The sequence below is a fragment of the Rhizobium sp. 01T444 genome (assembly GCF_056398305.1).
Genome location: NZ_JBFTPD010000001.1, coordinates 113,361 through 171,031, shown reverse-complemented (window position 1 = coordinate 171,031; position 57,671 = coordinate 113,361). Strand labels below are relative to the sequence as shown.

General features: G+C 59.4%; 52 protein-coding genes and 1 pseudogene (2 of these 53 cut by a window edge). 41 read left to right on the top strand and 12 right to left on the bottom strand.

Annotated features, from left to right (window positions below):
* Positions 1 to 889: the 5' end (the start) of an O-linked N-acetylglucosamine transferase, SPINDLY family protein gene (locus AC1DTN_RS00775; RefSeq protein ID WP_439014092.1), read on the bottom strand. It extends 1,031 nt beyond the left edge of the window; only the first 889 of its 1,920 coding nucleotides appear in the window; its start codon is at positions 887 to 889; its stop codon lies off the left edge, out of view.
* A gap of 403 nt (positions 890 to 1,292) precedes the next feature.
* On the opposite strand from AC1DTN_RS00775, the gene AC1DTN_RS00770 reads away from it, so the two are divergent.
* The 25 genes from AC1DTN_RS00770 to folD all read left to right on the top strand — a co-directional run bounded on the left by AC1DTN_RS00770 (position 1,293) and on the right by folD (position 25,473).
* On the top strand, positions 1,293 to 2,204 hold the full coding sequence (locus tag AC1DTN_RS00770) for a flagellin N-terminal helical domain-containing protein (protein WP_477919575.1): 912 nt from the start codon (positions 1,293 to 1,295) through the stop codon (positions 2,202 to 2,204).
* Positions 2,205 to 2,457: 253 nt separating this feature from the next.
* The gene (locus AC1DTN_RS00765; RefSeq protein WP_439014095.1) at positions 2,458 to 3,366 is read left to right on the top strand and encodes a flagellin N-terminal helical domain-containing protein; all 909 of its coding nucleotides are present in this window, start codon (positions 2,458 to 2,460) and stop codon (positions 3,364 to 3,366) included.
* 290 nt (positions 3,367 to 3,656) lie between these two features.
* Positions 3,657 to 4,610: a flagellin N-terminal helical domain-containing protein gene (locus AC1DTN_RS00760; RefSeq protein WP_477919883.1), complete on the top strand. Its 954-nt coding sequence runs from the start codon at positions 3,657 to 3,659 to the stop codon at positions 4,608 to 4,610.
* A 196-nt stretch (positions 4,611 to 4,806) separates the two neighbouring features.
* Positions 4,807 to 5,445, top strand: a complete 639-nt coding sequence (locus AC1DTN_RS00755) for a hypothetical protein (RefSeq protein WP_113319649.1) — start codon at positions 4,807 to 4,809, stop codon at positions 5,443 to 5,445.
* Entirely contained in the window at positions 5,442 to 6,722 is a 1,281-nt protein-coding gene (locus AC1DTN_RS00750) for a MotB family protein (RefSeq protein WP_477919573.1), read from the top strand. Before AC1DTN_RS00755 ends, AC1DTN_RS00750 begins: the two co-directional genes overlap by 4 nt.
* A 4-nt stretch (positions 6,723 to 6,726) precedes the next feature.
* Positions 6,727 to 8,025 carry a chemotaxis protein MotC gene (gene motC / locus AC1DTN_RS00745; RefSeq protein ID WP_477919571.1) on the top strand — a complete coding sequence of 433 codons (1,299 nt, stop codon included), beginning with the start codon at positions 6,727 to 6,729 and terminating at the stop codon, positions 8,023 to 8,025.
* 4 nt (positions 8,026 to 8,029) lie between these two features.
* A complete protein-coding gene (gene fliK, locus AC1DTN_RS00740; protein ID WP_477919882.1) occupies positions 8,030 to 9,475 on the top strand; it encodes a flagellar hook-length control protein FliK in 1,446 nt (481 codons plus the stop codon).
* On the top strand, positions 9,396 to 9,980 hold the full coding sequence (locus AC1DTN_RS00735; protein ID WP_405049677.1) for a lytic transglycosylase domain-containing protein: 585 nt from the start codon (positions 9,396 to 9,398) through the stop codon (positions 9,978 to 9,980). Before fliK ends, AC1DTN_RS00735 begins: the two co-directional genes overlap by 80 nt.
* Before the next feature lie 280 nt (positions 9,981 to 10,260).
* Positions 10,261 to 10,932: a transcriptional activator Rem gene (gene rem / locus AC1DTN_RS00730; protein WP_029868524.1), complete on the top strand. Its 672-nt coding sequence runs from the start codon at positions 10,261 to 10,263 to the stop codon at positions 10,930 to 10,932.
* A 127-nt stretch (positions 10,933 to 11,059) separates the two neighbouring features.
* Positions 11,060 to 12,361, top strand: a complete 1,302-nt coding sequence (locus tag AC1DTN_RS00725) for a flagellar hook protein FlgE (RefSeq protein WP_029868525.1) — start codon at positions 11,060 to 11,062, stop codon at positions 12,359 to 12,361.
* A gap of 19 nt (positions 12,362 to 12,380) precedes the next feature.
* Positions 12,381 to 13,835 carry a flagellar hook-associated protein FlgK gene (flgK, locus tag AC1DTN_RS00720; RefSeq protein WP_439014099.1) on the top strand — a complete coding sequence of 485 codons (1,455 nt, stop codon included), beginning with the start codon at positions 12,381 to 12,383 and terminating at the stop codon, positions 13,833 to 13,835.
* A 3-nt stretch (positions 13,836 to 13,838) separates the two neighbouring features.
* Complete coding sequence (locus AC1DTN_RS00715) at positions 13,839 to 14,891, top strand: flagellar hook-associated family protein (RefSeq protein ID WP_029868527.1); 1,053 nt, start codon at positions 13,839 to 13,841, stop codon at positions 14,889 to 14,891.
* 36 nt (positions 14,892 to 14,927) lie between these two features.
* Positions 14,928 to 15,275 (top strand): flagellar biosynthesis regulator FlaF, encoded by a 348-nt coding sequence (flaF, locus tag AC1DTN_RS00710; RefSeq protein WP_029868528.1) that lies wholly within the window; start codon positions 14,928 to 14,930, stop codon positions 15,273 to 15,275.
* Entirely contained in the window at positions 15,272 to 15,721 is a 450-nt protein-coding gene (gene flbT, locus AC1DTN_RS00705; RefSeq protein ID WP_112541506.1) for a flagellar biosynthesis repressor FlbT, read from the top strand. The genes flaF and flbT overlap by 4 nt, the downstream gene beginning before the upstream one ends.
* Complete coding sequence (gene flgD, locus AC1DTN_RS00700) at positions 15,712 to 16,170, top strand: flagellar hook assembly protein FlgD (RefSeq protein ID WP_029868530.1); 459 nt, start codon at positions 15,712 to 15,714, stop codon at positions 16,168 to 16,170. Before flbT ends, flgD begins: the two co-directional genes overlap by 10 nt.
* 112 nt (positions 16,171 to 16,282) lie before the next feature.
* Entirely contained in the window at positions 16,283 to 16,549 is a 267-nt protein-coding gene (gene fliQ / locus AC1DTN_RS00695) for a flagellar biosynthesis protein FliQ (protein WP_439014102.1), read from the top strand.
* A 91-nt stretch (positions 16,550 to 16,640) separates the two neighbouring features.
* On the top strand, positions 16,641 to 18,728 hold the full coding sequence (gene flhA / locus AC1DTN_RS00690) for a flagellar biosynthesis protein FlhA (protein WP_439014103.1): 2,088 nt from the start codon (positions 16,641 to 16,643) through the stop codon (positions 18,726 to 18,728).
* Positions 18,725 to 19,477 carry a flagellar biosynthetic protein FliR gene (gene fliR, locus AC1DTN_RS00685; RefSeq protein ID WP_113319642.1) on the top strand — a complete coding sequence of 251 codons (753 nt, stop codon included), beginning with the start codon at positions 18,725 to 18,727 and terminating at the stop codon, positions 19,475 to 19,477. The genes flhA and fliR overlap by 4 nt, the downstream gene beginning before the upstream one ends.
* 6 nt (positions 19,478 to 19,483) lie before the next feature.
* A complete protein-coding gene (locus AC1DTN_RS00680) occupies positions 19,484 to 19,894 on the top strand; it encodes a hypothetical protein (RefSeq protein WP_113319641.1) in 411 nt (136 codons plus the stop codon).
* Positions 19,895 to 19,928: 34 nt separating this feature from the next.
* Complete coding sequence (locus tag AC1DTN_RS00675; protein WP_007825009.1) at positions 19,929 to 20,495, top strand: rod-binding protein; 567 nt, start codon at positions 19,929 to 19,931, stop codon at positions 20,493 to 20,495.
* 11 nt (positions 20,496 to 20,506) lie between these two features.
* Positions 20,507 to 20,872, top strand: a complete 366-nt coding sequence (locus AC1DTN_RS00670) for a hypothetical protein (protein ID WP_113300728.1) — start codon at positions 20,507 to 20,509, stop codon at positions 20,870 to 20,872.
* A complete protein-coding gene (locus AC1DTN_RS00665) occupies positions 20,872 to 21,414 on the top strand; it encodes a hypothetical protein (RefSeq protein ID WP_113319640.1) in 543 nt (180 codons plus the stop codon). Before AC1DTN_RS00670 ends, AC1DTN_RS00665 begins: the two co-directional genes overlap by 1 nt.
* A 290-nt stretch (positions 21,415 to 21,704) precedes the next feature.
* The gene (locus tag AC1DTN_RS00660; protein WP_113319639.1) at positions 21,705 to 22,553 is read left to right on the top strand and encodes a WecB/TagA/CpsF family glycosyltransferase; all 849 of its coding nucleotides are present in this window, start codon (positions 21,705 to 21,707) and stop codon (positions 22,551 to 22,553) included.
* A gap of 121 nt (positions 22,554 to 22,674) precedes the next feature.
* Positions 22,675 to 24,453, top strand: coding sequence for a GumC domain-containing protein (locus AC1DTN_RS00655; protein ID WP_477919565.1), 1,779 nt, complete (start codon positions 22,675 to 22,677; stop codon positions 24,451 to 24,453).
* Between the two features lie 120 nt (positions 24,454 to 24,573).
* Positions 24,574 to 25,473, top strand: coding sequence for a bifunctional methylenetetrahydrofolate dehydrogenase/methenyltetrahydrofolate cyclohydrolase FolD (folD, locus tag AC1DTN_RS00650; RefSeq protein WP_477919563.1), 900 nt, complete (start codon positions 24,574 to 24,576; stop codon positions 25,471 to 25,473).
* A gap of 66 nt (positions 25,474 to 25,539) precedes the next feature.
* On the opposite strand, the gene AC1DTN_RS00645 is transcribed toward folD, so the two are convergent.
* Entirely contained in the window at positions 25,540 to 26,565 is a 1,026-nt protein-coding gene (locus AC1DTN_RS00645) for a LacI family DNA-binding transcriptional regulator (protein WP_439014108.1), read from the bottom strand.
* Between the two features lie 294 nt (positions 26,566 to 26,859).
* Between AC1DTN_RS00645 and AC1DTN_RS00640 the strand changes: the two genes are divergently transcribed.
* The 6 genes from AC1DTN_RS00640 to AC1DTN_RS00615 all read left to right on the top strand — a co-directional run bounded on the left by AC1DTN_RS00640 (position 26,860) and on the right by AC1DTN_RS00615 (position 33,900).
* Entirely contained in the window at positions 26,860 to 28,221 is a 1,362-nt protein-coding gene (locus AC1DTN_RS00640; RefSeq protein ID WP_113324893.1) for an ABC transporter substrate-binding protein, read from the top strand.
* A 171-nt stretch (positions 28,222 to 28,392) separates the two neighbouring features.
* Entirely contained in the window at positions 28,393 to 29,406 is a 1,014-nt protein-coding gene (locus AC1DTN_RS00635) for a carbohydrate ABC transporter permease (protein WP_310378792.1), read from the top strand.
* 1 nt (position 29,407) lies between these two features.
* On the top strand, positions 29,408 to 30,571 hold the full coding sequence (locus AC1DTN_RS00630; RefSeq protein WP_477919560.1) for a carbohydrate ABC transporter permease: 1,164 nt from the start codon (positions 29,408 to 29,410) through the stop codon (positions 30,569 to 30,571).
* Between the two features lie 35 nt (positions 30,572 to 30,606).
* Complete coding sequence (gene bglA, locus AC1DTN_RS00625) at positions 30,607 to 32,259, top strand: beta-galactosidase BglA (protein WP_477919558.1); 1,653 nt, start codon at positions 30,607 to 30,609, stop codon at positions 32,257 to 32,259.
* Positions 32,260 to 32,280: 21 nt separating this feature from the next.
* Positions 32,281 to 33,372, top strand: a complete 1,092-nt coding sequence (locus AC1DTN_RS00620; protein WP_477919556.1) for an ABC transporter ATP-binding protein — start codon at positions 32,281 to 32,283, stop codon at positions 33,370 to 33,372.
* Positions 33,373 to 33,486: 114 nt separating this feature from the next.
* Positions 33,487 to 33,900 carry a hypothetical protein gene (locus AC1DTN_RS00615; protein WP_310378783.1) on the top strand — a complete coding sequence of 138 codons (414 nt, stop codon included), beginning with the start codon at positions 33,487 to 33,489 and terminating at the stop codon, positions 33,898 to 33,900.
* Positions 33,901 to 33,972: 72 nt separating this feature from the next.
* On the opposite strand, the gene edd is transcribed toward AC1DTN_RS00615, so the two are convergent.
* The 5 genes from edd to AC1DTN_RS00590 form a co-directional block, all read right to left on the bottom strand.
* A complete protein-coding gene (edd, locus tag AC1DTN_RS00610; RefSeq protein ID WP_477919554.1) occupies positions 33,973 to 35,799 on the bottom strand; it encodes a phosphogluconate dehydratase in 1,827 nt (608 codons plus the stop codon).
* Between the two features lie 68 nt (positions 35,800 to 35,867).
* Entirely contained in the window at positions 35,868 to 36,566 is a 699-nt protein-coding gene (gene pgl, locus AC1DTN_RS00605) for a 6-phosphogluconolactonase (protein ID WP_310378779.1), read from the bottom strand.
* 16 nt (positions 36,567 to 36,582) lie between these two features.
* Positions 36,583 to 38,058, bottom strand: coding sequence for a glucose-6-phosphate dehydrogenase (gene zwf / locus AC1DTN_RS00600; protein ID WP_007819337.1), 1,476 nt, complete (start codon positions 38,056 to 38,058; stop codon positions 36,583 to 36,585).
* Between the two features lie 135 nt (positions 38,059 to 38,193).
* Positions 38,194 to 39,489 (bottom strand): NAD(P)/FAD-dependent oxidoreductase, encoded by a 1,296-nt coding sequence (locus tag AC1DTN_RS00595; protein ID WP_439014114.1) that lies wholly within the window; start codon positions 39,487 to 39,489, stop codon positions 38,194 to 38,196.
* A gap of 9 nt (positions 39,490 to 39,498) precedes the next feature.
* On the bottom strand, positions 39,499 to 40,935 hold the full coding sequence (locus AC1DTN_RS00590) for a glutamine synthetase family protein (protein ID WP_113323867.1): 1,437 nt from the start codon (positions 40,933 to 40,935) through the stop codon (positions 39,499 to 39,501).
* Between the two features lie 89 nt (positions 40,936 to 41,024).
* Here AC1DTN_RS00590 and AC1DTN_RS00585 point away from each other — a divergent pair.
* The 4 genes and pseudogenes from AC1DTN_RS00585 (at position 41,025) to AC1DTN_RS00570 (ending at position 47,494) form a co-directional block, all read left to right on the top strand.
* A pseudogene (locus AC1DTN_RS00585) lies at positions 41,025 to 42,246 on the top strand (BaiN/RdsA family NAD(P)/FAD-dependent oxidoreductase).
* A gap of 166 nt (positions 42,247 to 42,412) precedes the next feature.
* Complete coding sequence (locus AC1DTN_RS00580; RefSeq protein ID WP_439014115.1) at positions 42,413 to 42,556, top strand: hypothetical protein; 144 nt, start codon at positions 42,413 to 42,415, stop codon at positions 42,554 to 42,556.
* A gap of 309 nt (positions 42,557 to 42,865) precedes the next feature.
* Entirely contained in the window at positions 42,866 to 45,394 is a 2,529-nt protein-coding gene (locus tag AC1DTN_RS00575; protein WP_439014116.1) for a methyl-accepting chemotaxis protein, read from the top strand.
* Positions 45,395 to 45,649: 255 nt separating this feature from the next.
* Complete coding sequence (locus AC1DTN_RS00570; RefSeq protein WP_439014117.1) at positions 45,650 to 47,494, top strand: methyl-accepting chemotaxis protein; 1,845 nt, start codon at positions 45,650 to 45,652, stop codon at positions 47,492 to 47,494.
* On the opposite strand, the gene AC1DTN_RS00565 is transcribed toward AC1DTN_RS00570, so the two are convergent.
* Complete coding sequence (locus tag AC1DTN_RS00565) at positions 47,467 to 47,784, bottom strand: hypothetical protein (RefSeq protein WP_442207633.1); 318 nt, start codon at positions 47,782 to 47,784, stop codon at positions 47,467 to 47,469. The genes AC1DTN_RS00570 and AC1DTN_RS00565 overlap by 28 nt on opposite strands.
* A 14-nt stretch (positions 47,785 to 47,798) precedes the next feature.
* Between AC1DTN_RS00565 and AC1DTN_RS00560 the strand changes: the two genes are divergently transcribed.
* Complete coding sequence (locus AC1DTN_RS00560) at positions 47,799 to 48,668, top strand: LysR family transcriptional regulator (protein ID WP_113323863.1); 870 nt, start codon at positions 47,799 to 47,801, stop codon at positions 48,666 to 48,668.
* A gap of 7 nt (positions 48,669 to 48,675) precedes the next feature.
* Here AC1DTN_RS00560 and AC1DTN_RS00555 read toward each other — a convergent pair whose 3' ends face one another.
* From AC1DTN_RS00555 to aceA, 3 genes are all read right to left on the bottom strand, one after another.
* Positions 48,676 to 49,776, bottom strand: coding sequence for a helix-turn-helix transcriptional regulator (locus AC1DTN_RS00555; RefSeq protein ID WP_439014119.1), 1,101 nt, complete (start codon positions 49,774 to 49,776; stop codon positions 48,676 to 48,678).
* Positions 49,777 to 49,881: 105 nt separating this feature from the next.
* Entirely contained in the window at positions 49,882 to 50,118 is a 237-nt protein-coding gene (locus AC1DTN_RS00550) for an SMc00767 family acetate metabolism repressor (protein WP_113323861.1), read from the bottom strand.
* A 13-nt stretch (positions 50,119 to 50,131) separates the two neighbouring features.
* Entirely contained in the window at positions 50,132 to 51,421 is a 1,290-nt protein-coding gene (gene aceA / locus AC1DTN_RS00545) for an isocitrate lyase (RefSeq protein ID WP_439014120.1), read from the bottom strand.
* Between the two features lie 179 nt (positions 51,422 to 51,600).
* On the opposite strand from aceA, the gene AC1DTN_RS00540 reads away from it, so the two are divergent.
* From AC1DTN_RS00540 to AC1DTN_RS00520, 5 genes are all read left to right on the top strand, one after another.
* Positions 51,601 to 52,995, top strand: a complete 1,395-nt coding sequence (locus AC1DTN_RS00540; protein WP_477919549.1) for a helix-turn-helix domain-containing protein — start codon at positions 51,601 to 51,603, stop codon at positions 52,993 to 52,995.
* A gap of 127 nt (positions 52,996 to 53,122) precedes the next feature.
* The gene (locus AC1DTN_RS00535) at positions 53,123 to 54,220 is read left to right on the top strand and encodes a polyamine ABC transporter substrate-binding protein (RefSeq protein WP_113323858.1); all 1,098 of its coding nucleotides are present in this window, start codon (positions 53,123 to 53,125) and stop codon (positions 54,218 to 54,220) included.
* A 91-nt stretch (positions 54,221 to 54,311) separates the two neighbouring features.
* Positions 54,312 to 55,454 carry an ABC transporter ATP-binding protein gene (locus AC1DTN_RS00530; RefSeq protein WP_477919547.1) on the top strand — a complete coding sequence of 381 codons (1,143 nt, stop codon included), beginning with the start codon at positions 54,312 to 54,314 and terminating at the stop codon, positions 55,452 to 55,454.
* A gap of 4 nt (positions 55,455 to 55,458) precedes the next feature.
* The gene (locus AC1DTN_RS00525) at positions 55,459 to 56,370 is read left to right on the top strand and encodes an ABC transporter permease subunit (protein WP_113324877.1); all 912 of its coding nucleotides are present in this window, start codon (positions 55,459 to 55,461) and stop codon (positions 56,368 to 56,370) included.
* Positions 56,371 to 56,373: 3 nt separating this feature from the next.
* Positions 56,374 to 57,192, top strand: coding sequence for an ABC transporter permease (locus AC1DTN_RS00520; RefSeq protein ID WP_310378750.1), 819 nt, complete (start codon positions 56,374 to 56,376; stop codon positions 57,190 to 57,192).
* 60 nt (positions 57,193 to 57,252) lie between these two features.
* On the opposite strand, the gene AC1DTN_RS00515 is transcribed toward AC1DTN_RS00520, so the two are convergent.
* Positions 57,253 to 57,671, bottom strand: the 3' end of a protein-coding gene (locus AC1DTN_RS00515) for an AsmA family protein (protein WP_477919546.1). It continues 1,480 nt past the right edge of the window; 419 of the gene's 1,899 nt are visible here — the last part of the coding sequence; its start codon lies off the right edge, out of view; the stop codon is at positions 57,253 to 57,255.

Sequence of the window (57,671 nt, the reverse complement as noted above, 5' to 3'; positions counted from 1 at the left end):
GCTGCGTGTGATCGAAGAGCGTAATTTCGAAACGATTGCGATCGTGAAGCTCGAGGACGCGCTGCAGCAGCTTCATCGTGGCATGGGCGTCCCAGAAATCCGAGGACATGTAACCGATACGGATTTTGTCGGACCACCTATGCGGCAGGCCGCGCCGGTAGGCCACGCGGGCCGCGTCGAGCGGCTTCGTGCCGATGGTCGCGTAGCGGTTATAATCCTCGTTGCCGCACCAATGCAGGTGATAGAAGGGGTTGTCCTTCCTCAGCATATCAATGTCGTTTTTGGCGAGTGCGGCGTCGATAGGCATCTGATGTTTGTTCGCTTCGTCGAATTCGTTGAATTCGCGTACGCAGACGAGATAGAGGAAGCGGAAGGCAAGATTGCCCGGGTAGCGCCGGAAGAGGTTACGGGCGAGCGTCTGGTTCGTTTCGTCCATGAGGTCGTCGTTGAGCAGCAGTGCGGCAAGGCGTGCATGCTCCGGATTCTGGCTCTCGGACAGGACCTTCTTGAAGGGGCGCAACAGATCGCGCCGCTGCCGGCGCAGATAGATCGACGCGATAATGAAGGCAAGTTCCGGATCTTCCTGCGCCTTGCTGAGATTACGCATCGCAATCAGAAGAGCTTCGTCCTCGTTGCCGGCCTCAAGGTGGATTTTGGCGGCGGTCTTCAGGAATTCGAACGCGCCTTGCCCGGCGCAATCGGCCGCCAGCCCATAGGCCTTGGCAGCATCGGTCTTGAAGCCCAGTTGCAGCAGGTTCTTGGCCAGGAGAGCGTAGGTCTTGGCGTCCTTCTGGGTATCGATGAGCTGGTTGAGCGTCGCCAGGGATTGTGTATAGCGGCCTGCCTGATAATCCCGGGATGCCGCCGAGAACGAAACTTTGCTGTTCAAAACCTAACTCCGTGAGGAAATGTTCCGGCATGAAATGGTGATCGACGGGGCGCGCAATCAGGCCGTCCCGCAGAATGCAGGTTACCCGACGATACTATCCCGGCTTCTGCCACACTGGCATTCGAAGCTTGCTTGAAACCGGTGCGGCTGAATGCTCGCTTTCCGGGAAAGCTGCGGTTTCGAAGACGAATTCAAACAACATTAACCATGCAATTGGAGCGGCTTGGCCGGGAGCTCCGCTTTTAAGAAGTTGGCAAGTATTCGCTGCGAGATTGCCCTGGACATGACGGGTTTGGGCCAAGAAACAAAGGCACCGAGTGGCATGAAGCTGGTCCGTCATCGCCGGTATTTATAGTCCGGTATGTCCTCCTTTTTTGTATCTAGTTTTCTAGGGGACACACTTATGACGAGCATTAACACGAACAATTCCGCCCAGGCAGCACTCCAGACGTTGCGCAACGTCAACCAGGGCCTCAACAGCACGCAGAACCACGTTTCCACGGGTTTCCGCGTTGGCAAGGCTTCCGACAACGCTGCTTACTGGTCGATCGCAACGACCATGCGTTCGGACAACAAGGCCCTCGGCGCTGTTTCCGACGCTCTCGGCCTCGGCGCTGCCAAGGTTGACACCGCCTACACCGCCATGGACAGCGCCATCGACGTCGTCGGCGAAATCAAGGCAAAGATCGTTGCCGCGACTGAAAACGGCGTCGACAAGAAGAAGGTCCAGGAAGAAATCGACCAGCTGCAGGACCAGCTGGTGAGCATCGCTCAGTCGGCTTCCTTCTCCGGTGAAAACTGGGTTGCCGGTGTCAACGGCACGAAGAGCGTTGTTTCCTCCTTCGTTCGCGACGGTTCGAACGGCGTTTCCGTCAAGATGACCGACTACGTCCTGTCGAACGCTTCGGCCGGCAACGTTCTGTTCGGCATGACCACGACCGGTGCAATCGAAACCTCCACAGGTATCCTCGGCTCCAGCAACGGTACGATCGGCTCGGTCTACTCGCTCGACATCACCAACCTCACCAGCGCCGACCTCGGCCTCGCCCTGACCAACGTCGAAAACGCCCTGAAGTCGATGACCTCTGCCGGTGCTAAGCTCGGTTCGATCTCCACCCGCATCACGATGCAGGACGATTTCGTCAACTCCCTGAGCGACTCGATCGACTCCGGTATCGGCCGCCTCGTCGACGCCAACATGGAAGAAGAGTCCTCCAAGCTCTCTGCTCTGCAGACGCAGCAGCAGCTCGCGATCCAGTCGCTCTCGATCGCCAACTCCTCTTCGCAGAACATCCTGTCGCTCTTCCGCGGCTAATAGGATCGCGAAACATAGCCCGCCGGGTGACCGGCGGGTCCTATCGAAATCAAGCCGCGCTTCGATGGAGCGCGGCTTTTTTAATTTCCGTTAACGATTGATTAACCATATTGCTGTCATCTGCGTCTCAACGAGACGGCGAGTTAACCAAATTTAAGAACGGGTTAACAGGCATGAAGGCTGATCGTCGTTCCCGGGCGCTATTCCGGAATGTCCCTTTTATTAACGCCTGCCAGCAAGGGGCAATCATTTCATGACAAGCATTTTGACGAACGTCGCGGCTATGGCCGCCCTCCAGACCCTCCGCGGTATCAGCAACAATCTTCAGGATACTCAAGCTCGCGTATCTTCCGGCTATCGCGTTGAAAAGGCAGCAGACAACGCGGCTTATTGGTCCATCGCAACGACCATGCGTTCGGACAACAAGGCCCTCTCGGCTGTTTCCGACGCTCTCGGCCTCGGTGCTGCAAAGGTCGATACGGCCTACACTGCCATGGACAACGCCATCGACGTCGTCAGCGAAATCAAGTCCAAGATCGTCGCCGCAACTGAAAAGGGTGTCGACAAGACCAAGGTGCAGGAAGAAATCAGCCAGCTCCAGGCGCAGCTCATGAGCATCTCCCAGTCGGCTTCTTTCTCCGGCGAAAACTGGGTTGCAGGCAACACGACGAAGAGTGTTGTTTCCACCTTCGTCCGCGACGGCAACGGCAATGTCTCGGTCAAGACGACCGACTATGTCCTGGATGCGGCTTCCAATGGTAACGTCCTGTTCGGCATGACCACGACCGGCACCATCGATTCGAGCACCGGCATTATCGGCAGCTCCAACGGCACGATCGGCTCGATCTACACCATGAACATCACCTCTTTTGGCCAGACGGAAATCGCTATGGCACTGACGGCAATCGAATCGGGCCTGGAGGCAATGACGAAGGCAGCTTCTCAGCTCGGCTCCATCTCCAATCGCATCGAGCTGCAGGAAAACTTCGTCGCGGCCCTTGGTGACTCGATCGACTCGGGTGTCGGTCGTCTCGTCGACGCCGACATGGAAGAGGAATCGAGCAGGCTCACGGCACTGCAGACGCAGCAGCAGCTGGCGATCCAGTCGCTCTCGATTGCAAATTCCAGCGCTCAGAACGTCCTTACGCTCTTCCGCAGCTAAGCCACCGGTTGAAGCTGGATCAAACCTTACGCCGCCAACTTGCGGCAGCCTGGAAACCGCGCTGTTTCGGCGCGGTTTTTCTTTTATTTCAATAATTTGCATGAACATCGGCGCTGCTGTTTCAATCCCCGTTTCCGCTCTTGCGAAAGTGGTTGATATCGGGTTAACGTTGCCGGGAGTTGATTTGTTTTGCGACGCACCGGTGTGGGGGACCCGCCGGCGGCATGAAGCCAGTTCAGTCGCTGCCGGCAAAAACCGGCCTGCCCATTCACCTTTCCGAGACCATGTCGATGACCGTCAAGATTACCAACGCGGCCGCGGTGAGTGCGCTGGCAGTGCTGCGCAGCATCACTAAAGAATCAACCGACGTACAGCAGCAGATTTCTACGGCGAAGCGGGTCGCGACTGCGGCCGACGATGCGACCTATTGGTCGATCGCGAGCGTCATGCGCGGCGACAGTACCAATCTGGGCACCATTGGCGATGCCCTTGGCCTCGGCGCAGCAAAGGTTGATTCGACCTATACGGCGATGAACTCCGCCATCGATCTCCTCGGCGATCTCAGAGCCAAGCTGGTTGCTGCGCGTGAGCCCGGCGCCGACAAGGACAAAATCAATGCGGAAATCACCGAATACAAGAACCAGCTCCAGACAATGGTCGAAGGAACGTCCTTCGCCGGCGAGAACTGGCTTTTGAACGGCGAGCCTGCAGCACCCCCGCAGTGGAAGATCATCGGCAGCTTCGTGCGTGCGCCGACAGGCGAGTATCAGGCGCAGACCATCGATTTTCCGTCGTCTCAGACCATCCTGATAGATAGGAACAATGCCAATGGCGGCCTGTTCACCAAGGCGGTCAACGGCAATGCTGACGGCACGCCGGTCCGCAATTACTATCTCCTGAACGTGAACTCCGCGACGCCGGCGACCGGCACGGAAATCTCCATCAGCAAGTCGACCACCGACTCGCAGCTCACGGATATGCTGACGGCCACGGACGCCATGCTCAAGCAGCTTACGAATTCGGCAGCAGGGATTGGTATCATGAAGGCTCGCATCGACGATCAGATCGATTATACCGCAGACCTGTCCGACGCCGTTGACAAGAGCGTCGGCGCCCTCGTCGACACCGATATGGACGAGGCCTCGACCCGCCAGAAGGCCATCGAAACCCAGAAGCAGATGGCCGTTGAAGCGATCTCCATTCTGAATGCGTCGGCCAGCAAGATTCTCATCCTGCTCGAATAATGATCAGGGCGAGGGCGGCACCATTCATCCTCGCGCAAGTTTGGGTTTCTAGTTTCCGGCATGAAGGCAGCGTCCGAATCCATGCTGGTGACAGGCCCTGAGCCTCTCCCGCTCCGGAACGGCATGCCGGCAAGGACGATGGTCATTTTTCAAGCGGGGGCATGCCGCGTGCCTCCCGAATACTGGACGGTTTTTTATGAGCATTATGCTTTCCCGGTATTTGAAGGATTTCGGTGAGCCGAGTCCCTCGGCACCGATCATCGATGTTGATGATTTCGCCGCCGAAACCGCCTCCGCATTTGCGGATCTGCCGCAGGAGCCCGAAATCGACGTAGAGGCGGAGCGGCGCGAGGCCTATTCCGAAGGTTTCGCGGAAGCAACCGTGGAACTGGCCGAAAAATACGAAGGCGAAGCCCAGGCCGCGGCCGAAGCGCATGTGCGTGAGATCGAGGAGCTGAAACTCCGCTACGAGATCGAGGCGGCTGCGGTGATCGCTTCCCGTATCCGCGACATGGCCGAAGAGATTGCCACCCTCGTCAGCGAAGTGACCGCGGCAGCCATCACACCGGTCATGACCGAAGCGCTCGCAAAGAAGGCGACCGAAAATCTTGCCGTCCTGCTGCGGGAGGCGATCCTCGACGGCGCGGCGGCGCCGATCGTCGTGCGTGGTCCGGCCAAGCTTTTCGATATCCTCAAGGATGAACTTGGAGAGCATGCCGCATTGGTCCGCCATCATGAGGCTGATGACGTCGACCTTGCTGCCGAGATTGGCGAAACCGTGCTCGTGACCCGTATTTCCGCCTGGGCGGCTAGCTTGAAGAAAGTTTCCGAATGAGCGACGGCGAAAACCATCACCACGGCAAGAACGAGATCATCATCGTCAAGAAACATGGCGGTGGGGATCACGACGGCGCTCATGGCGGTGCGTGGAAAATTGCCTATGCTGACTTCATGACGGCAATGATGGCCTTCTTCCTCGTCATGTGGCTCGTCAACGCCGCCAACGAAGAAACTAAGGCCTCGATCGCGACCTATTTTAATCCTATCAAGCTTTCCGACGAAAAGCCGACCGAAAAAGGCTTGAAAAAGCCCGTCGACCAGGCCGAGGGCGAGCAGAACCAGGAAAAGTCGAAGAATAAGGAAGAGAATCCGAACCAGGGCAAGTCTGCCGCTGACGGTGAGGACCAGACCTCGACCTCCGGCGACAAGACCAATTACTCGGAAGCCGATTTCTTCGAGAATCCCTATTCGGTTCTCGCAGAGATTGCCCAGGAAGTTGGCCAGCAGGCAAACGTCAGCGCCAAGGGTGACGGCGGTGCGGCGGACTCAGGCCCGGCGACCGGTGCCGATGGCGGTGAAGCCTACCGCGACCCCTTCGATCCGGATTTCTGGACCAAGCAGGTCGAAGTTACCACGGCCGGTAAGCCGCAGCAGCCTTCGCCGCTCGATTCGCAGGCCGAACCGAATGAGATCGCCAAGGCCGAAAATACCCAGCCCTCCGCTCTGCTGAGCAAGGACGCCAACAGCGCTGCCGTTGCCGCTTCGACAGAGAAGCAGGCGGACAAGAAGGCGGATAAAACCAAAGACAAGCAGGCGGACAAGACCAAGGACGCCGACAAAAAGGAAGAGGCCAAGCAAGCTGAAGACAAGCAGCAGGCCGAGGAACTGCAGCAAGAGATTGCCCAGCAGATCGCGGGCGTCGCCGGCAAGCTCGCCGAGGGCCTGACGGTAACGGCGTCCGAAGGTGGCCTGCTGGTGAGCATTTCCGACCAGAACGACGACTCCATGTTCAACATCGGCTCCGCAGTGCCGCGCCAGGAAATGGTCCTCGCGATGCAGAAGATCGGCGCGATCCTGAAGCAGAGGGGCGGAGCCGTTGCCATTCGCGGTCACACGGACGGGCGGCAGTTCAAGGGCGGTCTCAACGAGAACTGGCGTCTGTCGATGGACCGTGCCCAGAGCGCTTATTACATGCTCGTTCGCGGTGGCCTCGATGAGAAGCGTATTTCCCAGGTTTCCGGCTTCGCCGACCGTCGCCTGAAGCTGCCCGAGGACCCCTACAACGCGTCAAACCGCCGGATCGAGATTCTCGTGCAGGCAGATCAAGGATAGTCGTATGACGCGCAGGCAGCATCGCTATTTCAGATATGCGGTCTTCGGCCTGGCGATGATGTCGCCCGCCGTCGGTCATGCCGCGGATGCGGACGATCTCGCGCCATACAAGATGCTGCGCTCTCTGCAGTTCGTTCAGGACTCGGTTGTAGCAGGCGATCATTCCGCCGGTGAAATGCAGCGCTTCATGCTTGGCAAGATCGATCAGCGCCTGCGCAACGTTGATCCGTCCGTCTACGATGACGATCGCAACGTCGATGCCGCGCTGATCTATGTGATGAGCGGCGGCAATCCTCAGACGCTGGAATATCTCGTCACCCATGACGTCAACGGCTACTTCGATAATCGCGTCACCGACGTGCTGCGGAAATATCTGAGCGGCAAGGGCTTGCTTGTCTCCAGGACGCTGGAGGAAACCGCCAAGGAGTATGAAGGCAAGAAGATCGGCCCTTATCTGGCGCTGATCGGCGGCAATGTGCTGATCGCCACGAAGCCGCTGGACGCTCTCACTCTTTATGACAGAGCGCGGCTCAATGCACCCGGCACCATCGTGGAGGAGGCGGCGCTACGCCGCTCGGTCGCCATCTGCGTCGAAACCGGGCAGGTCGACAAGGGGGTCGCCTATTCGCAACGCTATATCCGCCGCTTCCTCCATTCGCCCTATGCCAGCCAGTTCGCCGATCTCTTCGTGAAGTTGATCGTCAGCCACGATCACGATGTCCAGCCGCAGACGGTCGTCGATATCCTGTCTTTCATGGATGCGCCGCGCCAGCGCGAGGTCTATCTGCGCGTCGCGCGCGCCGCTGCGATTGCCGGAAAGCCCGAGCTCGCCCGTATGGCTGCCCAGCGCGTTCAGTCGATGGGCGAGGGGACGGACAATCCTTTTGGACCGCTCGCCGATTTCTATAACGGCATGGCGAACGTCCCCACCGACGATATTGATCAGGCTGCCAAATATATCGCCAATATCTCCGGCGCATCGCTCTCGCCACAGGACCAGGCACTGCAAGCTGCCGCACGATCCGTCGCCGAGCAGATATTGCGGGCTCCGGATCCGGCAAGCCTGACACAAGGCTCGACCCCTAATAATACTAATCAAGAAATCACTTCTGAACAGGCTGCAGCCGCCACGGCTGCGCAACCGGAAGGAGCGTCAGCCGCTGCTCCGGAACCTGTTGTCGAAGGCGCGGCTTCTGCTGGCACGAGAAGCCAGGATGTCGACCCTTCATTCACCTCTTTCGTGACGACCAATCGATCCAAGCTCGACGAAATCGACGGTCTCCTGGCCCAAGAAGGCAAGTAAGATGATGATGGATATCAGCGTCTCGGGCGGAGCGCCCGGCACGGATGCGTCTGCGTCCGTAAGATCCGGTCGGGGAGCCGGCAAAGGCGAGGCTGCGGATCCGAACGGTGGCTTCTCGGATGCCCTTTCCAAGGCTGGCAACAACGATCAGGATGCCGATGCCGTCGATACATCCGACCAGCAGGCTGCCAACGACAGCGCGGAGGCCGCAGCGCGCAACCTGCGCGGCCGCAATCCGAAGCCGCTGATCGATCTGAATGACGCCTCGCTCAAGGGACAGGTGGACGCGCAGTCCGAAACCATCGCAAATGCCGGCAAGATGCCTGTGAAGTCCGAAGAGGGCCAGGGCAAGAACACGGCTGTCTTTGGACTGGGCAAGCCGGGCGCCAAGGATCAGGCAGCCGAGACCGCTGCCCAGGCAGTGGGCAAGCCTGCGAAGCAGACCAAGACCGGCACTCTCGATGGCGATGCCGCTGTCGACGCGGACGCGGAAGCCGGTGACGGCGATATCACTGACGTTCTTGGCCTGCTGAAGAAGGATCCTGGTGATACAGCGGCTGTCCTGCAGGCTTCCGCTCATCATGCCGTCGCGAAGGCGGACGACACTACGGCCGGCAAGAAAGACGCCAAGGCCGAAGGTGTAAACGGTGCCAAGGCTGATGCGCATGTGTCGGATGCATTGGCAGCCGTTGCCTCGCATGGCAATGACGCGCATGTGCCGGGAACGGAGAATGCTGAAGGTGTCGAAGGCAAGACGTTCAGGATCAGCCGCGCCGATGGCCGTGGGCAGACGATGGACATGCAGATCGGCGCCGAACAGCCGGGCTCCGAAAAGTCGGCAAAGTCGAGCGTCGAAAATGTCTCCGTTCTGGAATCACGCCGCTATCTCGGCCTGGTTCAGAACCCGAATTCCGCAAACGTGACAGCGGCGCTTTCGGGTGACAAGGAATGGGCGCAAGCCATGCAGCCGAGCTCCGCCTTGTCGAACGCCGCCGAATGGACAAGCACCGGCAAGGTGGTAAACACCCTCAAGATCCAGATGAGCCCGATCGATCTTGGCCTCGTCACGGCTACGATGCGTCTGTCGGGCGATACGCTGAACGTCGATCTCAAGGTCGAGACCGGCGCGGCTTATCGCCAGCTCAAGGAAGATCACGGCAAGATCCTCGAGGCGCTGCGCAGCCAGGGCTACGCGGTCGATAACGTGACCATCAGCATGGCCCCTGTGGAACGCGCTGATGCCGGTAACCAGGCAAACAGCCAGGGACAGACTTCCCAACAGCAGCAACAGTCGCTCGCCCAGCAAGGCCAGGGCGGCGAGGCGCGCGAGCGCCAGAACCAGACAGCGCGGCAGACGGATGGAGGCTTCAATGGTGCGGGCGGGAACGGTGTTGAGAACGCTTCTGCTGCCGACGCTGGTGGCAGCCGCTCTGGCAGCGTTTACCTCTAGCGCATCCGCTTCCACCGGCGCCTGCGAGCGTGAGATTCAGTCTGCTGCGGCCAAATATGGGATCCCTGAGGGAATTCTCTATTCGGTCGGGCTGACGGAAACCGGGCGCAAGGGATCGCTCTATCCCTATGCGATGAACGTCGAGGGGAAGGCTCTGTTTCCAGCCTCCGAGCAGGCCGCGTTGCTGCAATTCGACACCGCCAGCAGGGGCGGCGCGAAGCTCATCGATATCGGATGTATGCAGATCAATCACTATTTCCACGGCGAGAACTTCAGCTCCGTGGAGGAAATGTTCGACCCTCACCGCAACGTGGAATATGCAGCAAAGTTCCTGCGCAACCTGCACGACCGTCACGAAACATGGACCATGGCGGTAGCCAGATACCATGCAGGACCGAACAACAATCCGGCGCAGAAGCAGTATGTCTGCCGCGTCATCGCAAATCTGGTCGCCACCGGCTACGGTAAGTGGACTCCCAATGCGAGTAATTTCTGCGGAAATTAATTCAATTAATAATTGAATTCACCAATTATGACCGAACTGTGTCAAAGTGTGGCAAGAATCCGGCACGATTCCTGCTTGCAAGACGTAATTAAGCGGGCGTTAACTTTTCCACGAAATTTTTGTGTGCATAACGTTATTGACCTACTATATGTAGATCAAATCGGTACTCAATTCTTAATCAATTATTAATTTCCGCCATTAACTTTCACGAGTAGCCGCTGATTCGCGCGATTCGTATCCATAGATCATCGATGTGCCACACTGATTCGGAGGCGGACGAATGATCGTAGTGGTTGATGAGCGTGAGCTCGTGAAGGATGGTTACACTTCTTTGTTTGGTCGGGAGGGCATTCCCTCAACCGGCTTTGATCCCAATGAATTCGGCGAATGGGTGCAGACGGCGGCTGATTCCGATATCGCTGCGGTCGAGGCATTCCTGATCGGCCAGGGGCAGCGCGCCATGGAATTGCCGCGTGCGATCAGAGATCGCTCGATGGCGCCCGTGATCGCGGTCAGCGACCAGCCATCGCTCGAAAACACACTTGCCCTTTTTGATTGCGGCGTGGACGACGTTGTACGCAAACCGGTGCATCCGCGTGAGATTCTCGCGCGTGCCGCCGCAATCCGCCGTCGCCTGAAGGCGATTGCAAACCACACCGACATCGGGGCCATCCGCGTCTTCTCCGATGGGCGGGATCCGGAAATCCACGGCGAAACCTTCGCTTTGCCGCGCCGCGAGCGCCGCATCCTCGAATACTTGATTGCCAATCGCGGCCGTCGCGTCACCAAGACACAGATCTTCAATGCGATCTACGGCATTTTCGACGAGGAAGTCGAAGAAAACGTCGTCGAAAGCCACATCTCCAAGCTGCGCAAGAAGCTGCGTAAGAAGCTCGGTGTCGACCCGGTCGATTCCAAGCGCTTCCTTGGCTATTGCATTGATTGGAATTAATTTTTCGGCGCGGGCCATGCCGCGCGGGAAGGCCGAAATATTTCGATCGGCGACTGGGCATTACAGACAGCTTCACGCAAGGCCCGCCAAATACTGTTGCAATTAGCAGGTAAAACGAGGTTTTCAGATGAGCATTTTCGGCAGCATGAAGACGGCAGTATCGGGGATGAACGCGCAGGCAAACCGCCTCAGCACGGTCTCGGATAACATCGCGAACGTGAACACCAGCGGCTACAAGGCAGTTTCGACCGCGTTCTCGTCGCTGGTCCTGCCATCGGGCTCCGGTAACTACAACTCGGGCGGTGTGACGACGACGGTTCGTCAGGCCGTTTCCGACCAGGGCGATATTTCCTACACGACCTCCGGTTACGACCTTGCCATTTCCGGTGACGGCTTCTTCATCGTCCAAGGCGCCGACGGTGTTCCCGTCCTGACCCGCGCCGGTGACTTCACGAAGGACGACAGCGGCAACCTCGTCAACTCGGCCGGCTTCACGCTCATGGGCTATCCATGGGGCTCTTCGGCTCCAGCGGTCGTCGTCAACGGCTTTGATGGCCTCGTTCCGATCAACGTTCTCGGCGATCAGAAGTTGGCGGCGGTTCCGACCGCGAACGGTACATGGACCGGCAACCTGAAGCCCGGCGCAAAGATTGAGGCGACTGCGGCCAACCTGCCAAGCGCAAACGCCGCTACGGCGACTTCCGACACGCAGAAGTACTCGATGGTCACCTACGACAAGCTCGGCAGTAAGGTGATGTACGACATCTACTACACGAAGGTTCCCAATCCCGCATCGCCGCCGGCCGCAGCCGGCACGACCCAGTGGGAAATGGCAGTCTTTCGCAATGCCGATAAGGCGACGACGGGCACGAGCTCGTTCCCCTATTCCTCGGCGGCCGTGAATGTCACCTCGATCCAGTTCAATGACAAAGGCCAGATGACGGTCCCCGCGGCCCCATCGACGACGAACATCGTCGATCCGAAGACGGGCCTTACCATCAGCATGAAGCTCGATCTCTCTCAGGTCGGCGACAACTTCTCGGGCACGGGTAACGTCGACGGTCAGGGCGCGAATTCGCCGGTCGATATCACGATCGATGCTGACGGTATCGTCTACTCCAAGTATGATGATGGCAGCACCAAGCCGGTTTTCCAGATTCCGCTCGCCAACGTACCGAGCCCGGACCTGCTGACGCTGATGTCGGGCAACGTCTACTCGGCCAACGGCAAGTCGGGCGTGACCGTCACCGGCTTCCCGCAGACCAGCGGCTTGGGCAAGATCCAGTCGGGCGCCCTCGAAGGCTCGAACGTCGATCTCGCCGGCGAACTGACCGAGATGATCGAATCCCAGCGCAGCTACACCGCCAACTCCAAGGTGTTCCAGACGGGTTCCGATCTCATGGACGTTCTCGTCAACCTCAAGCGTTAATAAGGGTAACGGGTAGGCCATGTCGCTCACTTCAGCACTTAACACCGCGCAGAGCATATTCAACAATACGGGCGCGCAGAGCAGCGTCGTATCGAACAATATCTCGAACGCCGGCAACAAGGACTATGTGCGCCGGCAGGCGATGCTCACCACCTCGCTGAACGGCGCCCAGGTGGTCAAGATCAGCCGCGCACAGGAAGATGCGCTGCTGAAACAGTATCTCAAGGCGTCCTCACAGGACAGCGCTCAACAGACCCTGCTGAGCGGCCTCGAAGATCTGAAGTCGATCATGGGCGGCAACGATAACGAAACGTCGCCTGAAGTTGCCCTGCGCACCTTCCGCGACAAGCTCGGCACCTTCCGCGCCACCCCGGGCGACCTTATTGCCGCCCAGGGTGCGATTACGGCGGCGCAAGACGTCGTGACCTCCCTGAACAATGCCTCCAAGGCGGTGCAGCAGCAGCGTGCCGATGCAGACAAGCAGATCAAGAATCAGGTCGACTCGCTGAACAGCCTGCTGAAGCAGTTCGAAACTGCCAACAATGCAGTCAAGAAGGCGACATCATCCAACGAGGATCCTTCGAGCGCTCTCGATGAGCGGGAAAAGGTCCTCAAGCAGATTAACCAGATCGTTGGTGTGTCGACAGTGACACGCGCTAACAACGACATGGTGCTCTATACGGCTGACGGCACGACGCTGTTCGAGACGATCCCGCGCGCGGTCAGCTTCGAGCCGACGCAGTCCTATGCGGCTGACACAGCAGGCAACAAGGTCTATGTCGATGGTGTGGCCGTCAATATGGGCTCGGGCTCGACGACCAATGCGCAGGGCAGTCTGGCTTCGCTTCTGCAGATCCGCGATGATATCGCACCGACTTTCCAGAACCAGCTTGATGAAGTCGCTCGCGGCCTTGTGAACCTTTACCAGGAGGATGGCAATCCTGGCCTCTTCGTCTGGACAAACCCGACGACTGGCACTGCAGGCGGGGTTCCGCCGGCTGGTACCATCATCAAAGGCATCGCCGGAACGATCGCGATCAACGACCGTGTCGTCACCTCCAAGGGAGGTGATCCGATGCGGTTGCGTGACGGGAACATCAATACGACAAGCACGGCTGCGAACCCGACGGGTTCGAGCGGTTATACCGCGGAACTCGACCGTCTCTATACGTCGATGGATTCGGGGATTGCATTCGATCCGAAGACCGGTCTCGACTCGAATATCAGCATCCTGACCTTTGCCACCAATTCTATCGGCTGGCTCGAGCAGAACCGCAGCAACGCTACGACGGCGGCGGAAAATACCCAGGCTGCCGCAGCACGAACCGATGAAGCTTATTCCAACGAAACCGGCGTCAACCTTGATGAGGAACTGACGCTCCTTCTCGACATAGAACAGTCCTACAAGGCGGCGACCAAGATTTTGAACGCCGTTGACGAAATGTTGAAAGCATTGCTGGATATTGCGAGTTAAGCCATGAAGAGCTCATTTATTTCAAGTTCGGCCATCCAAAACGCCATGCGATTGACGATCCGTCAGGCGCAGAACCAGATGACGAAGGCGACGATGGAAGCGACCACCGGCACCTACGCAGATATCGGTGTGTCGCTTGGGGGGTACGCAGCCAAGAGCATCGACTTTACCCGCGAAGTCGACCGCATCAAATCGATCAAGCTGAGCAATGCTCTCGTCGACGCTCGTATGGAATCGGCTCAAACCGGGCTCGATAAAATGAAGAAAGCCGGCGACAGCTTCCTCTCCAAGCTGACCGCGCTTCAGAGTAGCCACGATCCGGGCAGCATCACGGTCGCAATCCAGTCGGCCACGAGCGCGCTTTCCACGATGATGGACACGTCGAACTCGATGGTAAATGGCGAATATCTTTTTGCCGGCATCAACACTGACATCCAGCCGCTAACGGATAAAACCACTGCGACTTCGGCCGCGATCGTTACAGCTCTGAATGCCTATGCGGCAAGCCTGCCGACACCGAAGCCGGTTAACCAACTTACCGGCGACGAGATGAAGACCTTCATCGAGACCAAGGTCGAGCCGATGTTCAGCGAAGCGGCCTGGACGGACCCGACGACTGGTTGGTCGAAGGCGTCCAGCCAAAACATGACGAGCCGTATCAGCAATTCGGAAGTCGTTGAATCCTCGACCAACGCCAATTCCGAAGGCATGCGTTACTTCGCTCTGGCGACGGTGGTGACCTCTGCGCTGATGGGGCAGAGCCTCAGCACGGACGCAATGAGCGCGGTTTCTTCAAAGGCAATCACCTATACGACCAGAGCCACCTCGGGGATCGTCACTCAGGGCAGTCAGCTTGGTCTGTCACAGGAGCGTGTCGAGAAGGCGAATGACGCCCTCGATGCCCAGGCAAATATCATGCAGACCAAGCTCGTCGATATCCAGGGCGTCGATCCCTATGAGGCTTCGACCCTTGTCAAGACTTTGGAAACCCAGCTCGAAACCGCCTACACGATCGTATCGAAGATCCAGCAGTTGAGTCTCGTGAACTACCTTTGATGAGCAAAGGCGCGCAATATAAAGAAGGATGCATGAATGTATCAGTTCTCTTATGCCGAGGTCATGCAAGACTCGGTTGCCGACGCGAAAGAGCGGGAATGGCAGGTTCTCGAACGTTCGATCGAACTGCTTTCGGTGGCGCGCGACAAAGAGAAGTACAGCCGGGAGTCTATCGAAGCTCTCTTCTATACGCGAAGGGTGTGGATCAGCTTCATTGAGGATTTGAAGCATCCCGACAACCAGTTGGAAGTCGAGCTCAGGGCGAACCTCATCTCGATTGCGATCTGGATATTGAAAGAATGCGACAGAATTAGAAAACGTCAGTCGAATAACTACCAGGGCATCATCGACGTTACCACCATCATCAGGGATGGACTTAAATGAAAAGTACACTTCGCATTTCTCTGAAAGCCGGAGAAAGAATCTTCATCAACGGCGCTGTCCTGCGTGTCGACCGTAAGGTCGCACTGGAATTCCTGAATGATGTGACGTTCCTTCTCGAAAACCACGTGCTTCAGCCGGAAGGCGCGACCACGCCGCTTCGCCAACTCTACTTCATTGCCCAGATGATCCTCATCAATCCCGAGGGCAAGGAACATTCGACGGCGATGTTCCGCAAGTCGATCACGATGCTGCTCACATGCTTCAAGAACGAGGAAATCCTCGCCGAGCTGAAGCGCATCGATGCACTCGTTTCGACTGGCCGCGCCTTCGACGCGCTGAAGGCGATCCGTGGTCTCTACGCGATCGAAGACGGCATTCTCAACAATCACGAACTGCCCCCGACAATGGTCGAGCAGATTCGCAGGGAGATCGCACCATGGCGGTAGACGGAACTCAGGGCGTAGGTGGAGGCAGCAGCACGTATGGCTCGTCCAATGCCGCGCAGCAGAAGGCCACGCTGAACTACGACAACTTCCTTCAGTTGCTTGTCGCGCAGATGAAGAACCAGGATCCGACCGATCCGATGGATGCGAGCGAGCAGATGTCGCAGCTTGCGAGCTTCTCGCAGGTCGAGCAGACGATCCAGACGAACACGAAGCTCGACACGCTGCTGACCAGCTCCAGCCTGACCCAGGCGAGCAGCTATATCGGCAAATACATGACGAGCGCCGACGGCAAAACTGTAGGCCAGGTCGCATCCGTCAAGGTTTATTCGGACGGCCTTGTTGCAACGCTGGACAATGGCGGTAAAATTCTCATCCAGGCTGGCATATCCGTTTCTGATTCGGCGCCGACCAACGGTTCGGGCGACGATAGCGGTTCGGATAATACCTGAGTGCCGACGAAACGGGTGGGGTCTGGCGCACGTTCGTTTGGATGATGCCCAAAATACCAGTCCGGTTAAGGCCGGGCTGGCTGCTTTCAAGGCGATATGAGGTTGCCTGACGATGAATGAAGCTGATGCACTCGACCTGTTCCAGGCTGCGATCTGGACCGTTCTCGTTGCGGCGGGTCCTGCGGTTACTGCGGCAATGGTCGTCGGTCTCGTGATCGCGCTGATCCAGGCGCTCACACAGGTGCAGGAAGCGACGCTCACCTTCGTCCCGAAGATCGTCGCCGTTCTGGTGACGGTCGGTATTTCCGCCCCTTTCGTGGGCTCCCAGATTTCCATTTTTACCAATCTGGTGTTCTCGCGAATCCAGTCCGGCTTCTGAGCCAACTTCGCGCAAGCTTCGCCATTTAACTGTCGATCCGAACTGGGCGGACTTTGATGTCCGCCTCCTCTCATGAAGAGACGGAATCGTTATGGCGCAACCACCTGCACTACCCCTTCCGAAAGTCACTCCGAGCCTGCGTGATGTCGGCTTTGCCATGGGCATCATCGGCATCATCTGCATCCTCTTCCTGCCGATCCCGCCGTTCCTGATCGACATGGGACTGGCATTCTCGATCGCCTTCTCGGTGCTGATCCTCATGGTCGCGCTGTGGATCCAGAAACCTCTCGATTTCTCATCCTTCCCGACCATCCTTCTGATCGCGACGATGACGCGACTGGCGCTGAACATTGCGACGACGCGTGTCATCCTTTCGCACGGCAACGAAGGGCACGATGCTGCGGGCGGCGTCATCGCCGGCTTTGCAAGCCTGGTCATGTCCGGTGACTTCGTCATCGGTCTGATCGTCTTCCTGATCCTCATCACCATCAACTTCATCGTCATCACCAAAGGTGCGACGCGTATCGCGGAAGTCGGCGCACGTTTCACCCTCGATGCCATCCCCGGCAAGCAGATGTCGATCGATGCCGACCTCTCGGCCGGTATCATCGACGAGAAGGAAGCCCAGCGCCGCCGCAAGGAACTGGAAGAAGAAAGCTCCTTCTTCGGTGCCATGGACGGTGCGTCGAAATTCGTTCGCGGTGACGCGGTCGCGGGTCTTCTCATTACCGCCATTAACGTCTTCGGCGGCATCATCATCGGTTATTTCCGCCATGGCATGCCGATCGGCGAAGCGGCCGACGTCTTCGTCAAGCTCTCGGTTGGTGACGGCCTCGTCTCGCAGATGCCGGCTCTCATCGTCTCGCTCGCCGCCGGCCTTCTCGTTTCGCGCGGCGGCACCACCGGCTCCACCGACCAGGCGGTCGTCAATCAGCTGAGCGGCTATCCCCGCGCGCTCTCCGTCTCGGCCGTGCTGATGTTCGTCCTGGCCCTGATGCCGGGCCTGCCGTTTGTCCCCTTCGTGATCCTCGGCGGTCTTCTCGCCTTCGGCGCCTGGTTCATTCCGCGTCAGGTCGAAGCCGAAAACAAGATCCGCCGTGATGCCGAGGAAAAGAAGGTTGTCCAGAGCAAGGAGCTAGAAAAGGACTCGGTCAAGTCGGTTCTCCGCACCTCCGAAATCGAGCTTGCTCTCGGCAAGATGGTCTCGACCCGCCTGCTTGGCGCCCATCAGGAGCTCGCCTTCCGCGTCGGCAAGATGCGCAAGAAGTTTGCGACCCAGTACGGTTTCGTCGTGCCGGAAATCAAGGTGACGGACGATATCGGCATCCCCGAAAAGTCGTACCAGATCCGCATCCACGGCACGACCGTTGCTTCGAACCTTCTGCGTGTCGGCGAAGTTCTCGTCGTCACCGGCGCCGGCCGGAAGCCGAGCATCCCGGGCGACGAAATCCGCGAACCCGCATTCGGCATGCCGGCGGTTTCGATCCTCGAAAATTTCGCCGAGGATTTGAAGCGCGAAGGCTTCCAGCCGATCGACAACGTCTCGGTCGTGCTGACGCATATGAGCGAGGTTATCAGAAACAACCTGCCGCAGCTTCTCTCCTACAAGGACGTGAAGATCCTGATCGATCGTCTCGACCCCGAATATAAGAAGCTCGCAGACGAGATCTGCTCGTCGCACATGTCCTATTCGGGCCTGCAGGCGGTGCTGAAGCTGCTTCTTGCCGAGCGTGTCTCGATCCGCAACTTGCACCTCATTCTGGAAGCGGTTGCCGAACTTGCCCCGCATGTCAGAAAGACGGAGCAGATCGTCGAGCACGTCCGCATCCGCATGGCCCAGCAGCTCTGCGGCGACTTGGCGGATAATGGCGTGCTGCGCGTGCTGCGACTCGGCAGCAAGTGGGATCTCGCCTTCCATCAAGCTCTCAAGCGCGATGCAAAGGGCGAAGTCGTCGAATTCGACATCGACCCGCGCACTCTGGAAGAGTTCAGCGAGCAGGCCACGAAGGTTATCCGTGAATTCATGGATAGAGGCCTGCCATTCGCCCTTGTCACGTCGCCGGAAACGCGCTCCTATGTCCGCATGATCATCGAGCGACTCTTCGCAACGCTTCCCGTCCTCTCGCATGTGGAACTGGCCAAGGGCATCGAAATCAAGATTTTGGGCTCGATTTCATGATTTCAGACCCGCAAGGGACAGTTCTGGCGCTGTTTCTGGTTTTCTGCCGGATCGGTGGCTGTGTGCTGACCCTTCCGGGTTTTTCTTCCGCCCGTGTTCCGGAGCAATTGCGCGTCTTCATCGCCGCCGGACTTTCGCTTGCGGTGCTGCCGGTGCTCTGGGATACGGTCTATCCGTCCGTCCACACCAGTTCCGGCACCTATATCGGCCTGATTTTCAGCGAATCGCTGATCGGTGTGATGTACGGCATGCTCGCCCGGCTCTATACGCTCGGCCTGCAATTCGCCGCCTCGATCGTCTCCATGATGGTTGGCTACACGCAGCCGAGCACGAGCGATGTCGTCGAAGACTCGGCCGAAATCAGCTTGACGGCCTTCATCACGATGACCGGTCTGATGGTACTCTTCATCATGGACTTCCATCACATCGTCTTCCGCGCGCTGATCGATTCCTACACGACCATGCCCTTCGGCGGGTTGATGCAGATGCGCTCCACGCTCATTACCTTCACTGATACGCTGGAGCAGACCACCTACATCATGCTGAGGCTGGCGAGCCCCTATCTGATTTACGGGCTGATCTTCAACATCTCGATCGGCTTCATCAACAAGCTCGCGCCGCAGATTCCGGTCTATTTCATCTCCACGCCTTATCTGCTGATGGGCGGCCTCTTCCTGCTCTATTTCTCGATCGCGGCAATGATCAGCCAATTCGGCCAATCCTTCGCGGCACTATACGTGGGAAGGTGAGGGGCGATGATCGAGAAGAAGCGTTCCGACAAGCTCAAGCGCCTGGTCGCGGTGCAACGGCATCTTGAAAGGATGGCGGAATACGATCTCGCAGAAACCAGCCGCCAGCGCGCCGAAGTCAATGCGGCCATGGATGTCGCCATTCTTGCGCTCGGTTCGCTGGACCCCATTCATCGCGCTTTTTCGCAGAGTTACGCCGATCGATTCGGCAGGCTGAGCATCAAGGACCAGCAGTTAACTGGCATGCAGCAGGTGCACGAAATGCGCCTGACGCGCGAGCGCGCCAAAGGTGACCGGCTTGAAGAAAACATGCTCGATGCCCTCCAGGCCGAGCGTCGCGAGGCAGATGACAACGCTGTCTACGACGTAATCGATCAGCAATTCGCAACGCCAGCCTCCAGCAAGCTTCAAAAATAATAATCGCCACGATCTTACATTAGAGGATTGTAACGTGGCTATTTCACCCCCCAGCGATCTGGTGATGGACGTCGTCAAGGCGGCCGACCCCATGGAGGTTCAGGCTGCCCAGGAAAAGCTGAAGGCCAACCGCGCCGCCTTTGCTGCGACAAGCCTGGCCGACAGTGGTAACGGCTTTTCTTCCGCAGTCGACATTCTCGACCACGTCAAGCAGAAGAGTGGCCTGAACAATATTCAGAACCGTACCAAGACCGAGGAAGTGCCGGAAACCTACCGGAAGTTCGAGGCCATGGTTCTGCAGAACTTCGTAAAGTCGATGCTGCCGAGCGATGCCGAGAATGTCTTCGGCAAGGGCGCAACGGGCGACATCTGGAAGGGCATGATGGCCGAGCAGCTCGGCAATGTCATGGCCAAGGGCGACGGCATCGGCATCGCCAAGCAGATGTATGCCGAGCAGCTCCATCGCCAGGAAGGCAAGATCGTCAACGCCTCCACGGATGAAGACGATCGCAAGACCGCGATGAGCATGATCGACGAATTTCAGCGCAAGACCTTCGGCACTCCGACTGCCGACAATAAGTCCGCAACAAGCGACGCATAATCGAGGATAAAATGGAAATAGTTTCGAACGAATACAGGATCAAATCCGTTCTCGGACGCCTCGAAATGATAATCGACAATGAGAACACCCGGATCGGCAGCGATCCGCAGTTCGATCTCAAGGTCTCCAACGCGCATAAGAGCCGGTGCCTGTACGAGCTCTCGATGCTTTTCCGCGACACCGATCCGGCCGAACTTGCAGCTTCGCATCTGGACCAGCTTCACGGTCTGAAGAAGAAGCTTACGCTGAACGCCCGTCGCGTCGAAGCGCATCTGGAGGCGGTTCGCGCCGTTGCCGATCTTCTGAAGAATGCCGTGCAGGATGCCGATGCTGACGGCACCTATTCCCAGGAACAGTTTGTCGCGCGGGATGCCTGATGATCAAGCTCGTCCTCACAGGCGTCTGGGTCTGCGCCGTCACCTTGGCATCGGTCTATTTCTCGGTGAACATGGCGACTGCGCCGGCGCCGGTTGAATCGAATACCAAGCAAAGCGCGCTCGAACTTGTGAAGGGCGAGACGATCACTGTGCCCGTCATCGCCAACGGTGCGGTCAACGGTTATTTTCTCGGCCGCATCTCCTTCATGATGCACAAGGATATGATTGCGGGCCTGAACCTGCCGATCACGGAGATGACGACCGACGAGCTCTTCAGCTTGCTCGTCGGTAACAAGATGATCGATGTTTCCAACGTCAAAGCCTTCGATCCCGGGGCTTTCCGCGAAGAGATCAAGAAGGGCATGAATGAGCGTCTCGGCGGCGAATATGTGGCCGAAGTCATGCTGGAACAGCTCGACTACCTTTCGAAGGAAGACGTGAAGGAAAATTCCGGCGGCAAGCCGCAGAAGGTTGGCGCGCCGGTCAAGATCATCGAGACCGCGCCTGCATCCGAAACGCCGGCTCCATCCGCCGGTCACTGATCACCATCGACCGACCAGTTAAAAACGGCGCCGAAAGGCGCCGTTTCTGCGTTCTGGCTTTGGTTAATGAACCACTTATGCGCGCAGGAAAATCCAAGGCTTTTTCCTAAGGGTTGTTTGAAACCGAGTTGGTATAAACGCGGCACAAGCTTGGGAGGATGGCCGCCACGGGGTTGGGGGAGATCGCTTCAGGCAGGACGCTGCTGGTCCTCACAAGACCTCCGCTGCGGAAACGTAGGCTTATTTTCCGGGATGTCGGGCGCATGACGCACCCTCGGCAGGAGGTTGGAATGAATCTGATTGCAAACTTCGCGGTGCTTGCATCGCGGCGGACGATTTTCGATCTGCCGGTCTGCGATCTCGGCTGGGATGACGCGCTGGTTTTCATCAACGAACTGGCGTCCATTCCCGTCGGGCAGACCGTAGTTTGCTTCGTCAACGCCCACAACATGCTGACGGCCCTGCGCGACGATGAGTACTATCAGATCATGTCGCACAACCTCGTTCTGCCTGACGGTATCGGTCTCAATATCGCATCCCAGGTCACGCATGGTTCGCCTTTTCCCGCCAATCTGAACGGCACCGATTTCGTGCCGGCCTTCCTGACTTTCATGGAAACGCCGCGTCGTATCGGCCTTATCGGTGGCGCGCGCGCGGTTGTTGAGAAGGCGGCCGAGAACTTTTCCAGGCACGCGCCCTGGCACGAGTTCTACGTGATCTCCGACGGCTTTTTCGACAAGGCCAATCCCGAATCCGTTATCGCCGAGGTGGAGCGCCAGAAGCTCGATATCCTGATCGTTGGCATGGGCACGCCACTGCAGGAAAAGTGGGTCCACCAGAATATCCGCGCCGATCACGCACGTCTCGTTCTGACGGTCGGTGCACTTTTCGATTTCGTTTCGGGCACTGTGCCACGCGCCCCGAAGACCGTGCGCATGATGCGCCTGGAATGGGCCTACCGCCTGGTACAGGAGCCGACGCGCCTCTGGCGCCGCTATATTCTCGGTATTCCGGTCTTCCTCTTCCGGGTCTTCCAGTATCGCTTCAGCCGGCGTGCGCGCATCCTCAGTCAGCCGGATGAACGGGCGCACGTTGCAGGCGAACAGAAGAGAATTGAGCAGATGAAGAAAGCCGGCTGATTACAGATTTCTGCAGGTTCCGGTTAACCATTTCTTTGCCATGTATATTTAGAGTAGCTTAATCCTCCGCGTCAGCGCGGTTGAGCGAACTCGGCCATCATGCGCATGAGATGTGACGCCAATGCACGATTCCAGGGCGAAAAACAGTTTCCATGATCGCGCAACCACCTCTTCGCGCGGCCAGCGGCAAAGTCATGCCGAAAAGAGCAGCCATCCGCCGGAGATCCTTCCTTCCGAAGCTGAACTGCTGCGCGCCATAGGCCGGCTGCTCGACGAACAGCGTGCGAAAGCGCGGCAGACCGAACCGCTGGTGGACCGGATCGAAACGATCCTCGGTTCGCGCCTTCAGGCTGCAAACGATATCGCCTCCGCTTCCGCAGCTGAACCCTCTCGTCCTGCGCCAGAGCCGACGACGCAGTTCGTCCAGGTTCAACGCGTTGCTCCCGCTGAGAGAGCGCCCATTTCGACGGTTTCGCGCGAAATACGGCGTCCGAACCGGATCAGGAACGCTCTCATCATGGCTGCCCTCTCGTTTGGCGGCGCTGCCACCCCTATCCTGACGCCATCCTCACCCGCGCTTTACACCGCAGAAACGATACTTGCCGTGGATGCGGGCGCAGGTAACCGGGCTGCCGTCGTCGGGGATACCGTCAAAAGACTGTCTTCGGTACCCGTCATCACCTCTGCCGTTGCGGCACTGAAGCTGGACCGCGATCCGGAATTTGCCGGTAACAGCGCCAATGCACTTGGTGTCGCCTTCGATCTTCTCTCCGGCAGCGGTGCAGCCGCCGATCCGGCATCGCGCGCCGAGGCCGCGCTGAAATCTGCCGTGGCGATTATTCCCGACGACCGCACTGGCACGATCCGTCTGATGGTAACGACAGGCGATGGCGGCAAATCGACGCGCATCGCCATGCGACTGTCCGATGCGGTGACCAGTGGCAGCGCCATGGGCAAAGCGGCCGAGACGGCCACTGCCTTGAAGAAGGAAAATGATCAGGCTCAAGCAGAGCTGACGGCTTTCGGTCAGAAGAACGGCGAGGGCAATGTCAAGGTCGCGACGCAGCTGCAGCGCCAGATCGCCGGGCTGGATGCCGATCTGAAGAATGCCGACGGCAATATCCTGACTGCCAAGGAACAGGCCGACAAGCTTAAGGCCGCTAAGCTCACGGACGTGCTGGAAGGCTCGCTCGCTCCGGATATGATCTCGCCCGCCCTGTCGGATCTGCGCGACAGATACGCGATCGCCAAGACCGCATTGGCGCAGCTTTCGGCAGACCTCGGACCGCGCCATCCGCGCCTGCTCCAACAGCAGTCCGAGGTCGATGGTCTGAAGGATAACATCGGCAAGGAATTGGCGCGCCTCGCCCAGAACGCAAATGCAGCAGCCAAGGCTGCCGTCGATGCGCGCAGACAGCTTAGCGATCGCCGCAACGCGCTGATTGCCCAGAGCCGCGATACTGGCGTCGATCTCGCCAAGCTGACCGAACTGCGGGAAAAGGCGTCTGCCGCCCGCTCGCGTCTGGAAGAGGAGGTCTCCACGACAGGTGCCATCGGTGATGGCCGGGTAACGGTTCGCAAGCCCGCTCTTGTGCTGCCGGTTTCCGGCGACAGTAATTTCGGTTTCAGCGCCTTGGTTGGCGGCCTTTCCGGTTTGGCGGTGGGCCTCGGCTTCGCCTTTGTGCCGCGTTTCTTCCGCCGACAGCCCGAACAGGTGCGGGTCCAAGTTTCCGTCGAGGCTCCAATCCTCGCCCCTGTGCCCGAACTTGCGCCGGTCCCGGCGTTGGCGCAGACACCAGAGCCGGCGCTGGTGCCGCAGGCGGCTGAGGAAGTCGATGCGCTGCGCTCGCAAATCGCCAGCCTGCGCGATCGCTTGCACGCCTACCAGGTCTCACGGTAAGCGAAAGCCCGACCGTAGATTGCTCTTGCATTTGCCGTTTTTAAACGGGATAGGGCGTTATCGGGAAATCATTCCCGCCGCGGGCGAATAGACTGGCGCGAAATTGGGCGGAGAAGACGCGTGACGACAGTAATCGACGGCAAGCAGGTTGCCGCTTCCGTAATCGAAACCGTTAAATCGGCAAATGCTGCGCTTGAAGCCGCCAAGGGCGTCCAGACGGGCCTAGCCGTCGTCATCGTCGGCGACGATCCGGCGAGCCACACCTATGTCAGTTCCAAGAGCCGCATGGCCAAGGAGTGCGGCTTCAAATCCGTCCAGCACACGCTGCCAGCCGAGACCAGGCAGGAGGAGCTTGCAGCCCTTGTCGCTTCGCTGAATGCCGATCGGTCGATCCATGGCATTCTCGTACAGCTGCCGCTGCCGAAACATCTCGACAGCGAGCCGATCATCCAGTCGATCCTGCCGCAAAAGGATGTCGATGGCTTGAGCGTCGTCAATGCCGGTAAGCTCGCGACCGGTGATCTGAAGACCGGCCTCGTTTCCTGTACGCCGGCCGGTGCCATGGTTTTCGTCCGCCGCACCCATGGTGAGGATCTTTCCGGCCTCAATGCCGTCGTCATCGGCCGCTCCAACCTGTTCGGCAAGCCGATGGCGCAGCTTCTGCTGAATGCCAATGCGACCGTCACCATTGCCCATTCGCGCACGAAGAACCTCGCCGAAGTCTGCCGCAACGCCGATATTCTGGTGGCCGCCGTCGGCCGTCCGGAAATGGTCAGGGCCGATTGGGTCAAGCCCGGTGCCACCGTCATCGACGTCGGCATCAACCGCATCGCCGCACCCGAGCGCGGCGAGGGCAAGACCCGCCTCGTCGGCGATGTCGCCTTTGCGGAGGTTTCTCCGGTCGCCGCCGTCATCACCCCGGTGCCGGGTGGCGTCGGCCCGATGACGATCGCCATGCTGATGGCCAATACCGTGATTGCCGCCCATCGTTCGGCAGGGCTGACGCCGCCGATATTCTAACGAGAGCAATTCCAGAAAAGTGTGCAGCGGTTTTGCGCCCGGAATTGCGCTAAAATAAGCGGCTGATCAGATTTGCGGGACAGGGCCTGTCGAGGCCCTGACGATCAGCTCGGTCTTCCAGAGTTCCTGATCGGGGAAGGGACCCGCCTGCTTGACGGTACCGATGAGCCGCTGTGCGATGCGCACGCCGGCGGCCCTCAGCGACGAGCGTGTAGTCGTCAGCGGCACGGAGAAATTCTCCGGCTTCAAGAGCGGCAGCACATCGTCATGGGCGATCAGCGATATTTCCTCGCCGAGTTTCAGCCCAGCTTGATTGACGGCCCGGATCGCGCCGAGTGCAAGCACCGTGCTGGAGCATAAAATAGCGGTTGGTCGATCCGGAAGCTGCAGGAAGCGCTCCATGGCGATCAGTCCTTCCTCATCCGTCATGACCGTATGGCTCGTGCAGTCCTCCGCAAGCTCCAGCCCGCGTTCGCCAAGCGCTGCAATGAGGCCGTTCCTGCGGCGAATGGCGAAGTCGAGATGCGCCGGCCCGTTCATCAGCGCAAAGCGCGTATGGCCGAGCTGCAGGAGAAGCCTCGCCGCATCGTAAAAAGCCGCCTCGTTGTCGATGTCGAGATAGGGATAGTCCGGCTCTGAACCAAAGGAGCGCCCATGCACCACAAAGGGCATGGAAAGCGATTTCAGCATGGCGAGCCGCGGGTCGTGGCCGCGCATATAGGCCACGAAGAGCGCATCCACATTGCCGCTGATCGCGAGGCGCCGCAGCGCTGCGACCTCATCATCCGGGTCCGCCGGCATGATGACGAAGTGAAAGTCGTGGCGCACCGCTTCCTCGCCGAGGCCGGTCAGGAATTCGCCGAAATGCACATCCGACTGATGGCCGGGTGCCGTCGGCATGACGAGGCCAATCGAACCGGCCTTGCCGGTCGCAAGCCGCTGGGCCGCCTTGTTCGGCCGGTATCCGGTTTCCTTGACTGCCCGGAGCACGCGTTCCCGGGTATCCTCGTTGACCTCGGGATAGCCGTTAAGCGCGCGGCTCACAGTTGTCTGCGAAAGCCCCAGCAATTCCGATAGCTGTTTGAGATTCACCTGCTATGCTTCCTCCCGGCCTGCCCTGTGGCCGTCAAATAGTGGCCGCCGCCTCCCAATGGCTTCCAAAGCGCTTTCAAATATGTAGCATCTGCTGCGCTTGACTCAAGAAAAATCGCTCCATATTCCCCATTAAGCCTTGCTGCAACGCGATAAAGCGGCGCTATTCCCGCTGTTTCGCGAAATGGCTTGACTTCATTCTGCTGAAAGTGAATGAGTTGCGTTGTCAAAGCGCTTTGAGATTTCCTTTGAATGAAATTCTGCGCTATCGGATTGTGATGGGAGGTTGATCACATGAAAAAGTCATTCTTGATGGGTGTTGCAGTTGCGGCGCTTTTTGCCGGCGCTGCGTCGGCCGCGGATCTGAAATTCCCGCCCGGCCAGGATTCCAAGTTCAACTGGAAGAGCTACGATGACTTCAAGGCTGCCCATGCCGACCTGAAGGGTCAGCAGCTGACGATCTTCGGCCCCTGGCGCGGCGAAGACGAAGCCTTCTTCCAGAGCATTCTCGCCTACTTTGTCGAGGCCACCGGCATCGACGCCAAGTATTCCTCCTCTGAAAACTACGAACAGCAGATCGTCATCGATACACAGGCAGGCTCCCCGCCGAATATCGCCATCCTGCCGCAGCCGGGCCTGCTGGCCGATCTCGCCGGCAAGGGCTATCTGACGCCGCTCGGTGACGACACGTCCAAGTGGGTCAAGGACAATTACGGCGCCGGCGACAGCTGGGTCGGCTACGGCACCTACAAGGGCAAGGATGGCAAGGAAGCCTTCTATGCATTCCCCTACAAGGCCGACGTGAAGTCGCTGGTCTGGTACGTGCCGGAAAACTTCCAGGAAGCCGGCTACAAGGTCCCGACAACGATGGAAGAGCTGCATGCTCTGACCGACCAGATCGTCAAGGATGGCGGCGTTCCCTGGTGCATTGGTCTGGGTTCTGGCGGCGCGACCGGCTGGCCGGCGACCGACTGGGTCGAAGACATCATGCTGCGCACGCAGAAGCCTGACGTCTACGACAAGTGGACCACCAATGAAGTGAAGTTCACCGATCCGGCCGTCGTTGCCGCCATCGATGAATTCGGCAAGTTCGCCAAGAACGAAAAGTATGTCGATGGCGGTGTTGCAGCCGTTGCTTCGACCGACTTCCGCGACAGCCCGAAGGGCCTCTTCGCCGTTCCGCCGAAGTGCTACCTGCACCACCAGGCTTCGTTCATCCCGTCCTTCTTCCCTGAAGGCACGAAGCTCGGCACCGATGCAGACTTCTTCTACATGCCGACCTATGCCGCACATGCCGATCTCGGCAAGCCGGTTCTCGGTGCAGGCACGCTCGTTACCATCGCCAAGGATTCTCCGACGGCCCGCGCCTTCGTCGACTTCCTCAAGACGCCGGTTGCTCATGAGCTCTGGATGGCGCAGTCGAGCTTCCTGACCCCGTACAAGGGTGTCAACGTCGATGCTTACGCCAACGAGCAGATGAAGAAGGAAGGCGAGATCCTGACCTCGGCCACCACCTTCCGCTTCGACGGCTCGGACCTGATGCCCGGCAAGATCGGCGCAGGCGCCTTCTGGACCGGCATGGTCGACTTCGTCGGCGGCAAGTCCGCTCAGGACGCCGCAGCCGAAATCCAGAGCGCCTGGGACGGCATCAAGTAATCTCCTGACAATTCATGCCGCCGGGTAACCGGCGGCATCACCGGAATGAGCGGCCGGGTTCCAGAGGGGGAGCCCGGTCGAGCCGGATCCTGTGGTCAAACACATCAGCTCTATTGACGATATCCGGCGTTAACCCTTCAGAATAAGACAGGGAAGCAGGGGAGGGACGAAATGCTGTCGCAGATAGTGTCCGCTTTGGGCGTCGTGGTCGTCGCGGTTTTCGCATGCTCGGCCTATTTCTTTTTCTCGAACAAGATCCTCGATCTCGCCTTGCCGGTGCGGGACGGTGATATCCGTCAGGCCTCGCGCAATTTGAATCGGCGCGCGATGATCCGCCCCTGGCTGTTTCTTTTCCCAGCACTTTTCCTGCTGATCGTCTATCTCGTCTATCCTGTCGTCGCGACTTTCATCCTGTCCTTCTACGACCGGTCGGGCAACGAGTTCGTCGGCGCGACCAATTACTTGTGGGCCTTGAACGACCGCGAATTCCGTCAGTCGATCTTCAACAACATCCTCTGGCTCGCCGTCGTGCCCGCTGCCTGCACCTTCTTCGGCCTCGTCATCGCCGTCATGACCGACCGCATCTGGTGGGGCAATATCGCCAAGAGCATCGTCTTCATGCCGATGGCGATCTCCTTCGTCGGCGCTTCCGTCATCTGGAAGTTCATCTATGAGTATCGCGGCGGCAACGATGTGCAGATCGGCCTCCTGAACGCCATCGTGCAGACTTTCGGCGGCACGCCGCAGGTCTGGATCTCCGTTCCCTTCTGGAACAACTTCTTCCTGATGGTGATCCTGATCTGGATCCAGACCGGCTTTGCCATGGTCATCCTCTCGGCCGCATTGCGCGGCATCCCGGAAGAGACGATCGAGGCTGCTGTCATCGACGGTGCCAATGGCTGGCAGATCTTCTGGCGCATCATGGTGCCGCAGATCTGGGGTACGATCGCCGTCGTCTGGACGACAATCACTATCCTTGTCCTCAAGGTCTTCGATATCGTGCTCACCATGACCAACGGCCAATGGCAGACCATGGTGCTGGCGAACCTGATGTTCAACTGGTTGTTCCGCGGCGGCGGCGATTCAGGCCGAAGTGCCGTCATCGCCATCATCATCATGCTCGCCGTCACGCCGATCATGGTGTGGAACGTGCGCCGCGCCAACGCCGAACTGAAGGGACGCTGAGATGACCACAGCTGCAAGCTACTTCAAGATCGGTCCCGCCCGTCTTTTCGTCCATTTCTGTGTTCTCGTCATTGTCATTGTCTGGCTCGTGCCCACACTCGGCATCTTCGTCAGCGCGCTCCGCGACAGGGACCAGATCACCGTTTCCGGCTGGTGGACCGCCTTTGCCGGCTCCACGCAGACGGTGGCCGCACGCCTCGGTACACCCGACCAGCAGAAGCAGGAAGGCGATATCTACGTCATCACGGGCAATGTGCTGGCCGACCAGCCGGGCCGCTCGGTCAAGGCCTTCGGCATACGTGTGCAGCAGCCTGCGGCCTTCGAGGCTGGTCAGACCGCCGATCTCGGTGATGGCGAAAGCCTGCTCATCAACAGCGATGGTAGCTACCGCTACATGAAGAATGTGGCATTCGCGCCCGATGAACGTCCGCGTCGCATCTATCTCGCAGCATCGGCTCCGCCGGAATTCACGATGGCGAACTATAGAACCGTTCTGGCCAGCGAGGGCATCGGCCAGTCCTTCATCAACTCGCTGACGGTGACCATTCCGGCGACCATCATCCCGATCCTGATTGCCGCCTTCGCCGCCTACGCGCTGAGCTGGATGGAATTCCCTGGTCGCGCGCTGCTGATTGCGCTCGTCGTCGGCCTCATCGTCGTGCCACTGCAGATGTCGCTCATCCCGCTGCTGCGTCTCTACAATGAGATCGGCACGATGATCGGCCAGCCGTCGAAGACCTATCCCGGCATCTGGCTGGCGCACACGGCCTTCGGCATGCCGCTCGCCATCTATCTCTTGCGCGCCTATATTGCCGGCCTGCCCAAGGAGATCATCGAATCCGCCCGCGTCGATGGCGCGAGCGACTTCGAGATCTTCACTCGTATCGTTTTGCCTCTGTCCTTCCCCGCGCTCGCCTCCTTCGCGATCTTCCAGTTCCTTTGGGTGTGGAACGACCTGCTCGTTGCCATGGTCTTCCTCGGCACCGACAAGGACCACCTCGTGCTGACAGGAGCGCTGAACGCGCTGCTCGGCTCGCGCGGCGGCAACTGGGAAATCCTGACGGCGTCCGCTTTCGTCACCATCATCATACCGCTGCTCGTCTTCTTCTCGCTGCAGCGCTATCTGGTGCGCGGCCTGCTGGCGGGGTCGGTCAAGGGAGGCTGATCCATCCCAAGACGTAATTTCAAACAGGATATTCCATGAGTGTGGCCTCCCAATCCATTCTGACCGCCGACAAGGACTGGTGGCGCGGCGCGGTGATCTATCAGATCTATCCGCGCTCCTACCAGGATTCGAACGGCGACGGCATAGGCGACCTGAAGGGCATCACCGCCCGCTTACCGCATATCGCAAGCCTCGGTGCCGACGCGATCTGGATTTCGCCCTTCTTCACCTCGCCGATGCGCGATTTTGGCTACGACGTTTCGGACTACGAAAACGTCGATGCGATCTTCGGTACGCTGATCGATTTCGATACGCTAATTGCGGAAGCCCACCGTCTCGGCATCAAGGTGATGATCGACCTCGTCATCTCGCACTCTTCCGACCAGCATCCCTGGTTCGTCGAAAGCCGCTCGAGCAAGACCAATGCCAAGGCCGATTGGTATGTCTGGGCTGATGCCAAGCCGGACGGCACACCGCCGAACAACTGGCTGTCGATCTTCGGCGGCTCCGCATGGGCGTGGGATCCGACGCGCATGCAATATTACATGCACAACTTCCTGACCTCGCAGCCGGACATGAACCTGCATAACCCCGAGGTTCAGGACCGCCTGCTCGATGTCGTCCGTTTCTGGCTGAAGCGCGGCGTCGACGGCTTCCGCCTCGACACCATCAACTTCTACTTCCACGATAAGCTGTTGCGCGACAACCCGGCGCTTGCTCCCGAACGCCGCAATGCCTCCACCGCGCCTGCCGTGAACCCCTATAATTTCCAGGAGCATCTCTACGACAAGAACCGCCCGGAAAACCTCGAATTCCTGAAGCGCTTCCGTGCGGTGCTGGAAGAGTTCCCGGCAATCGCCGCCGTCGGCGAGGTGGGTGACAGCCAGCGCGGTCTCGAAATCGTCGGCGAATATACGTCGGGCAATGACAAGATGCACATGTGCTACGCCTTCGAATTCCTGGCGCCCGATCCGCTTACACCTGAGCGCGTTGAGGAAGTCATGAAGGATTTTGGTGCCGCGGCTCCCGATGGCTGGGCTTGTTGGGCCTTCTCAAACCATGACGTGATGCGCCATGTCAGCCGCTGGGGTGCGTTGGTTGCCGATCACGATGCCTTTGCCAAGCTCTATGCCTCGTTGCTGATGACGCTGCGCGGTTCTGTCTGCATCTATCAGGGCGAGGAGCTTGCCCTCACCGAAGCCGATCTCGCCTATCAGGATCTGCAGGATCCCTACGGCATCCAGTTCTGGCCGGAATTCAAGGGCCGTGACGGCTGCCGCACGCCGATGGTATGGGACAGCCAAGTCGCCCAGGGTGGTTTCTCGACGGTCAAGCCCTGGCTGCCTGTGCCGGTCGAGCACATCCTGCGTGCCGTCAGCGTGCAGCAGGGTGACGAGAACTCCGTGCTGGAGCACTACCGCCGCTTCATCGCCTTCCGCAAGCAGTACCCGGCTTTCGCCAAGGGCGAGATCGAGTTCGAGGATCCGCAGGGCGACGCGATGGTCTTCACCCGTGAATTCGGCAACGAGACGCTGCTCTGCATCTTCAACATGGGACCGGCGGAAACCAATGTGACCCTGCCGGCGGGCGAATGGCAGGCTCTGGCGGGCCACGGCTTTACCAGCAACAATTACGGCGACAAGATCGATATTCCGGCCTGGGGGGCGTATTTCGCCCGCCTCGCTTAAGGATCAGGAGGGGAGAGGAAAATGACTGGACTGACGCTTAAGGATATCCGCAAATCCTATGGCTCCGTGGACGTGCTCCACGGCATCGACCTGGAGATCAACCAGGGCGAATTCATCGTTTTCGTCGGCCCCTCCGGCTGCGGCAAGTCCACGCTTCTGCGCATGATCGCCGGGCTGGAAAACATCACCGGCGGGGAGATGTACATCGACGGCATGCTCGTCAATGACGTGCCGCCCTCCAAGCGCGGCATCGCCATGGTGTTCCAGTCCTACGCGCTCTATCCGCACATGACTGTTTTCGACAATATGGCCTTCGGCATGAAGATCGCCGGCGAGAGCAAGCAGGAGATCGACCGCCGCGTTCGGGCTGCGGCCGAAAGTCTGCAGCTCACAAAATATCTCGACCGCCTGCCCAAGGCGCTCTCGGGCGGCCAGCGGCAGCGCGTGGCGATCGGCCGTGCCATCTGCCGTAATCCGAAGGTCTTCCTCTTCGACGAGCCGCTGTCGAACCTCGACGCGGCACTGCGCGTCGCAACCCGCATCGAGATCGCTCGCCTGAACGAGCAGATGGCCGATACGACGATGATCTATGTCACGCACGACCAGGTCGAGGCCATGACGCTGGCAGACCGCATCGTGGTCCTCTCTGCCGGCAATATCGAGCAGGTCGGTGCGCCGCTGGAGCTCTACGAGCGCCCGGCAAACCTTTTCGTTGCCAAGTTCATCGGCTCTCCGGCCATGAACATCATTCCTGCAACGATCACCGACGCCGGCGAAAACACGACGGTGACGCTGACGGGCGGCAAATCGGTGACACTCAATATCGCAACGGCCGCATCCGAGAAGGGCAAGCAGGCAAGCTTCGGCGTTCGCCCCGAAGATCTGCGCATTGCAAGCCCCAATGAGGACTATCTCTTCGAGGGCGAGGTTTCGATTGTCGAGCAGCTCGGTGAAGTGACGCTGCTCTATATCGAGGGCCTGGTTCAGGGTGAGCCGATCATCGTCAAGCTGCCCGGCATCTATGATGTGAAGAGGGGTCAGAAGATGCATTTCGTCGCCGATTGGCAGAAGCTGCACCTCTTCGATGCGTCGGGCCACACCTATAGGAAATGACCATCCATTTTTGGTGGAATCCTTCTTCTTGAGGCTGTGCAGGGGAAGGATTCTTACTTTCTGTTAAATATGCGATGCTAGCCTTTTCCCATTACGACTGAGGGAACCAAGGCTATGGCCGCATCGAATCCAACACCTCCGAAATCGCACTTCCTGGCGAAGGAAGAATCTTTCATGTACGACCGCGAAGCGCGGTTCAAGATGGAAGACACGATGAACGCCGCGCGCATCGAATATACGGAAAAGGGCGTCATGCATGCCGCCTCGCGCCGCTGCGATATCGTCCGTATCTCGATGAGCAGCGCGATACTCGCGATCCTCACGCAGTATACCCTGCCGAAGCAGTTCTATCTGGATATTCCGGACGCCCGCATCACCAAGGTGGGCTGCCTGCTGATGAAGACCTTCCCGAACAACACGATTGAAGTTCGCTTCCTGCGCCTGCTGACGCAGAAGGAGCTGAACAAGATCTTCGTCTACAGCACGCACCCGGCTCACAAGGATTACGTCCTCGATATCCGCGCGTAACAGTTTCGCGTCTCGCTGGATATGAAAAACCCGCGGTTCCGGCCGCGGGTTTTTCTTATAACGATGACGATGTCAGTGGGCGTGGAAGAGCACGCTGGCACCCTGGTCGGAGGGGCCGACCGCGTGGCGGAACGGCGCGAAGAGCTCGCGGCCCATGCCGAATTCATTGTCCGAGAGATCGATCGTCACAGGCTCGCGCTCGGCCATGTCGGCGGCATCGACGAGAACTTCGAGCGTACCCCTGATCGCGTCTAGGCGGATGATATCGCCGTCCTTGATGCGGGCGATCGGGCCGCCGTCGACCGCTTCCGGTGTGACGTGGATTGCCGCCGGCACCTTGCCGGATGCGCCGGACATGCGCCCGTCTGTCAAGAGCGCCACGCGGAAGCCGCGATCCTGCAGCACGCCCAGTGGTGGCGTCAGCTTGTGCAACTCCGGCATGCCATTGGCCTTCGGGCCCTGGAAGCGCACGACAGCGACGAAATCGCGATTGAGCTTGCCTTCCTTGAAAGCGTCCTGCAGCTCCTGTTGGCTGTGGAAGATGACCGCAGGCGCTTCGATAATGTGGCGCTCGGGCTTGACGGCGGAAATCTTGATGACAGCCTTGCCGAGATTGCCGCGCAGCATCTTCAGCCCGCCGTTCGCCTGGAATGGCGTCTCGATGCTGGCAAGCACCTTCGGATCATGGCTCTTTTCCGGCGAAGGCTGGCGCACGACGGCGCCATTGTCGCCAAGCTGGGCATCGACCGTATAGGCCTGCAGCCCGTGACCGAAGACGGTGCGCACATCGTCATGCACGAGGCCCTGCTTCAGGAGCTCCTTGATGAGGAAGCCCATGCCGCCGGCCGCCTGGAAATGGTTCACGTCGGCAAGCCCGTTCGGATAGACGCGGGCAAGCAGCGGCACCAGTTCCGAAAGCTCGGCAATATCCTGCCAGGTCAGCACGATACCGCCGGCGCGCGCCATGGCGACAAGATGCATTGTGTGGTTCGTCGAGCCGCCCGTCGCATGCAGGCCGACGACGCCGTTGACGATCGAGCGTTCGTCGATCATCTCGCCGGCTGGCGTGAACTCGTTGCCGAGAGCGGTAATGGCGAGCGCCCGCTTGGCGGCCTCTCGGGTCAGCGCTTCGCGCAATGGCGTGCCGGGGTTGATGAAGGAGGAGCCGGGCATATGGAAGCCCATGATCTCCATCAGCATCTGGTTGGAATTGGCCGTACCGTAGAAGGTGCAGGTGCCTGGGCCGTGATAGGACTTAGATTCGGCTTCCAGCAGCTCGGCGCGGCCGACCTTGCCCTCGGCAAAGAGCTGGCGCACGCGCGACTTCTCGTCGTTCGCCAAGCCTGTCGTCATCGGTCCGGCTGGAATGAAAATCGACGGCAGGTGGCCGAAGGAGAGGGCAGCGATCATGAGACCGGGTACGATCTTGTCGCAGACGCCAAGGAAGAGCGCAGCATCGAACATGTTATGCGACAGGCCGACACCGGCCGCCATGGCAATCAGATCGCGCGAAAAGAGCGAAAGCTCCATGCCCGGCTGGCCCTGGGTGACGCCGTCGCACATGGCCGGTACACCGCCGGCGACCTGTGCGATACCACCGGCTTGCGCTGCCGCCTCGCGGATGATCGCCGGATAGGTCTCGAACGGCTGGTGGGCCGAGAGCATATCGTTATAGGCGGTGATGATGCCGAGATTGGGCACGCGGTCACCCGCAAGTGCATCCTTCTCGGCGGGGGAACAGACGGCGAAGCCGTGGGCGAGGTTGGCGCAGCCGAGAACGGAACGGTTGACGCCCTTTGAGGCGGCAGCGCGCAGGCGTTCCAGATAGCGCTCGCGGGTCGGTTTCGAGCGTTCGACAATGCGATTCGTGATCGCAGCAATGCGTGCGTGAGCGGACATGGAAAATCCCTGCCTTGTTCTGGTTCGTTTCTATCTGCTCGCCGGCTCCGGCGGCCCTTCAGGCCGTATCAGGGAGCCCAGTAGATCTCGACCGGGGAAGTGGCCCGGCGCAGAATGGCGCGGATCGGCATTTCTGCCTCTTCGCCGTTGCCTTCCGCCTTGGCGAGAACGTCTTTTTTGCCTTCGCCCTCAATGTGGAGAATGAGCAGTTTGGCATCCTCAAGAGCGGAGAAGGTGAAAGTCAGGCGCGGTTCGCCTGCCCCTTCTGCATCCATGGTGATGATGCCGCGTGGCGTCTTTGCGTCGAGCGCGAGGCTCAGATTGTTGCCGCCCGGGAAGAACGAGGCCGTATGGCCGTCGCCGCCCATGCCGAGAATGACGACATCGAAAGGGATGCCGATCTCGGCGCTCTTTGCCGTTGCAAGCTTTGCGGCCTCCTCGACGGAGGCGGCCGGCTGGTAAAGCGGCACGAAACGCGCCGCTTTAGCCTTGTTCTGCAGAAGATTGGCATCGACCAACAGATGGTTCGAGCGCGGATTGTCGGAGGGCACGAAGCGTTCGTCGACGAGTGTGATCGTCACCTTGGCCCAGTCGATATCGCGCGCCGAAAGCGCCTGGAAGAAGGCTTTCGGCGTGGAACCGCCGGAAACGGCGATGCTCGCTTCTCCGCGGGCTGCAATGGCTGCCGTAAGCGCTCTGGAAACCTTGTCTGCAAGGTTGGTGGCGAGTTCGGCGGCGTTTGCGAAGGAATGCAGTGTCGATGCCATATCTTCAGACCTCAGACTAGATGTCGTCGTGCCAGGTGCGGCCGTCGCGTTCGATGAGCGCGATGGCCTGGCTCGGACCCCAGGTGCCGGCCGTGTAGCCCTGCACCTGCTGGCCGGTCGATTCCCAACCCTTGAGGATCGGATCGACCCACTGCCATGCGGCTTCGACTTCGTCGCGGCGCATGAACAGCGTCTGGTTGGAACGGATGACGTCCATCAGCAGCCGCTCGTAGGCGTCAGGATTGCGGACGTTGAAGGCTTGGGCGAAGCTCATGTCGAGCGAGACATTGCGCAGGCGCATGCCGCCCGGACCCGGATCCTTGATCATCAGCGACTGCTTGACACCTTCATCCGGCTGCAGGCGGATGATCAGCTGGTTCTGGCTGATACGGCCGGCGGCCTGATCGAAGATCGCATGCGGGATCGGCTTGAAGGTGATGACGATTTCCGACATGCGCCCGGCAAGACGCTTGCCGGTACGGATGTAGAAGGGAACGCCTGCCCAGCGCCAATTGTTGATCTCGGCCTTGATGGCGACGAAGGTTTCCGTGTTGGAAACCCCGCCTTCCAGCTCTTCGAGATAGCCCTTGACCGGGCCGCTGCCGGAAGCGCCGGCGCGGTACTGGCCGCGAACCGTGGCCTGCTCGACGTTGGAGGCGTTGATTGGCTTCAGCGCGCGCAGAACTTTAAGCTTTTCGTCGCGAACAGCTTCCGAATCCATCGAGGAAGGAACTTCCATCGCGGTCAGGCAGAGGAGCTGCAGGATGTGGTTCTGCACCATGTCGCGCAGTGCGCCGGCTGTGTCGTAGTAACCGGCGCGGCCTTCGAGGCCGACGGCTTCGGCAACGGTGATCTGGATGTGGTCGATATAGTTGGCGTTCCACAGCGGCTCATAGAGCGCGTTGGCAAAGCGCAGCGCCATCAGGTTCTGCACCGTCTCCTTGCCGAGATAGTGGTCGATGCGGAAGATCTGCTCTTCCTTGAAGGCGCGGCCGATACTGTCGTTGAGCTGCAAGGCCGAGGCGAGGTCACGGCCGATCGGCTTTTCGACGACGATGCGGGTCGATTTGGTGATCAGCTTGTGGTCGTGGATCTTCTGCGAGATGTCGCCGAAGATGCCTGGAGCGACGGCGAGGTAAAAGGCGCGAACCCGGTCCTTGCCCTCGTCGAGCAGCTTCTTGAGCTGATCCCAGCCGCTGTCCGTGCGGGCATCGACGGAAACATAGAAGAGACGGGAGCAGAACTTTTCGACTTCCGCCTCGTCATATTCGCCCTTCTTCAGGTGTTCCTTGAGCGCGTCCTTGGCGAACTTGCGGTATTCCTCATGCGAAAGCGGGCTGCGCGAAGCGCCGATGACACGGGTCGGTTCCGAGAACTGGCCCTCGATCTGGCGATGATACAGCGCGGGCAGAAGCTTGCGTTCGGCAAGGTCGCCGCTGCCGCCAAAGACGACATAATCAAAAGGCTCAACGGGAATGATTTGGCTGCTCATGAGCTTGTCTCTCAATCAGGCTTGGTTGGTGGCCGTTTTAATCTAATCGATTTAAAAAAGCCAGTGTGCGGTGCAATGAATCTGTCCGTCATCGGTTTTAAAGCGAATTACCCGCAGAGGAAATCCGCAATCGAACTAAAACTTGTCGCGGAGGGCGAACCACGACAAGGCAAGGAAAAGCAGCGGCGCCCGCATGCGCGCGCCGCCCGGAAAGGCAGGGATATCGAGCGCCTTGAAGAGATCGAGATCGGCCGATTTTCCCAGCACCATTTCTGCGTAAAGCTTGCCACAGTAATTTGACAGCATGACGCCGTGGCCGGAATAACCGCCGATCGAGGTCACGCCGGGCATGACCTCGCGCACGAATGGCTGGCGGGGCATGGTGATGCCGACCGAGCCGCCCCAGGCGTGAGTGATCTCGATATCTTTCAATGCGGGATAGATTTCGGCGATCTGCCGGCGGATATGCTGCGAAATGTCATGCGGATTGTCCGCCGTATAGGCCTCGCGTCCGCCGAAGAGCAGCCGTCCGTCCTTCATTTTGCGGAAATAGCGCACGACGAAACGCGAATCCGCCACCGCTTCGCCGCCGGGGATGACATTGGGAAACTGGTCGAGAGGCACCGTAGCGCCGATGAAGGAACGGATCGGCATCACATGGCTTGCCGTGATTGGCTCCAGATTGCCGATATGTCCATTGCAGGCGATCAGCGCCCTGTTGGCAGTGATCGTGCCGCGTTCGGTTTCGATAACGACCTTGCCGCTGCGCTCTTCGATCGACTTTGCCCTGGTCATTTCGAAAATATCGGCCCCGGCATTGGCTGCCACCCTGCCAAGGCCGATCAGCAGCTTCAGCGGATGGATATGGCCAGTGCCGACGTCGCGTACCCCGCAATAGAAGCGTTTGGAGCCAAGCCGCTCCTGCGTCTCCTCGCGGTCCATGAAACGCAGATGCGGATAGTCGTAACGGAAGGCCGCGATTTCCGCATTCTCGTAGTAGTACCGCTTGTAGCTTTCCTTGTGGGCGACGCTGAGCTGACCGGGCACATAATCCATATCGATCTGGTGCTCGGTCGCAAAATCCATGAGGTGCCGCTTGGCATCTTCGGCAAGGTCGAAGAGCGCCTTGGAGCGCTCATAGCCGATCTTCTCCTCCATCTCTTCCGGCCACCAGCGCTGGCCAGTGCCGAGCTGGCCGCCATTGCGCCCGGAGGCGCCGTCGCCGAGCCTGCTGCCCTCGATGAGCGTCACCGAGACGCCGGCCCTGGCGAGATTATAGGCGGCCTGAAGGCCCGTATAGCCGCCGCCGATAATGGCGACGTCACACTGCCTCGAGCCGTCGAGCGCCGGATAATCCGGCCGGTCGCCGACTGTCGCCTGATACCAGGACAGGCCAGGCGCGATGGGGCTCTGCCATGTCTCTTTCGTCATGGCGAACCCTCACACGTTCAGAAGGAGGAATTCCCGCTCCCAGGGGCTGATCACCTGCATGAAAGTTTCGAACTCGCCCCGCTTCACGCCGGCATAGAGCCCGATGAACTCCTTGCCGAAGACTTCCTCGAATGCCGGTTCGTCTTCAAGCAGTGCCACGGCTTCCAGAAGGCCGCGCGGCAGGTCGATCGAGCCCTCATTGGCCGAATCCTCGGTCGGCGCCGTCGGCTCGATTTCCTTAGTGATGCCGAGCAGACCGGAGGCAAGCGAAGCGGCGAGCGCCAGATAGGGATTGGCATCCGAGCTCGGCAGGCGGTTTTCCACGCGCCGCGCCTGCGGATCGGAGACCGGCACGCGGAAGGCCGTCGTGCGGTTGTCGTAACCCCAGGCATTGTTGACCGGGCAGGACATATCCGGCTGCAGGCGGCGGTAGGAATTCACGTAGGGCGCCAGCATGGCAAGCGCGCTCGGCACGTATTTCTGCATACCGCCGATGAAGTGGAAGAATTCCTTCGAGGCCGAACCATCATTGTTCGAGAAGACGTTCTTGCCGGTGTTGATGTCCACCACGGACTGGTGGATATGCATTGCCGAACCCGGCTGGCCCTGCATCGGCTTTGCCATGAAGGTGGCGTAGATATCGTGCTTCAGCGCCGCCTCGCGGATCGTACGCTTGAAGAGAAACACCTGGTCGGCAAGCTCGATCGGATTGCCGTGACGGAGGTTGATTTCGAGCTGCGCCGGTCCTTCCTCGTGGATCAGCGTATCAATCTCGAGGCCCTGCTTTTCCGAGAAGTGGTAGATGTCGTCGATCAACTCGTCGAACTCGTTGATGCCGGCGATCGAATAGCCCTGGCCGCCGAGAATCGAACGACCCGAACGTCCCTTGGGCGGATGCAGCGGATAGTCCGGGTCGTCATTCGTGGCGACGAGATAGAATTCGATTTCCGGCGCCACGATCGGCTTCCAGCCGCGCTCGGCATAGAGGCTGAGAATGCGCTTCAATACGTTGCGCGGCGTGTAGGGAACTTCCTGTCCGTCGGAATTGACAATGTCGCAGATGACCTGCGCGGTTGGATCGGTTTCCCAGGGCACGACGGACAGGGTGGAAAGGTCGGGCACGAGCTTCAGGTCGCTATCGCGCGGCTCGTAGCGGAAGCTTTCGGTCTCCTCGGGATATTCGCCTGATATCGTGTGGCGGTAGATCGCCGAAGGCAGTGCAAGCGATGTGTTGGAGGTGAATTTGGAGGACGGCATCATCTTGCCGCGCGGCACGCCGGCAAGGTCCGGCGTGATGCATTCGATGTCTTCGATACCGCGTGCCCTCAGCCACTGCGCTGCTTCCTTCCAGTTCGCAACACCGCGCAGAGATCCGGGATCAGGAGGGGATTTCTTCGAGGCGGGTACGTTTCTGGCAGGCTTCAGCGTCGTCTTTTTTGGGGACATGACACACCGGTTTGCGTTGATCGTAACGCCATCATAACCGGAGTTTGGCAATTGGCGAGGGGGTGGAAGGCGTTGACTTTCGCCCTCTGATGGAAAAAGAAGACGCGATTTCAGCAGGGAAAATGGATTTTGCGGCACAAGAGCGATGTGATCGTCATCGGGGCGGGTGCCGCGGGCATGATGTGTGCTATCCGTGCCGGGCAGCGCGGCCGTTCCGTCACTGTACTGGACCACGCCCGCGCACCGGGGGAGAAGATCCGCATCTCCGGCGGCGGCCGCTGCAACTTCACCAATATCAATGCCGGCCCGAAGAACTTCCTCTCCGCCAATCCGCATTTCTGCAAGTCGGCGCTTGCCCGTTTCACGCCGGCCGATTTCATCGCCATGGTCGAACGTCACGGGATCGCCTGGCATGAGAAGACGCTTGGCCAGCTTTTCTGCGACAACAGCGCCAAGGACATTATCTTCATGCTGCTCGACGAGATGCGTGCGGCAGGTGCTGCCTGGCATCTCGGTGTCGAAATATCAGGAGTTGAAAAGACCGAAAGCGGCTTCCGTGTCTCGACCTCCGAAGGGGTCTTCGAAGCCGCTTCCCTGGTCATCGCAACGGGGGGAAAGTCCATTCCGAAGATGGGAGCAACCGGCTTTGCCTATCGCATTGCCGAGCAGTTCGGCTTGGCCGTTACCGAAACGCGCGCCGGCCTTGTGCCTCTGACGCTCGATCCGATCTTGCTCGAAAGCATCGCGCCTCTGTCAGGCATCTCTGCGCCCGCAGAGATCCGTCACGGCAAGACTGCCTTTCGCGAAGCGTTGCTCTTCACCCACCGTGGTCTCAGCGGCCCCGCCATCCTGCAGATTTCCTCCTACTGGTGGGAAGGTGATGCCATCACCATCGACATCGAGCCGGATGTCGATATCGCCGCGCATCTGAAGAAAGCGAAACAGGTAAACGGGCGCCAGTCCGCACAGACGGCGCTTGGTGAAATCCTGCCGAAGCGCTTGGCGCAATATATCGTCGAACGCGAAGCGATCAGCGGCAACATGGCCGACCTCTCCGACAAGCTGCTGACCAGGCTTGCCGAGGCGGCGCAGAACTGGTCTCTCAGGCCCTCCGGCTCGGAAGGTTATCGTACGGCGGAAGTCACGCTCGGCGGCATCGATACGACGGCGCTCGATTCCCGCAGCCTGCAGGCCAAGGCCGTTCCCGGTCTCTATTTCATCGGTGAATGTGTGGATGTGACCGGCTGGCTCGGCGGCTATAATTTCCAGTGGGCCTGGGCCTCCGGTTTTGCCGCCGGTGAGGCATTGTAAACGCTAATATTTGTAGACGTGAAACCTTCTAGCCGATTCAAGACTTCTTAAGATGGGCTGCGCCATCCTGTCTCAATGGCAGGTTGGCAAAGCCGTTCCTAAATTAAGCTTTACCGGCAAGCCGTTTTGTTGGATTGTTATGCTTAGATAGAAGTGAGGTTTCGCAATGAACAGAAACACTCGACGCGCCCGCGCCATCGCAATTGCCCAGGTAAAGCCTGATACGAAGCTCGTAACTCTGCGCTATCTGATGCTCGCAGCCGGCGCAACCGCCGCCAGCATTGCTGTTCTTCTTTCCCACTTCATCTGATCTTTTCGCAGCTTGAAATGGAAGTTTTCGGTCTCGCGACTTGATATATCGCGAATCCGCGGCGTGCAATTTGCAACTATTGTGCGATCACGGCTAACGCCCTCTCACCGCTTATCCGAAAATTAATATATAATCTGACACATTGTAGACGAATATTTGGGTGTTTCCGGCCTCGCCGGAAATGAACTGGCAATGATTGCCGCCCGTTCCAGGGTTTTCCCAACTGTTAGTAGATCAGCTCGATATGCACCCGGCTGGCGCCAGAAGGCTGCCGGCGGGAGGAGTGGTGTATGAAAGGCACGGCGCGCCATGTTCATTGACAAGATTCTTTCTCGTTTCAAGATTCAGACCAAGGTTCTGATTTTTGTACTGCCATTCGTCATCACCATTTCCGCCGTCGGTCTGACCGGTCTTTATGCCTCCGGTCTGCTGCAGGGCCGGATGGAGATTTCCAACAGCGTTCTCCAGTCGCTGAGCGGGTTCAAGGATCTCTACGCCTCGATGGACGACTTCCTGCAGACAACCAACGAGCAGGCGCGCGACAAACTCCATACAGATATCAAAACCCAGGGGCAGACGCTTGACGCCACCATGGCGCAGATCGGCGACAATGCCGGTCATGAAAACCTGCAGGCTGCCATCGAGGGCACGAACGGCATTTCGGATACCGTCGGCAAGCTCTGGACCCTGCACGAGCAGGAAGTTGCCCTTCGCAAGCAGATCGACGATGCGCAGAAGGTGATGATTACCAACCGCTTCAACGTCAGCTACGACGCCAAGCAGCTGGAAGAAAACATCCGCACTGATGAAGGCAATGCAACGTCGACGCTGCGCGCAGCCGACCGTCTGCTTAAGGGCGGCGATACGCTGGCAACCGTCATGAACGATTTCAACAAGGCGCAGACGTCTACTGACAAGCTGAAGGTCGTGACCGATGCGCTGCCTGCGATCGCCAAGGCGCAGCGCATGATTGAAATCTCCGTGCCGCAGAACCAGAAGAGCATGACACAGTCGATGGCGCAGACCGTCAGCGACCTGAAGGCTCAGGCGACGGCGCCGGAGGCCGGCACGGATGATGGCGTTGCCAACCTTGGTCGTCTCGTTTCCCGCTTCCGCCAGATGTCGACATACACGCAGCTCACCGCCACGCAGATGATGCGCGAGGCAACGACGACTTTCGTGGAGCTCGACAGCCGCATCGCCCAGACCAACTCCGTGCTGGAGGATACACGGCGCCTTGAAAGCTCCATCTATTCGCTGCAGCTCGTGCTCGCCGATTTCAACGCCAAGCCGAGCAAGGAAAATCGCGTTCGCCTGAACCAGGAAATCGCCACGCTCAACACCATGCTGAACACCCTTCAGGCAAGCGCCAAAGGCATGAATTTCGCCGGCGACATTGTCGACGCGATTACGCCCGCTCTCGCTTCGATGGATAAGGGTGCGCAGAGCCTCGTCGATGTGATCAACCAGCGTACGACCGATTATGCCGCAGCGCGACAGCAGCTCGACGGCGTATGGGGCCAGCTGACCAGCTTCGCAGAAGAGCAGAAGCAGACTGCCGGCACGGAACGCGACCAGGCCAACAGCATCTCCGTCGGCACGACCGGACTCGGCATCCTGGTCTCCATCGTCGGCGGCATCGCGCTGGTGCTGACACTGCAGCGGCCGATTGCCCAGATCACTGCCGCCATGCGCCGCATCGCCGAAGGTGCGCTCGACACGAACATTTCCGGCGAGAAGCGTTCCGACGAAATCGGCGACATGGCTCGCGCACTTGGCATCTTCAAGGAAAATGCCATCTCCAAGATCCGCATCGAGGAGCAAAGCGACGAAGAGCGTCAGGCCGCCGAGCATGAGCGCCAGCGCAACGATGCCGAAAAGCGCGAGATGGACCGCCAGATCGAATATGCCGTCAATGAGCTCGCTGCCGGTCTCGAGCGTATGTCGCAGGGCGATATCTCGACGACGATCGATACACCCTTCATCGGCCGTCTCGAACAGCTCCGTCAGGATTTCAACGGTTCGATGATGCGCCTGCAGGCCACGATGAGCCAGATCCGCGACAACGTTCAGATGATCCAGGGCAACGGCAACCAGATGGCCCAGTCCTCCGAGGATCTCGCCAAGCGTACCGAGCAGCAGGCTGCATCGCTGGAAGAAACCGCCGCCGCCGTCGACCAGATCACCGTCACTGTCCGCTCGTCCGCCGAGCGCGCCAAGGATGCCGATCAGATCGTCCGCCAGGCCAAGCGCAGCGCCGACGACTCCGCCGTCGTCGTCAACAATGCGATCGACGCCATGGGCCGTATCGAGGATGCCTCGCGCCAGATCGAGCAGATCATCGGCGTCATCGACGAAATCGCCTTCCAGACCAACCTGCTCGCTCTGAATGCTGGTATCGAAGCCGCCCGCGCCGGTGAAGCCGGCAAGGGCTTCGCAGTCGTCGCCATGGAAGTCCGTGAACTTGCCCAGCGCTCTGCCGCTGCCGCACAAGAGATCAAGGGCCTCATCAACAAGTCGACGAACGAGGTCAATTCCGGTTCGCAGTTCGTCCAGGAAACCGGCACGGTTCTCGCCAAGATCAGCGCCCAGATCGTCACGATCAGCCAGCATGTCGAAATGATCGCCCGCGCAAGCCACGACCAGTCGAGCGCGCTGCAGGAGGTCAACTCCACGGTCAACCAGATGGATCAGATGACCCAGCAGAACGCGGCAATGGTAGAAGAGACCACCGCCGCGAGCCGCGAACTCGCAAACGAGGCGGATGCGCTGCTGCATCTCGTGCAGCAGTTCAAGATCGACGGCGACAGCGACATGCACATGTACCGCGCCGCCTGATTTCAGCCTTCCCATCCGCAACGCAAATGGCCCCGTCTCCGGGGCCATTTTTATGCGGAAAATAAGTCACGCCAAGGTTGTGAAGAGACGGATGGATTGAAAAATTCCTGCCCTTCTTGCAGATGATGCATTCATGAAATCATACTAGATTTGAAAAAAGACAAGTAAAAGGCTCAGCGAGAACCCTGCGTTAAGAGAAAATTTTCCCTAACGCATTCTTATGAAAACCATAAAGGTGTTCGCCAGAGGTTCCAGATGCCGCGTTTCTTTTCGACATCCATCGTGCGCCAGATCGTTGCGATCACGCTGCTTCTGCTTGCCGGCAGCACCGCAGCGATTGTCGGCGTGACCTATTACAATCTCGGCAGCTATGTCATGGACAGCGCAGTATCCGACGCGAAGGATGCAAGCCGCTCGATGGCGGTTCTCTACGGCGCAAGCGATGCTGATGTCCGCATCGATGTGAAGGACAACGCGCTGTCAGGCGTGACCGAAGACAAGATCCCTGCTTTTGCAGATTATTCGCTGGTCGACCGCACGGCGCAGTCGATTGCCGGCGTTGCCACCATCTTCGAAAAGCAGGGAGGCGATTACGTCCGCGTCTCCACCAATGTGAAGAAAGAAAATGGCGACCGTGCCGTCGGCACCAAGCTTGCCGCGGATCATCCCGCCCAGCCTGTGCTCGCACAGGGTAATGCCTATTACGGTCCGGCAGACCTCTTCAGCCGCAAATTCATGACGGGTTATTTCCCGGTCAAGAATCCCTCGGGTGCCACGATCGGCATCCTCTTCATCGGCATACCCATGGAAGTCTATTACCAGCGGATGAACGAATTGCAGACGCTGGTTCTTAGCGTCGGCGCCGTGGTGATGTTACTCGTCGGCGTGCTCGCTTTCTATGCGATCCGCCGTTCGGTAAAGCCGATGCAGGCACTGACATCGAGCGTGCGCGCCATTTCGTCGGGCGACCTCGTCAGCGCCGTCCCCTGCATCGAAAAGAAGAACGAATTCGGCGACATCGGTCGTGCGCTCGCTCTCTTCCGCGACAGCGCAGTCGCGCGCCAGGAGTTGGAGACTCAGGCCGCCGAACAGCGCGCGCTGAACGATGCCGAGCGCAGCCGCAACGATGCGGAGAAGCGTACACTCGATGGCCAGATCGATTTTGCCGTCAATCAGCTTGCCGCTGGTCTCGGACGCCTGTCACAGGGCGATGTTTCGCAGACCATCGAAACACCCTTTGTCGGTCGGCTCGAACAGCTCCGCATGGATTTCAACACTTCGCTCGAACGCCTTCAGGATACGTTGACGCGCATTCGGGCGAGTGCCGCTTCCATCCAGCGCAACAGCGGTTCGGTTTCGGCCTCGGCTGACGAACTCTCCAGGCGCACGGAATCCCAGGCTGCCAGCCTTGAGGAAACGGCCGCTGCCGTCGAAGAAATCACCGTTACGGTCCGCTCGTCGGCCGAACGCGCCCATGAGGCAAACAATGTCGTTGCCGCGACCAAACGGACGGCCGACAGTTCCGGCACCGTTGTCGGTGATGCAGTCGCCGCCATGGGTCGCATCGAAGACGCCTCGCAGCGCATCGAACAGATCATCGTCGTCATCGACGACATCGCCTTCCAGACCAACCTGCTGGCGCTGAATGCCGGTGTCGAGGCGGCACGTGCCGGTGAAGCCGGCAAGGGCTTTGCCGTCGTGGCTCAGGAAGTGCGCGAGCTTGCCCAGCGCTCGGCCAATGCCGCCAAGGAGATCAAGGCGCTGATCGAACAGTCGACCCGCGAGGTGAATGCCGGTTCCGAACTCGTGCAGAAGACCGGCAGCGTGCTCGCCTCGATCAGCCACGAGATCATCGCAATCAGCGGCCACGTCGAGACCATCGCCACGGCAAGCCGTGACCAGTCGGCCGCCCTTCAGGACGTCAACAGCTCCGTCAATGCCATGGACCAGATGACGCAGAAGAATGCCTCCATGGTTGCCGAAGCCACGCAGGCAAGCCGTCAGCTGGCGGAAGAGGCCGACATGCTGATGGCGCTCATAGAGCAGTTCCGCCTCGCCGAAGGCGCTGCCGGTCATGGCCGCGTGAGACAGGCGGCCTGACATCCGAATTCGTCTTCGTCGGGCCGCACCTTCGTGCGACCGGCGGCCTCATCTGCCGGCAGCGTCAGCCAGGCTGCAAATCGCACCAGGAAGCTGCTTCCTGCGTTGTTATAGAAGGCATCCTCTTCCTTTATCCGGTCGCGTCTTGTTCGCTGCAGCAAGCTTGCTCGCTGCATTCGGCCGGCAATGTCTGCGATTATGAAATTATCGATCATCATGATGTCCTCTCGTTTCTGGACATCAATTGATCTACACATCAAAATTCGCTTTTTGAACGAGCGAAATCCCATTATGTTTTTCACTCATGAAAAACAGCAATTGGGACTCCTATCAGCTTTTCCTGCAGGTCGCCCGCACCGGCGGCCTGACGGGCGCCAGCACTGCCACTGCTTTGAGCCCAGCAACAATCGGCCGGCGCATGCTCGATCTGGAGCAGGAACTCGGCCGCACACTCTTTCACCGCAGCCAGACAGGCTACCGCCTGACCGCTGATGGGCAGACCCTCGTCGATCATCTGCAGGAGATGGAGGCGGCCGCCCGCAAGGTCGAAGCATGGCGGCAATCGTCCGAAGGTGGCGCCACCGTCAGGATCGCTGCCGGCACATGGATCTCCTGGCTGCTGACGGAGAATTTTTCGGCGATCCGTATGCCCGGGGACACGTTCGGCATTTCCTTGACGATCGGCGAGGCCCGCGCGAACCTGAATTACCGGGAAAGCGATATCGGCATCCGCGCCTTCGAACCGGAGGAAAGCAATCTCGCGGCCCGTCTGCTCGGCGAAGTCGCCTATGCCATCTACATCAGACGCAATGCCAGCCAGGACGACACTAGATGGATCGCTGTCGGCGCAGAGGATGCGATCTCGGCCTATCTGCGCTGGCCCTATCAGAATGCTGCATCCGCCATCGTCGCGACCGTCAACCGCCCGCGCTCCCTGCCGGATCTGGTGCGTGCGGGCGCGGGAAAGACGGTGCTGCCCTGTTTCGTCGGCGATCTCGATCCCGAACTCGAACGGTGCGGTGGCGAGCTGCCGGAGCTGCGTCACCGCCAGTGGATCGTCATGAATGCCGAGGATCGCTACCGCCCAGAAATTCGTACGGTCGCCGACCGGATGACGAAGCTTTTGAAAAGCTATACCGACCTCTTCGCCGGCAAGCGCGCCAGCCGCGGATAATCTGCCTCTACGGCATCAGCCGGCGCACGAGCCCCACCTGGCTGTTCACCCCGAGCTTCGAATAGATGTTCTTCAGATGCGAGCGTGCGGTCTCGTAGCTGACATCGTTCGTCCGCGCGACTTCGCGCAGCGACAGGCCCGCGGTGATGCCGGCCGCAATCCGCATTTCTGCCGCCGTCAGTTGGTCGATACGGAGCAGCGCGTCATTGAGATCGGGGCGCAATGGCAGGCTCGTCCGCTCGATGATCATCGCCACCGTCGGTCCCTCGAGAAATTCGGTGATGAAATCCGACTGCATCTTCACCAACGTGCATTTGAAGCCGGTGTTCTTCATCCTGATTAGCGTGCTTGCCGGCGAGAATGCCTGCAAGCGGTGGCGCAACAGAGCCGATAGGCGGGAGGCAAGCTCGCTGTCATTGATCATGATCCGCCCGGTCGAGGTGACGCCGATCGCTTCGCCCTCGGCAATCATCCGCTCCGCCGCGCTGTTGATCGAGCGGATATTCTGATCCTCGCCGATATAGACGATACCGACGCCGATCGCGTCGAAGAGCGCCAATCCGTTTTCGTTGTTATGGGGATCGCTGTGCTCGCGGCGAATGAAATCGAAGGCGCGGCGCAGATGCGGTGCCAGGTCGCTGAGCAGCTCGGCATTCGTGCGATTGAAATCCGGATCGGAAGACGAGGTCAGCGTCGAAAGATTGAAGGAGCGTCCGCGTTCCCGCATGATCGTTACGCCGACGCTGCTTTCGCAGCCGATCCAGCGAAGGTAATCGCTGTAGAATTCCGTCTTCAGAAGCTGATCGCGCGGCAGCATCTGATCGGCGATCACGCCAAGGCCGATCGGCCGGGTGGCGGCGCGCGGCATCCACGGATTGATGGCCGCATAATAGCGGTTATAGGCCTCGGTTTCCTTTTCCGCGAGACCAGAAGAGAGGGAGAGGCCACCGGTGCGCGCGACGGCATCGTGGAAAAACAGCGTCGACTTGGCATCCGGCATCGTCGCGGTCAGCGCATCGAGAAAGGCTTGCCACGACGTCTCGCCGAAGAGCGCGCCATAGATCAGATCGGTCAGAACTTCGAGTTTTGCGTGCGGCGAACCGGGCATATGCAGTTCCGTTCGAAGATATGCTCAATTATGCCGCGACTCCGCCGTGCTGACAATTGCGTCAAATAGCGTAGGTCCGGCGGTCTTTACCACCGGACCCTACCCTTAATTTCTGTTTGCGACGATGACGGGGATCAGCAGATCTCCCCAGTTGCCGTCACCGCCATGATGCCGGGCGGAGCGTACCAGCTCCACCGAAACACCGGCCTCGACCGCCTTCATCACCGACTGGTTCAGCCTGTGCAGATCATTGGCAAGCATACGGATCACCGTCTGCTGATCATCAGTCATGCTGCTTGCCTGCTCTTCCGTCCGTTCGCGGACGCGCGCAATGGATGCCATGTCGTTTCCTCCTCTACTCGGCAGCCGGTTTGAATTGGGCGTGTTCGGTCGATTCCCCCATGGCCGTCGTGGAGGCGCGGCCGCCTGATATCGCCAGTGACACGGCGTCGAAATAGCCGGTGCCGACTTCACGCTGATGTTTGGTGGCAGTATAGCCGCGTGCCTCGGCAGCGAATTCCGCCCGCTGAAGCTCGCAATAGGCCTCCATCTGCCGCTCGCGATAGCCGCTGGCGAGCTCATACATGCCGTAGTTCAGCTGGTGGAACCCGGCGAGTGTGATGAACTGGAACTTGTAGCCCATGGCGCCGAGTTCGCGCTGGAACCTGGCGATCGTCGCATCGTCGAGGTTTTTCTTCCAGTTGAAGGACGGCGAGCAATTATAGGCAAGCAGCTTGCCGGGATGCGCCTTGTGGACGCCTTCGGCAAAGCGGCGCGCCTGCTCGAGATCCGGCTTCGACGTTTCGCACCAGATGAGGTCGCAATGCGATGCATAGGCGACGGCCCGCGCAATGCAGGGTTCCAGCCCGTTGCGCACCTGATAGAAGCCCTCGACCGTGCGTCCGGCATCATAATCGACGAAAGGCTGGTCGCGTTCGTCTATGTCGGAGGTCAGAAGCTTGGCCGCTTCAGCATCCGTGCGGGCGATGACGAGCGTCGGCACTCCCATGACATCGGCGGCAAGTCGCGCCGCATCGAGATTGCGGATATGGGCCGCCGTCGGGATCAGAACCTTTCCGCCGAGATGGCCGCATTTCTTCTCCGAGGCCAGCTGATCCTCGAAGTGAACGCCGGCCGATCCCGCCTCGATATAGGCTTTCATGATCTCGAAGGCATTGAGCGGCCCACCGAAACCGGCCTCGGCGTCGGCGACGATGGGCGCAAACCAGGTCTCGACCGAAAGTTCCCCGCCTTCTGCCGTCTCGATCTGATCGGCACGCTGCAGCGTGCGGTTGATGCGTTTGGCAAGCTCCGGTCCGGCATTGGCGGGATAGAGCGATTGATCCGGATACATGGCCGATGCCGTGTTGGCGTCGGCGGCGACCTGCCAGCCGGAAAGATAGATCGCCTTCAGCCCGGCGCGTACCATCTGCATGGCCTGGTTGCCGGAGAGCGCGCCGAGCGCATTGACGAAATTCTCCTCGTGCAGAAGCTGCCAGAGGCGCTGAGCCCCCATTTCGGCCAGCGTGTAGCGGAGCGCGACGGAGCCACGCAGACGCTCGACATCGGCGACGGAATAGGGCCGCTCGATACCGTCGAAACGGCCATCAGGCGCATTGCGAATGAGTTTGTAAAAATCTGTCATGCCAATCTCCTCTTTGATTTCCAACGCTTGAGCGCTGATGACAGAATTTACAAGAACGAGGAAATTATCCAGAAAAACCTTTGATTTCAGGCGAGAAAGAGGTTAGGATGAGGAGGATTTACAGGGTGGTTTTGTAATTTTGTAAAAACTTGTAAATCCTGAAGTGTAAAGGATGTGACATGGCGGAACGGAAGATATTTGCGGGGCCGAAAGTCAGGCGCATCCGCAATGCGTTGGCGTTGACGCAGACTGCCATGGCCGAGGCGCTGGAAATCTCCCCCTCCTACCTGAATCTGATCGAACGCAATCAGCGCCCATTGACGGTGCAACTGTTGCTCAAGCTCTCTTCCGTCTACCGCATAGATCTTGAGGAACTGCAGGGCGAAACCGCCGGTGGCCTTGGCCAGTTGAAGGAGGTGTTCGCCGATCCGTTGCTGTCGGGTGAGCTGCCGGGGGATCAGGAGCTTGTCGAAGTGGCCGATGCCGCGCCCAATGCGGCAAGCGGTATGATCAAGCTCTACCGCGCCTATCGCGAGCAGGCCGCCCGCCTTTCCGACCTGACAGCCCTGATGGCGGGCGAGGGCCGTGCACCGGTCGCTTCCGGCCGCCTGCCTCTGGACGAGGTGAGGGAGGTGCTGGAACGCCGTCCCGCCTATTTCGCTAACATCGAGGCGCCGGCGGAAAGTTTCGCCAACGGACTTGCTGCCGGCGGTGACCTGAAGGACTGGCTGAAGAACGAGCGCGGCATCGCCACCCGCATCCTGCCCGTTCATGTCATGCCTGATCTGCGTCGCCGCTTCGACCGTCACTCGATGCGCCTTTTCCTGTCCGAGCGCCTTTCAGGGGCCGATCAAGCGCAGGAAATTGCCATCGAAGTGGCAAGGCTCGCCCTGCGGTCCGAGATCGAGGCCGCGCTTGAGGAACTGCCGCTGTCATCCGACGAGGCGCGGCGCATCGCCCGCTTCGAGCTGACGCGCAGTGCGGCGCTCGCCTTGCTGATGCCTTATGGGGCCTTTCTTCTTGCCGCACAGAATAGCCGATACGACATCGATCTCATCCGCGCCCGTTTCGCTGTCTCCTTCGGCCAGGCCGCGTTGCGCCTCGTCATGCTTCAGCGTCCCGGCGCTGCCGGCATTCCCTTCTTCCTGATGGAGAGCGATGCTGCGGGCCATGTCATTCGCCGGACAGGCGCCCAGGGCTTTCCGCAGGCGCGCTTTGGCGGCAACTGTCCGAAGCTCAACGTCCACGCTGCCTTTCTTGAGCCGGGCAGGGTGTTGGCAGAGACGGTCGCCATGCCTGATGGGTCGGCTTTCCTGACGATTGCGCGCACGCTCGAAGGGCCGGTGGTGGAGTTCGGCGAGCGGGTGCGGCGCACGGCTATGTTGATCGGCTGCGATGCCGCCCTGCGTGACAGTCTGGTCTACGGCCGAAGCGATGCTTTGCCGGTTGCGGTCGGCCCCGCCTGCCGCCTTTGTGAGAGACGCGGATGCCTTTCCCGGGCGGAGCCGCCGCTGACACGTCCACTTGCTCTGGACGAGACCTCTGACGGCCTTGGAAGCTTCGATTTTCAGTGATTGTGAAATCATTGACGCTGCAGGATTTTGCGCTTGTAGGCTCCGGAAATCCTTTCTAGTCTGCAGCAAAACCAGAGGGAATAAGAGGTGTCCGGGGGCGCGATACCTTTAAAAAACAGGAGATATCATGAGGTCAAGAATCGCCTACCTGACGGCAGTTGCCGTTGTCGCTCTCTTTGCCGCTGCGCCGGCCTTCGCCCAGGAGCGTGTGGTCAACGTCTACAACTGGTCCGATTATATCGACAGCTCGATCCTCGAGGACTTCACCAAGGAAACCGGCATCAAGGTCGTCTACGACACCTTCGATTCCAACGAGACGCTGGAAACCAAGCTCTTGGCCGGCGGCACCGGTTACGATGTCGTCGTTCCGACCGTGTCCTTCATGCAGCGCCAGATCGCGGCCGGCGTCTATCAGAAGCTCGACAAGTCCAAGCTGCCGAACCTGTCGAACATGTGGGACGTCGTGACGAAGGGCGTCGCCACCTTCGATCCGGGCAATGAATACTCCGTCGACTATATGTGGGGCACGACCGGCATCGGCTATAACGTCGACAAGGTGAAGGCTGCACTCGGTACGGATGAAAAGCCGAACTGGGATGCGCTTTTCGATCCGGCCAAGGCTGCAAAGCTCAAGGATTGCGGCATCTATATGCTGGATTCGCCGACAGACGTCATTCCGTCCGTTCTTGCCTATCTCGGCCTCGATCCGAACAGCAAGAAGCCGGAAGACCTGAACAAGGCGCAGGAAGTCCTGCTTGCAGTTCGTCCCTTCGTTCGCAAGTTCCACTCCTCTGAATATATCAGCGCGCTCGCCAACGGCGATATTTGCATCGCGCTCGGCTTTTCGGGCGACGTCTTCCAGGCGCGGGATCGCGCAGCCGAGGCAAAGGCCGGCGTAAATGTCGACTATTCTGTTCCGAGCCAGGGTGCGCAGATCTTCTTCGATGTCTTCGGCATTCCGAAGGATGCGCCGCATGTCGAAGAGGCGCATGAGTTCATCAACTACATGATGAAGCCTGAAGTCGCCGCCAAGGCATCCAACTTCGTCTTCTACGCTAACGGCAACAAGGCCTCGCAGCAGTTTCTCGACAAGGAGGTGATCGACGACACGGCGATCTATCCGACGCCGGAGATCATGGCCAAGCTCTTCACCGTGCCGCCGCTCGATCCGAAGACTCAGCGCGTCGTGACGCGAATCTGGACCAAGGTCGTCACCGGCCAATAACCGAGATTTCGGCCCGGACGGAAACGTCCGGGCCTTTCCATTCCCGGCCCGGGTGGAGGCCGGCTGAAACCTTGTATTTTCGGGGAATAATATGAAATCTCTTGGCAATATCCGCCGCGCATTCGCACCTTGGACTGATCCATCCGCAAAGCCGTTCATTGCCTTCAGGAATGTCACCAAGCGCTTCGGCGATTTTACCGCCGTCAACGATCTGTCGCTGAATATCTATCACCGCGAATTCTTTGCGCTGCTCGGCGCATCCGGCTGCGGCAAGTCCACGCTGCTGCGCATGCTGGCCGGTTTCGAACAGCCGACATCGGGCGAAATTATTCTCGACGGCACCGATCTTTCGGGCACGCCGCCCTACAAGCGGCCGGTCAACATGATGTTCCAGTCCTACGCTCTTTTCCCGCACATGACGGTCGAGAAGAATATTGCCTTCGGCCTCAAGCAGGATGGCATGCCGAAGGACGAGATGGTGGAGCGTGTCTCGCAGATGCTGAAGCTCGTGAAGCTCGAGCAGTTCGCTTCCCGCAAGCCCAACCAGCTTTCCGGCGGGCAGCGCCAGCGCGTGGCGCTTGCCCGTTCTCTCGCCAAGCGCCCCAAGGTGTTGCTGCTCGACGAGCCGCTCGGCGCGCTCGACAAGAAGCTGCGCGAGGAAACCCAGTTCGAATTGATGGACCTGCAGCAGAGCCTCGGCCTCACCTTCGTCGTCGTCACGCACGATCAGGAAGAAGCCATGACAATGGCCGACCGCATTGCAGTCATGAGCCACGGCAAGGTGGTGCAGGTCGCCACGCCGGCCGAAATCTACGAAGCACCGAATTGCCGCTTCGTTGCTGATTTCATCGGCGACGTGAACATTTTCGACGGCAAGGTGACAACGGCCTCAAATGGCGCGGTCGAAATCGCCGTCGACAGCGGCTTCACGGTCCGCACGGCCTCGACAGACGCGCCGGCTGTTGGTAGCACGCTCGGTTTCGCCATCCGCCCGGAAAAGCTCCGCGTCACCCGCGCGGCACCCGGGAATGCCTCGACCAATGCCGCCAGGGGCGAGCTCTGGGACATCGGCTATCTCGGCGACATGACGGTCTTCCACGTCAGACTGCCGAACGGCAATGTCGTCAAGGCTTCTTCCCTCAACGCACAGCGCGCCGTCGATGACCCCTTCACCTACGATCAGGAAGTTTGGGTCTCCTTCGATGAGGACAGCGGCGTGCTGCTGAAGGATTGAGACAATGCGGACCTTCACTTCACGCTTCTACAACCGCCTTGTCATTATCATTCCCTATGCTTGGCTGCTGCTCTTCTTCCTGGCGCCGTTCTTCATCGTCTTCCGTATCTCGCTGTCGGCAACGGCGATCGCCATGCCGCCTTATGAGCCGGTCTTCGCTCTCGCTGATGGCTGGGGCGGTTTCTGGGACAAGGTATCGAGCTTCTCCCTCGACAATTACGGCTACCTGACCGACGACCCGCTCTATTTCAATGCCTATATTTCGAGTGTGGTGATCGCCGGGATCTCCACTTTCCTGACGCTTTTGATCGCCTATCCGGTTGCCTATGGCATGGCGCAGGCGCCCCGCAGCATCCGCCCGACGCTCCTGATGCTGGTGATCCTGCCCTTCTGGACAAGCTTTCTGATTCGCGTCTATGCCTGGATTGCCATCCTGAAGCCGGAAGGGCTCTTGAACCAGTTCCTGACGTCGCTGCACCTCATCGACAATCCGCTGATCATCCTCAATACCAATACAGCCGTCTATATCGGTATCGTCTATTCCTATCTGCCCTTCATGGTGTTGCCGCTCTACTCGGCGCTGGAGAAGATGGACGGCACGCTGATCGAGGCGGCGCAGGATCTCGGCTGCACGCCGATCCAGGCTTTCTGGCGCGTCACCTTCCCGCTGTCGATCCCGGGCGTCATCGCCGGCTGCATGCTGGTCTTCATCCCGGCCGTCGGCGAATTCGTTATCCCCGACCTGCTTGGCGGTTCGCAGACGCTGATGATCGGCAAGACGATCTGGAACGAATTCAATTCCAATCGCGACTGGCCCGTTTCTTCGGCGGTGGCGACGATCCTGCTTCTCATCCTCGTGATCCCGATCGTCTTCTTCCAGAATGTTCAGGCAAAAGCCGACGAGGCGGGGAAATAAGCCATGTTCAGATGGACCCGCTTTAACATCACCTCCGTCGTGCTCGGCTTCGCCTTTCTCTATCTGCCGATCGTGCTTCTGGTGATCTTCTCTTTCAATGAATCGAAGCTCGTCACCGTCTGGGGCGGTTTTTCGACCAAATGGTATGTCTCGCTGCTCTCCAACCAGGCCCTGCTCGATGCGGCCTGGGTGACGATCCGCGTCGGCCTACTGTCGGCGACATTCGCGACGATCCTCGGCACTATGGCGGCGATCACCCTGGTGCGCTTCACGCGCTTCCGCGGCCGCATCCTCTTTTCAGGACTGGTCTACGCGCCGCTTGTCATGCCCGAAGTCATCACCGGCCTGTCGCTGCTGCTCCTCTTTGTGGCAATCGGCCTTGACCGCGGCTTCTGGACCATCACACTGGCGCATACGACGCTGACCATGTGCTTCGTCGCCGTCGTCGTGCAGTCACGGCTTCTGAGTTTCGACCAGTCGATCGAGGAGGCCGCTCAGGATCTTGGCGCCCCGCCGGTCAGGACCTTCTTCGAGGTGACGCTGCCGATCATCTCGCCAGCCGTCTTTTCCGGCTGGGTCCTGGCTTTCACCCTGTCGCTCGACGACCTCGTGATTGCGAGCTTCACGTCAGGACCGGGCGCAACCACGCTGCCGATGAAGATCTACAGCCAGGTGCGTCTCGGCGTGACTCCGGAAATCAATGCGGTCTGCACCATTCTGATCGCCATCGTGGCGATAGGCGTCATCTGTGCATCTGTCGTCACCAAGCGCCGCGAAGTGCAGCGCGAGCGCGATGAGAGGGCCGCGGCGGCGACAGCTTAAGAGCAATTCCAGCGAAAGCCTTTGCGTCCGGAAATGCTTTAGAACTGACCAGGAAAGGCGCTAAGGCTGGGTTTTCGTCGGTACGTTGAACAGCGGCACCGGCGAAATGACCGGGTTCGGCCACGAGCCGCCGATGAAGAAGGGCAGGCGCGGCAGATCGGCCGCTTTTGCCGGATCGATCGCTTCCAGCGCGCCGGAGAGCGCAAGCCCGTTCGACTCATAAGTAATGACGCCTGATAGCGTCAGCATCTGATCGGAGCCGGCAAATCGCGCATCGTGGATTTCCGCTGTGCCATTGGCAAAGTCGGCCTGAAGATCGAGCTTACTGAAGGCGAAGGATCCGTTTCCAGTAGAGCTCAGCGCGAAGAACGGCTTCTGCGCTGCCTGCGTACGAAGTGCATAGACATCGACGCCGGGAATGGAACCCGCCGTTGTCCAGAATCTGAGCTTGCCGGTCACATCGGCAAGTCCCGTCGTCC

Coding starts and splice junctions, on each gene's coding strand:
- AC1DTN_RS00630 (WP_477919560.1), top strand. CDS start 29,408: ATGACCACAGCTGCAAGCTACTTCAAGATCGGTCCCGCCCGTCTTTTC.
- AC1DTN_RS00555 (WP_439014119.1), bottom strand. CDS start 49,776: ATGCCCGGTTCGCCGCACGCAAAACTCGAAGTTCTGACCGATCTGATC.
- AC1DTN_RS00530 (WP_477919547.1), top strand. CDS start 54,312: ATGAAATCTCTTGGCAATATCCGCCGCGCATTCGCACCTTGGACTGAT.
- AC1DTN_RS00735 (WP_405049677.1), top strand. CDS start 9,396: ATGGTGCGGGCGGGAACGGTGTTGAGAACGCTTCTGCTGCCGACGCTG.
- AC1DTN_RS00770 (WP_477919575.1), top strand. CDS start 1,293: ATGACGAGCATTAACACGAACAATTCCGCCCAGGCAGCACTCCAGACG.
- flaF (WP_029868528.1), top strand. CDS start 14,928: ATGTATCAGTTCTCTTATGCCGAGGTCATGCAAGACTCGGTTGCCGAC.
- AC1DTN_RS00715 (WP_029868527.1), top strand. CDS start 13,839: ATGAAGAGCTCATTTATTTCAAGTTCGGCCATCCAAAACGCCATGCGA.
- motC (WP_477919571.1), top strand. CDS start 6,727: ATGACGCGCAGGCAGCATCGCTATTTCAGATATGCGGTCTTCGGCCTG.
- flgD (WP_029868530.1), top strand. CDS start 15,712: ATGGCGGTAGACGGAACTCAGGGCGTAGGTGGAGGCAGCAGCACGTAT.
- AC1DTN_RS00670 (WP_113300728.1), top strand. CDS start 20,507: ATGGAAATAGTTTCGAACGAATACAGGATCAAATCCGTTCTCGGACGC.
- fliK (WP_477919882.1), top strand. CDS start 8,030: ATGATGGATATCAGCGTCTCGGGCGGAGCGCCCGGCACGGATGCGTCT.
- AC1DTN_RS00635 (WP_310378792.1), top strand. CDS start 28,393: ATGCTGTCGCAGATAGTGTCCGCTTTGGGCGTCGTGGTCGTCGCGGTT.
- AC1DTN_RS00760 (WP_477919883.1), top strand. CDS start 3,657: ATGACCGTCAAGATTACCAACGCGGCCGCGGTGAGTGCGCTGGCAGTG.
- AC1DTN_RS00560 (WP_113323863.1), top strand. CDS start 47,799: ATGAAAAACAGCAATTGGGACTCCTATCAGCTTTTCCTGCAGGTCGCC.
- AC1DTN_RS00535 (WP_113323858.1), top strand. CDS start 53,123: ATGAGGTCAAGAATCGCCTACCTGACGGCAGTTGCCGTTGTCGCTCTC.
- AC1DTN_RS00755 (WP_113319649.1), top strand. CDS start 4,807: ATGAGCATTATGCTTTCCCGGTATTTGAAGGATTTCGGTGAGCCGAGT.
- pgl (WP_310378779.1), bottom strand. CDS start 36,566: ATGGCATCGACACTGCATTCCTTCGCAAACGCCGCCGAACTCGCCACC.
- AC1DTN_RS00595 (WP_439014114.1), bottom strand. CDS start 39,489: ATGACGAAAGAGACATGGCAGAGCCCCATCGCGCCTGGCCTGTCCTGG.
- AC1DTN_RS00725 (WP_029868525.1), top strand. CDS start 11,060: ATGAGCATTTTCGGCAGCATGAAGACGGCAGTATCGGGGATGAACGCG.
- AC1DTN_RS00565 (WP_442207633.1), bottom strand. CDS start 47,784: ATGGGATTTCGCTCGTTCAAAAAGCGAATTTTGATGTGTAGATCAATT.
- flhA (WP_439014103.1), top strand. CDS start 16,641: ATGGCGCAACCACCTGCACTACCCCTTCCGAAAGTCACTCCGAGCCTG.
- AC1DTN_RS00660 (WP_113319639.1), top strand. CDS start 21,705: ATGAATCTGATTGCAAACTTCGCGGTGCTTGCATCGCGGCGGACGATT.
- fliR (WP_113319642.1), top strand. CDS start 18,725: ATGATTTCAGACCCGCAAGGGACAGTTCTGGCGCTGTTTCTGGTTTTC.
- AC1DTN_RS00520 (WP_310378750.1), top strand. CDS start 56,374: ATGTTCAGATGGACCCGCTTTAACATCACCTCCGTCGTGCTCGGCTTC.
- edd (WP_477919554.1), bottom strand. CDS start 35,799: ATGTCCGCTCACGCACGCATTGCTGCGATCACGAATCGCATTGTCGAA.
- AC1DTN_RS00655 (WP_477919565.1), top strand. CDS start 22,675: ATGCACGATTCCAGGGCGAAAAACAGTTTCCATGATCGCGCAACCACC.
- AC1DTN_RS00680 (WP_113319641.1), top strand. CDS start 19,484: ATGATCGAGAAGAAGCGTTCCGACAAGCTCAAGCGCCTGGTCGCGGTG.
- aceA (WP_439014120.1), bottom strand. CDS start 51,421: ATGACAGATTTTTACAAACTCATTCGCAATGCGCCTGATGGCCGTTTC.
- rem (WP_029868524.1), top strand. CDS start 10,261: ATGATCGTAGTGGTTGATGAGCGTGAGCTCGTGAAGGATGGTTACACT.
- AC1DTN_RS00540 (WP_477919549.1), top strand. CDS start 51,601: ATGGCGGAACGGAAGATATTTGCGGGGCCGAAAGTCAGGCGCATCCGC.
- AC1DTN_RS00570 (WP_439014117.1), top strand. CDS start 45,650: ATGCCGCGTTTCTTTTCGACATCCATCGTGCGCCAGATCGTTGCGATC.
- AC1DTN_RS00750 (WP_477919573.1), top strand. CDS start 5,442: ATGAGCGACGGCGAAAACCATCACCACGGCAAGAACGAGATCATCATC.
- AC1DTN_RS00620 (WP_477919556.1), top strand. CDS start 32,281: ATGACTGGACTGACGCTTAAGGATATCCGCAAATCCTATGGCTCCGTG.
- bglA (WP_477919558.1), top strand. CDS start 30,607: ATGAGTGTGGCCTCCCAATCCATTCTGACCGCCGACAAGGACTGGTGG.
- AC1DTN_RS00640 (WP_113324893.1), top strand. CDS start 26,860: ATGAAAAAGTCATTCTTGATGGGTGTTGCAGTTGCGGCGCTTTTTGCC.
- flgK (WP_439014099.1), top strand. CDS start 12,381: ATGTCGCTCACTTCAGCACTTAACACCGCGCAGAGCATATTCAACAAT.
- AC1DTN_RS00550 (WP_113323861.1), bottom strand. CDS start 50,118: ATGGCATCCATTGCGCGCGTCCGCGAACGGACGGAAGAGCAGGCAAGC.
- AC1DTN_RS00580 (WP_439014115.1), top strand. CDS start 42,413: ATGAACAGAAACACTCGACGCGCCCGCGCCATCGCAATTGCCCAGGTA.
- AC1DTN_RS00615 (WP_310378783.1), top strand. CDS start 33,487: ATGGCCGCATCGAATCCAACACCTCCGAAATCGCACTTCCTGGCGAAG.
- AC1DTN_RS00525 (WP_113324877.1), top strand. CDS start 55,459: ATGCGGACCTTCACTTCACGCTTCTACAACCGCCTTGTCATTATCATT.
- flbT (WP_112541506.1), top strand. CDS start 15,272: ATGAAAAGTACACTTCGCATTTCTCTGAAAGCCGGAGAAAGAATCTTC.
- zwf (WP_007819337.1), bottom strand. CDS start 38,058: ATGAGCAGCCAAATCATTCCCGTTGAGCCTTTTGATTATGTCGTCTTT.
- AC1DTN_RS00590 (WP_113323867.1), bottom strand. CDS start 40,935: ATGTCCCCAAAAAAGACGACGCTGAAGCCTGCCAGAAACGTACCCGCC.
- AC1DTN_RS00575 (WP_439014116.1), top strand. CDS start 42,866: ATGTTCATTGACAAGATTCTTTCTCGTTTCAAGATTCAGACCAAGGTT.
- AC1DTN_RS00665 (WP_113319640.1), top strand. CDS start 20,872: ATGATCAAGCTCGTCCTCACAGGCGTCTGGGTCTGCGCCGTCACCTTG.
- AC1DTN_RS00765 (WP_439014095.1), top strand. CDS start 2,458: ATGACAAGCATTTTGACGAACGTCGCGGCTATGGCCGCCCTCCAGACC.
- fliQ (WP_439014102.1), top strand. CDS start 16,283: ATGAATGAAGCTGATGCACTCGACCTGTTCCAGGCTGCGATCTGGACC.